We start from the raw sequence: 54,047 nt of genomic DNA on the forward strand, positions 1-54,047 counted from the left end.
CAAAGATGGAGGAGACAACATGAACCAGACTGAAAAGGCCAAGGCATTCGGCGCGCTGCACCGCAAGGGCAACCCGGTCATTCTTTACAACATCTGGGATGCCGGAACGGCCAAGGCGGTGACGGAAGCCGGCGCCAAGGCGCTGGCGACCGGAAGCTGGTCGGTCGCCGCCGCTCAAGGCTATGGCGACGGCCAGAAGCTGCCGATGGAAGTGCTGCTTGAGACGGCACGCTCGATCGCCGCCGTCAACGAACTGCCGCTCTCGGTCGATTTCGAAGGCGCCTATTCGACGGACCCTTCAGGTGCCGCGGCCAATGTGGCGAAAGTGATCGAGGCCGGCGCCGTCGGCATCAATTTCGAGGATCAAAAGATCGGCGCGAGCGGCCTTCATCCGGTGGAGGCGCAGGCGGCCCGCATCCGCGCCATCCGGGAAATGGCCGAGGCGAGGGATATCGATTTCTTCATCAACGCCCGCACCGACCTGTTCCTTCAGGAAGGCGACGGCTCCAGGCATGCCGGTCTGGTCGACGAGGCAGTCGAGCGTGGCAAGGCCTATGCAGCGGCAGGCGCCAGCGGCTTCTTCGTGCCCGGCCTCATCGAACCAGCGCTGATCGAGAAGATCTGCGCCGCCTCCAGCATGCCGGTCAATATCATGATGAAGCCGGGCGCGCCCGAACCGGCAGCGCTCGGAAAGCTCGGCGTCTCGCGCATCAGCTACGGCCCGGGGCCATACCGGGCCATGATGGAGAAGCTGAAGGAAGCCGCGGCGGCGATCTATAGCCCGCTCTGATTTCGGCTCCAGTCTTGGAAGATGCGTCCCTTCGCCGGTGAAGGGCGCAACCTCGATCAGGGGACGATCAGCGTTCCGACGCCGTGCTCGGTGAAGATCTCGAGCAGGACGGAATGGGCTGTCTTGCCGTTCAGGATGACGACGCCCTGGACGCCGGCCTTGATCGCATCGATGCAGGTCTCGACCTTCGGGATCATGCCGCCCGAGATCGTGCCGTCGGCGATCAGCGCATGCGCTTCGGCGACGGAAAGCTCCTTGATCAACTGGCCGTTCTTGTCGAGCACGCCGGGCACATCGGTCAGGAAGAGCAGGCGGGTGGCGTTCAGCGCGCCGGCAATGGCGCCGGCGAAAGTATCGGCATTGATGTTGTAGGTGGCGCCGTCGCGGCCGGGTGCGACCGGGGCGATCACCGGGATCATCTCGGAGCGGGCGAGCAGATCGAGCAGCGTGCGGTCGACCTCGACCACCTCGCCGACGAAGCCGAGATCGAGCACGCGCTCGATGTTGGAATCCGGATCCTTCACGGTCTTGCGCGCCTTTTCGGCGAAGACCATGTTGCCGTCCTTGCCGCAAAGGCCGATCGCCCATTCGCCGGTCTGGTTGATGAGCGCGACAATTTCCTTGTTGATCGAGCCGGCGAGCACCATCTCGACGATCTCGACCGTCTTCTGGTCGGTGACGCGAAGCCCGCCCTCGAATTTCGATTCGATGCCCATCTTGCTCAGCATGGCGCCGATCTGCGGGCCGCCGCCGTGAACGACGATCGGGTTGACGCCCGATTGCTTCAACAGCGCGATGTCGCTGGCAAAGGCCTTGCCGAGCTCGGGATTGCCCATGGCGTGGCCGCCATATTTGACGACAATCGTCTTGTTCTCGTAACGCTGCATGAAGGGCAGCGCCTTGGCCAGAAGCCGTGCCTGCAGTTCGCTTTCGGACTCGTTCATGGGGACCCCGCAGAATTGTTCTCGGCCTTTTATCGCAAGTTTCTGACAGAGGGAATAATCCAGAGGGCAATAGTTTTTCGTATCTGGCGCGGAGCCGGTGGTCTTTACCGTCCGGCGCACGCAAGTATGATATGAGGAACGGCATGCAAGGCGATGAGATTGCAGACCTGATCGGCCGCGTCGCGCTCAGCGACCGCAGGGCTTTTATTGCCCTTTACAATCAGACCGGGCCGAAACTTTTTGCCATCTGCCTGCGTATCTTGAAGGATCGCACGGAAGCCGAAGAAGCCCTGCAGGAAGTCTATATCAGCATCTGGCAAAGGGCCGGAAGTTTCCAGGCAGCCACAGGTTCGTCCTCGGCGTGGCTTTCGGCGATTGCCCGCAATCGGTCGATCGATACGTTGCGGTCGCGCAAGCCTATCGCCGACGAAATCGACAGTGCCTACGATCTTGCCGATGCCGCACCCGACCCGGAAATGCAGACGGTGACGAAGGATGAAGGAAGGCGGATTGACACCTGCATGGAAGAGTTGGAAGCTGATCGTGCGGTCGCGGTGAAACGGGCTTATGTCGAAGGGCTGAGCTATCAGGAACTGGCTGATCAGTTTGGTGTCCCGCTGAACACGATGCGGACCTGGCTCAGGCGCAGCCTGTTGAAACTGAGAGAGTGCATGGAACGATGACATCGCCCGACAAAAGCAAGGGAGACCGCTCCCGCGACGAGGTTCTCGCCGGCGAATATGTGCTTGGCGTCCTCTCGCTGCAGGACCGACGGGTGGTGGAAGAGCGCATTCGCCACGATCGGCCCTTTGCCGCGATCGTCAGCCGCTGGGAAACCAACCTTTCCGCCTTCAATGACGAGTATGAAACCGCCTCGCCAAACCGGGAAACCTTCAAGCAGATCGAGGCGCGGCTTTTCGGCGATGCTGCAAAACCCGCATCCTTTTCGCAAGGAATCTGGAATTCGGCGGTTTTCTGGCGCTCGCTGAGCTTTGCCTGTGTCGTCGTCGCCGTCAGCGCCGTTATCTTCGCCTCCGGCGTGGTGCCGCAGCCGCAGGGGCCGACACCGCTGGTGGCCTCGCTTTCCGGCCAGAACAGCGCCATCAATCTTCTCGCCTCCTACGAGCTGCAGAGCGGCCGGCTGAAGATCGTGCCGGTGGCCGCCGGCAAGCCGGAGGAGAAGTCACTGGAACTCTGGCTGGTGCTGGGCAGCGGCCTGCCGAAATCGCTCGGCGTCTTCCAGCCGGGCGAGAGCGGCGAACTCGTCATTCCCGCCGATCTGCGCAGCCATCTCGCCGATGGTGCAACGCTTGCCGTCAGCCTCGAACCCTTCGGCGGCTCGCCGACCGGCCAGGCGACCGGTCCGGTGATCGCAAGCGGCGCCTTGCGCCGGCCATGATTGGGCGCCGGTCGTAAATCGCGCGCCCATAAAATCATTTTCTCCCAACTGAAACTCTTTGGCGCAAGCCTCCGTAGTTCGAAATGTCCGGACGACGCTCAGGCATAAAGCCCGCGGATGGTGTCCGGTGAGGAGAAAATCATGATCAAGTCCGTATTGCGCGGTTTTGCACTCGCGACCGCCCTATCCGCTGTCGCCTTTGCCGCCGCCAAGAACCCGGAAGTCGGCGGTGCGGCGATGTTCGCCACCAAGAACATCATCGAAAACGCTGTCAATTCGAAGGATCACACGACGCTGGTCGCAGCCGTCAAGGCGGCGGGCCTGGTCAGCACCCTCGAGGGCAAAGGCCCCTTCACCGTCTTTGCGCCGACCAACGAAGCTTTCGCCGCCCTGCCGAAAGGCACGGTCGAGACGCTGCTGAAGCCGGAAAACAAGGCGACGCTCACCAAGGTTCTGACCTGCCATGTCGTTGCCGCCGATGCGATGGCCAAGACCGTTGCCAAGATGATCAAGGATGACGGCGGCGAGCACGACATCAAGACCGTCGGCGGCTGCGTGCTGAAAGCCAAGGAAAGCATGGGCAAGATCACGCTGACCGACGAAAACGGCGGCGTCTCGCATGTGACGATCGCCGATGTCAAACAGTCGAACGGCGTCATCCACGTCGTCGACAAGGTGCTGCTGCCGAAGATGTAAGTCTGCGTATGTCGGCAGAGGCGTGGGGCGCTCTCCGGGGCGCCCCAAACACAATGAGAGAGGCGCCAGCGTCACTGATGAGGTGGCTATCGGGCCGCTTCGGCTCTCCGGAAAACGAGTGTGACACTCATGCCGGTGCCGGGGGACGAGGTTACTTCGACGTTAGCGCGGGCGTTCTGTTTCAGGGACTGCACGATCATCGCGCTCAGCTTTCCCGGGTGCGGCCAATTCACATCTTGAGGAAGACCGACCCCATTATCGGCAACGGTGATCCTGCAGCCGGTATCGCTGACGACACAGCGGAGCGTGATCTCTCCGCCGTCACGCCCCACAAAGGCATGTTTCAGCGCATTGGTGAGGAGTTCGTTGATCACCAGCCCGGCGGGCATGGCCACATCGACCGAAACCGGCCAGGTATCGACCTTCATGTCCAGCCGTATGCCTTCCACGGCGTGGGCAGCCATCACCGAGGCGGCAATCTGGCTCACATAGGTGCCAAGATCGACTGTGGCGCCTTTCTCTTCGTCCGACAGCGAGCGGTACAACAGCGCCAAGGCTTCGATCCGCCCGGCAAGCCGTGCAAATCTCTCGCTTTCCTCGCTCTGTTGTGCATTGCGCGCCTCCATCCGGATCAGCGCCGTGATCATCTGAAGATTGTTCTTCACGCGATGCTGAAGTTCGCGCAGAAGCACATCCTTCTCGGTCAGCAGCTCGCCGAAGCTCTGATCCGCCGCCGCCTCATTGCGCGCCGCAAAGGCTACCAATCGGAACAGCGGGGTGTCGTCATCGTCGACGATGGTATTCGACCAGACATCGATAATGGTCGTGCTGTCAGGTTCGGCCACCAGGGAGAACGCGCCAATATACTCTTCCGCAGAAGTCACGGCGGCTGTCAGCGTCGCTCCTCCCGATATGGCGGTGGAATCCAATTCGATCTCGGTCCAGGCTTTTCCCTGGACCTGCGTTGCGCTGAGCGCCGTCAGCCGTTCGAACTCGAGATTGACGTAAATCAGCGCCTCACAGTTATCGAGTTCGGAGACGGCCACAGCAAAGGGGACGTGATCGAGAAAGTGTCGAAACCGATCGTCATCAAGGGCTTCGGCCAGATGGGGCAGGTTGCCGACGCCTTCCGGCGAAAGCGGCTGGTCTTTGCTATCAGTCATCTAACTACTCGCGCACGCGGCTGCTCTTGCACAGCATGGGATGGAGGGTTGCTTTAAAAACTTCGCGGACGCAAGTGCAAACACTGCCGGTCAGCCTATGCAAGCAGTTTCATACTGCGAGGATGATTGACGTGATCCGACCCTTGATTCAGGCCAAACCCGGAAATTGCGCCAGCAGCCACCAAGCATAATTTACGCTCGGTCATTTCAGGGGCTCGATGCACGAGCGAAAACAAAAAGGCCAGGCAAATCGCCTGGCCTTGAATGGATAACGTGCTTCCGGCAGTGCCAGTACATCCGTGGTCAAAGGAAAGCAGATATCGATTTAAGCGTTCTGGAGATTGCAAGCGGACATCTTGCCCGACTTGTTGTCACGCTCGAGATCGAAGCCGATCTTCTGGCCTTCGACGAGTTCGCGCATTCCGGCACGTTCGACGGCGGAGATGTGAACGAAGGCGTCAGCGCCGCCATTGTCAGGCTGAATGAAGCCGAAGCCCTTGGTGGAGTTGAACCATTTAACGGTGCCAGTGGTCATGATGAACCCTTTCATAGCAATATTGAAGAACCGCAGCGCCAGGGCGATGCGGATGATGATAGCGATTTTTGAAAGGAAGTTCGTTCAGGCCGCGGTGCTAATCGCGCGATAACCAAGCCAGCAAGCAAAATTCGATAGCCGCCATCTACCGCAACCAACCCGTATCGTCAACCGTTAGTTTTTCATCGATGAACAACTCAACCTGTAGATGCTCCTTCGGCCTTTGCACCAAATAGGACTCGGCCGCGTGAAAAGCCGAGAATCCGGATATGCCGGAAGCGAGCTTTGGAACGAGCCAGACTCACGCGTCGCCCCAAATACCGCAGCCGGGCGCCGTTCTATTTCCAGCGGGCGATGCCGACGGTATCGCCGATCGCCTGGCGCAGATCGTCCAGGCCGTCGCCCTTTTCCGATGAGGTGGACAGCACGCCGGGATAGGCGGCCGGGCGCTTGCGGATCTTTTCCGCGGTCTCGGCAAGCAGCTTCGGCACAGCGGGCGCCTTGATCTTGTCGGTCTTGGTCAGCACGATCTGATAGGAGACGGCCGCCTTGTCGAGCAGATCAAGCACGTCATCGTCGTTCTTCTTGATGCCGTGGCGGCTGTCGATCAGCACATAGACGCGCTTCAGCGTCGCGCGGCCGCGCAGATAGTCGAAAACCAGCTTGGTCCACTTGTCGACCATCTCCTTCGGTGCCTGCGCATACCCATAGCCCGGCATATCGACGATCGCCATTGGCGGCAGGTCGCCACCTTCGCCGGAAAAGCCGTCCGGAACGAAATAATTGAGCTCCTGCGTGCGCCCCGGCGTGTTCGACGTGCGCGCCAGACCTTTCTGGCCGACCAGCGCATTGATCAGCGACGACTTGCCGACATTGGAACGGCCGGCAAAGGCCACTTCCAGCGGCCCTTCCGGCGGCAGGAAGTTGAGCGACGGCACGCCGCGGATGAAGATCCATGGGTGGCCGAAGAGCGGCTTTTCGTTTTCGGGCATGCGGGCTCTGCAATCTCCGGCTTCTGTCTCTTACCGGGCTTCGTGGTTTTGAAGGAAGATGTCAAGCTTCGAGGCGGTTTGCAGACCATTGCTTCCTTCCCACGCACGGCCTTGCGGGTCACCGCGTACTCAGGCTCAGAAGATAGGCGCAAAGCATACCGGCCATCGCATCCGAATAGGCGTCGACCTCTTCGGTCTTCCGCGGTCTTTCAGAAAATTCCTTTCCGACGGTCGTCAGGGTCGTCATGATCAAGTCGCCGGCCAGCACGCGGGCAGCCTCGGGGAGGGCGGGAAGCATCTCCTTCAGGAAGTCCTCGATCACCGGGTCGCCCGCCTGTCGTGCCTCCTGGGCCTCCGGCGCATCCCTGTAAAGCGGGGCAGCGTCGCCGAGCGCCACCCGCACCGCGGCTTCTTCGCACTCCGACCGAATGAAGGCCCGAACCAATCTACGCACCCGCCGAAGCGGCGGCTCCGATCGGTCCTTCAGGATCTCATTCAGCAGATCGGTGGTTTCTCGCCACTCGTCGCTCTGCAGCCGGAACAGGATCGCGGCCTTGTTCGGAAAATATTGGTAAAGCGATCCAACGCTGACGCCGGCTTTTTGCGCCACGCGTGCAGTGGTGAAGCGGTGCGCGCCTTGCTGCGCCAAAACCTGAACAGCGGCCTGCAGAATTGCCGAAACGAGCTCGTTCGAGCGCGTCTGTTTAGGCTGTTTTCGTGAGGAAAGTCTGGAGCTTGGGCGGTCGGTCATCTCTAGGCTTCCGGATGCGATTAGCGAATGTGACGAATTAATCGTATTTTCCCGATCGGCACAACAACGCTCTCGATGAAGGATTTGATATGACCACTTTAACGACCGCTCCGCTTGCACCGCTGCTCGACCAGCTTTTCGATGAAGCCGACAAGGCGACCAGCCCCGGCCTGGCGGCACTGTCAGAGGCGGAGCGAGATCGCCTCTTCCACAGCAAGGCGGAATACCGCAATTTCTATGGCCTGGTAAAGGATCTCTGGCTTCCGGTGTCACGCCAGACCGGAGAGTTGCTCTACATGCTGACACGCAGCAGTGGAGCACGCGTGATCGTGGAGTTCGGCACGTCGTTCGGCATTTCGACGCTCTATCTCGCCGCCGCACTGCGCGATAACGGTGGCGGCCGGCTGATTACCACCGAGTTCGAACCTGAAAAGGTCGCCAAAGCACGGCAGCACCTCCAAGCCGCAGGGCTCGCCGATCTTGTCGAGTTTCGCCAAGGCGATGCGCTTGAAACCCTCGGCGACGATCTTCCGGGCAGCATCGATCTGGTCCTGATGGACGGCGCAAAGTCGCTGTATCTGGAGATTTTGCAGATCCTGGAAGGCCGCCTTCGCCAGGGCGCAATCATTATCGCCGACGATGCGGACGCCTGCCCGGAATACCTCGGTCACGTGCGCGCACTTGGCAGCGGTTACATGTCCACACCGTTTTCCGAAGACGTCGAACTTTCCCTGCGTGCCGCCTAGAACAGGATGATTTTAGGCCGGCTCAGCCTAAAATCTGAATCCTGTTCTAAATTAAATAGTAGAGCATGATGCCGTCCGAAAACCGCACACACTTTTCGGCATCATGCTCTGAAGCCAATGTCGGCATAGGATCATTTTTACAGATCCGAAAAGAAAAGCCCCGCCGAAGCGGGGCTTGTCTATCGCACTTTGAGCTGCTGCGATCTGCAGCGGCGTCATTTCGATGGCGCCGGTTTTCGTCGGAACAGACCCTTCAGATTGTCGAAGAGTTCGACCTTGACGCCGTGGCGCTTCATGATCACCGACTGCTGGGCGACCGAGAGCGTGTTGTTCCAGGCCCAGTAGATGACCAGGCCGGCCGGGAAGCTTGCCAGCATGAACATGAACACCAGCGGCATCCAGGTGAAGATCATCGCCTGCGTCGGATCGGGCGGTGTCGGGTTCATGCGCATCTGCAGGAACATGGTGACGCCCATGATCAGCGGCCAGACGCCGAGATGCAGAATGGTCGGCGCCTGGAAGGGCAGCAGGCCGAACAGATTGACGATCGTCGTGGGATCGGGGGCCGAAAGGTCCTTGATCCAGCCGAAGAACGGCGCGTGCCGCATCTCGATGGTGATGTAGATCACCTTGTAGAGCGAGAAGAAGATCGGGATCTGCAGCGCCACCGGCCAGCAGCCGGCGATCGGGTTGATCTTCTCTTCCTTGTAGAGCTGCATGGTCGCCTGCTGCAGCCCCATGCGGTCGTCGGCGAATTTCGCCTTCAGCTCCTCCATCTTCGGTTGCATGCGCTTCATGTTCGCCATCGAAGCATATTGCTTGCTGGCGAGCGGGAAGAACAGCGCCTTGACGACGATGGTGGTGCACAGGATCGCCACGCCGAAATTGCCGAAGAAGCGATAGAAGAAGTCCATCAGCTTGAACATCGGCTTGGTGATGAAATAAAACCAGCCCCAGTCGATCAGCCGGTCGAACTTCGGGATCGAATAGCTGGCCTCGTAGCCGTCGATGACAGGGACTTCCTTGGCGCCGGCGAAGACGAGGTTCTTGAGCTCGATCGATTGGCCCGGCGCAACGGTGAAGGCATCGTCCTTGTAGTCGGCCTGATAGCGTGGCTGGCCATCGGTAAAATGCGAGAAGCGCGCTTCATAGGCAGCACTCTGCGGCGGAATGATCGTCGCGGCCCAATATTTGTCGGTAATACCAAGCCAACCGCCGGTGGATTTCGCCGGCATGACAGCTTCCTTCTCGGCGGCGACATATTTGGTTTCAACGAGGCCGTCCTCGCCGATGACGCCGATGAAGCCTTCATGCAGGACGTAGACGGAGGGCGTCGTCGGCTTGTTGTAACGTGTGACGCGGCCGTAGGAGGAGAGCGAGGCGGGCGCCTGGCCGGCATTTGCGATCTTGTCGGCGACGGTGAACATATAGCGTTCGTCGACGGAAATCGTCCGCGTAAAGGTCAGGCCCTTGTCATTGGTATAGGAAAGCGTCACCGGCGTCTTCTCGGTGAGCTTGGCGCCCTCGGGCGCCGTCCAGAGCGTCGAGGCACCGGGAACGTCGCCGGTGGCGTCGCTGCCGATATAGCCGAGCTCGGTGAAGTAGCCGTCCTTGGTTTCGGCCGGGCTGAACAGGGTGATGGTCGGGCTCGAGTCGTCGACGGTCTCGTGATAGGCCTTGAGCTTCAGGTCGTCGAGCCGGGCGCCGGCAAGGTTGATCGAGCCGGAAAGCGCAGGAGTATCGATGACAACGCGCGGAGTCTTTGCGAGCGCCTGTTCGAGCGTCGCCGTGGCGACGGCCTGACCGGAAGGCGCTGTGCCATTCGTCGGGGCCGGCGTCGCACCGTCGGCTGCAGGCTGCTGCACCTGTTCGGTCTTCTGCTGCGCCTTCTGGGCTTCCTGCGCCTTGCGCTGGGCCTCGATGCGCGGGTTCATATAGAGAAACTGCCAGCCGAGGACGATCAGCACCGAGAGAGCGATCGCAATGAAGTAATTGCGGTTTTTTTCCATCATACGTTCCTGGGGCGTCCGTCTCCGGAGCGCCGGGGTTTCGGCCTGGTTTCCACGCGAAATTTCAGTTCCGCGGCCAATTCTTTGAAGGACGCTTTAAGCACGTCCCTGCGCGCGACAACCACATAGTCGTGTCCGGGCTGCATTGCAAACCCCGCATGAAGCCGCACCGCCTCTTTCAGGCGGCGGCGCATACGGTTCCGTTCGACCGCGTTGCCATGTTTTTTGGTGACTGTGAAACCGACACGGGCTTGGCTATCGGGTTCCTTCCGGTCGAGGACTTCGAGAAGGAAGAAGCCGCCACGGCGTTTCTCGCCCTCGCGCGCGGCAAGAAACTGCGGGCGGCTCTTCAGCCGCCCGACAGCGTGTTTTTCTTCTTTGGTCGTCAATTCGCCCGCCATCTTTTCTCGGGCAATCCGGCCTTAAGCCGAAAGACGCTTGCGGCCCTGCGCGCGGCGGGCAACGATGACCTTGCGGCCACCCTTGGTGGACATGCGCGCACGGAAGCCGTGGCGACGCTTGCGAACAAGCTTGGATGGTTGGTAGGTACGCTTCATTTATTTAAACACCGCGGAGTGCGGCCCTTCTTGAATTTGCATAGTGCAAGGAGCGTTGTTTTTCGAACGGGCGAGCCATGAAAGGCTGAGTGACCGGACGTGCGGCGGCTTATACGGATGAAGCCTATGAAAGTCAATTATACCGGATAATTTCACTTTGAGCCGCCGGCTTGACAAGTATTTTCGCACTCTGGTGTTAAGAAATCCGATCTGCCCCAACTGGTTGTGGTTTTGCCGCAGCCGGATATCATAGCCCCGGTTCTCAGGGGTTTCCGCGTCCCAACCAAGGTCAACATGGATAATTTTCCGTCGCCATAATCGTAAACATTGGAAATCTAACTTTAATAACTTTCGCCGATATTCGGATCATCGGCTGGAATTTGCTTTCCAGGCAGTGGCATAGCTAGGAGACAGTGCATGAAGATCCGCGGCAAAATTAATCTGCTGGTATGCGTGATGGGCGCGGTGGCGCTTTTGATCGGCGCAACGGCACTGTCGGCCATGCACGAATACAATCGCAACCTGACCGCTTATGAGGAGGCCGCCGCCCGCGCCTATGCCGGCGAACGGCTCAACCGTTTCGTAACCGCCGTGGTCATGGAAGCGCGCGGCATCTATGCCGCCAAGACGATCAAGGACACGCCGAACTTCGCCAAGGGCATCATGGCCGATCTCGAGGAGATCGATAAGGTCATCGCGGGCTGGGCGCCGCTCGTCACGGCGGCTGAGAAGGATGATTTCGCCAAGCTCGTCGCCCGTGCCGCGGAATTCCGCACCTTCCGCACCGAAACTGCCCGTCTCGGCACCGAAGTCGGCCCCGAGGCCGCCAGCGCCCAGGGCAATAATGACGCCAACCGCGCCAACCGCAAGGCGTTCCAGGCCGAAATCGACGCGGTGGTCGCCACCGACAAGGCAGCGCTCGAAACCGTCAACACCGAGATCGAAAGCTTCCGCACCTGGGTGCTGATGCTGGTCCTCAGCATCACCGGCATCGGCATCGCCGTCGGCATCGGCATGGGCTTCTATATCGGCACCAGCCATCTGAGCCGCCCGATCAAGCGCGTCACCCGGGCGATCAACGAGGTCGCCAGCGGCAATTTCGAGGCCGAGGTTCCCTTTGCCGGGCGCCAGGACGAAATCGGCGAGATGGCCGCAGCCGTCGCGGTGTTCAAGGCCAACGGCCTTGCGATCAAGCGCCTGAACGCCCAGGAGGCGGCGATGCGCGCCAAGAGCGACGACCTGCAGTCGAGCATGTCCGTCGTCGTGGCTGCGGCTGCAGCCGGCGACTTCGGCCACCGCATCAGCAAGGACTACGAGGACGAGAACCTCAACCGCTTCGCCGGCAACATCAACACGCTGCTGTCGAGCGTCGATGCCGGCATCGGCGAGACCCGCCGCGTCATTGCAAGCCTTGCCGATGGCGACCTCACCCAGACGATGAACGGCAACTTCCAGGGCGCCTTCGCCGAGCTGCAGCAGAACGTCAACAACACCTTCGTCACCCTGCAGGCGACGATGCGCGAAGTGCGCCAGACGACGGAAGCGATGAACGGCAACACCGCCGAACTGCGCAATGCCAGCGACGACTTGTCGAAGCGCACCGAGCAGCAGGCCGCCGCCCTCGAACAGACCTCGGCGGCACTCGATCAGATCACCGCCGTCGTTCAGAATTCCACCGAGCGGGCGCATGAAGCCACCATTATGGTGTCGGAAGCCAAGGACAAATCAGGCGCTTCCGGCGTCGTCGTCGGCAATGCCGTCGAGGCCATGGGCCGCATCGAGCAGGCATCGCGCGAAATCAGCCAGATCATCAACGTCATCGACGAGATCGCCTTCCAGACCAACCTGCTGGCGCTGAACGCCGGCGTCGAGGCGGCACGCGCCGGCGAGGCCGGCAAGGGCTTTGCGGTTGTGGCACAGGAAGTGCGCGAGCTCGCCCAGCGTTCGGCAAAGGCCGCCAAGGACATCAAGGCGCTGATCACCAAGTCGGGCAACGAGGTGCAGGTCGGCGTCAAGCTCGTCCAGGCGACCGGCGAGGCGCTGGCCGAAATCGGCACCCGCGTCATCGCCATCAACGATCATATCCATTCGATCGCCACGGCTGCGACCGAACAGTCGACCGGCCTCAAGGAAGTCAATACCGCCGTCAACCAGATGGACCAGGTCACCCAGCAGAATGCTGCGATGGTCGAAGAGACCTCCGCCGCCACGCACAGGCTTTCGGCCGAAGCCGGTGGGCTGGTGCGGCTGATTTCCCGCTTCAAGCTGTCGGATGATGCACCGGCGCCTGTGGCGCTTGTCCGCAACGAGCCGCAAAGGCCGGTCGCCTCGCCCGCCCGCCGGGCGATCGCCAAGGTCGCCCGCGCCTTCGGCGGCAATGCGGCCGCCGCAGAACAGAGCTGGGAAGAGTTCTGATCCTTATCGATTGTCAGCACCTTGAAACGCCGCCTCCCTCCGGGCGGCGTTTCTTTGTGACGACGTGACGCTGTTCGCAAAGATTTGAAAGCGGAGCCGTTTGGTCTAATATAGAGCGAGAGGGCGGCTGAAGTGCCGCCGTTCGTGCGAGACCAGAATGCCGGTACAAGATCAGGGCGACAATCCTTCAGCGGAAATCCCCGCGGCCGGCGAGGCCGCAAGGGCGCCGTGCCCGTCTGCCGGCATGTTCGGCGGCATGTTCGGCGGATTGTCGGGCAAGCTGCTCTGGCTCACCGTCTTCTTTATCATGCTCGCCGAAATCCTGATCTTCTTCCCCTCGGTCGCCAGCATGCGCATCCGCTGGCTGGAGGACAGGCTGAACACGGCCGCTGCCGCCGCCATCGTCATCGATGGGCTGCAGCCGGTCGAGCTGCCGCGCGCGTTGCAGAAGGAGACGCTGGAGGCGACCGGCACCAAGGCGATCGTGCTGCGCAAGGATGGCACCTCGCGGCTGCTGGCGACGACCGACATGCCGACCTCGGTCGACGAGGCCTATGATCTCACCGACGTGCCGCCGGCAACGGCAATCCGCGATGCGCTCGACACCTTGATCTTCGGCGGCGGCAGGATGATCCGCGTCTACGGCCCCGTCGGCGACACCAATACCGGCGTCGAGGTGGTGATGAAGGACAGGCAGCTGCGCACGGCAATGTTTGCCTATTCCCGCAACGTTCTCCTGCTGTCGGTGCTGATCGCGCTGTTCACCGCGACGCTGATCTTCTTTGCGATCAACCGCATCCTGATCGGCCCGATCCGCCGGCTGACCGGCAGCATGCAGCAATTCTCCTCCGATCCCGAGAACCCCGCCCATATCTATATCGGCGATGGCGGCCGCGACGAACTGGCGGTCGCCGGCCGCAACCTCACCTCGATGCAGATGGAGCTGCAGAAGACGCTGAAGCAGCAGAAGAACCTTGCCGCTCTCGGCCTCGCCGTCTCCAAGATCAATCACGACATGCGCAATATCCTGGCCTCGGCGCAGCTGATGTCGGATCGGCTGGTCGATGTCGATGATCCGATGGTCAAGAGCTTCGCCCCGAAGCTGCTGCGTACCATCGCCCGCGCAGTCGGCTATACCACCGAGGTGCTGTCTTACGGCAAGGCGAGCGAATCCGCCCCGCGCCGCCGCCATGTCCTGCTTTTGGAACTGACCCAGGACGTCAAGGACATGCTGGCGATCGATCCGCAAAGCGGCATCGAATTCACCGAGCAGATCGGCGCCGATCTTAAGGTCGATGCCGATGGCGAGCAGCTGTTCCGCGTCATCCACAATCTCTGCCGCAACGCGCTGCAGGCGCTGACCGCACCGGGCGAGGGTGCCCCGGGCGCGGTCAGGCGCATCACCGTCGCCGCCCAGCGGGTCGGCAGCGTCGTCAGCATCACGGTTGACGATACCGGCCCTGGCATGCCTCTGAAGGCGCGCCAGAACCTCTTTGCCGCCTTCCGCGGCTCCGCCCGCTCCGGCGGCACCGGCCTCGGCCTGACGATCGCCCGCGAGCTGGTGCTCGCCCATGGCGGCACGATCGCGCTTGTGGAAAAACCGACGGTCGGTACCCAGTTCCGCATCGAGATCCCCGATCGCCCGGTTTCGCTGGAGGATTACCGCAGCCGGACGCACATCGAAAAGTGACCGGATTTCGTAAGTCGTGGCCACAAACTGTTAAACGCGCGATTTTTTCCGAAATGCTCTTGCATTGTCCCGAAGGACGCTTTAGAGGATCGCCCACGCAAGCGGCACCGCCGCAATTGCACGCACCCGTAGCTCAGCTGGATAGAGCACCAGACTACGAATCTGGGGGTCGGGCGTTCGAATCGCTCCGGGTGCGCCATTTTCCTTTTTATCAGCTTTAATTCCGCTCGGCTCCGGAAGGGTAACGTCATCTGACGTGTTCCTCTGATACTGTGCGTAACCGACCAGCATTTTTCCCATAGTCCCAACGGAGGACGTGGGCCCGATGGCAGTTGTCTGCGGAGGAAGTTTACCGTGGCAATTTCAGAATTATTGACGGTCTCCAATCGACATCAATTCCCCTGCCGGACTTTCAGAACGGGGATGAAATCAGGTTTCCCGGCGCTTTGGTGTCGGCATTGCTTGATCGGTTTACAAAACCAGGAGACGCCGTTCTCGATCCTTTTGTGGGACTGGGAACGACTTTCTTTGCCTGCGAGGAGAGGGGCAGGATTCCTTATGGGATAGAAGCCGACCGGCAGAGATGTGAATGGGTCAAGGAACGCATCACGACAAAGCATCATCTGCTCTGCGGTGATAGCGCAGAGCTGGCAGCCTTCGATTTTCCCGAGATGGATTTTTGCATCACATCGCCGCCATACATGCCCCATTGGCATAAATGGAACCCGCTTTACAACGGCGATCCGGATTATGATGGCTATGACGTTTATCTGAAAAGAATGCAGGAAATATACGGCCGGATCTGCAAACGCATGAAGACAAACGCTTACCTCGTCGTTCAGGCCGACAATCTGACCAACGAACAATTCTCCCCCCTTGTCTGGGATCTAGGACGAGCTTTGTCGGAGGTTATGACGCTTGAAGGGGAAATTATGGTGAATTGGTCTGATACAGTGGAAAGCGGCAACCGGTTCACACAGTGCCTCGTGTTCAAGAATGCAAGCGGATGAAATCAAGTTTGCCGCGACGGCCGCTCCAGTCTGTGCCTCAAGGCAGCGAAGCGAAAAACTATTGCTCGTCCGGATGGTCTCTCAAATAGTCTTCCCTTTCTTTCTTCCCGAACAAGGATGAGTAATAGCCGCTGCAAACCAGATATGAGCACTCGTCCGGGTTGCCCGTTTGCCATCCCGGCTGGCAGAGGACGACGCGACGGAATTTGGCGTTGCAAAGTCCGTGGTTTGCCAAGAGCCGCGGGTCGTTTCCGAAATACGCGCTTATGGCGTCCTTGTGAGTCCATGCAGGAACGGCTTTCCAATCTGCGGCGCCGCCCTCATCGCTCACATTGGCGATCGCACAGAACGACCAATTCGAAATCACGACCGGCTGATCGCAGGGAAAGGCCTGGACGGCGCTTCCCAGCAGGATCGAAACCAATACCAACAGCCGCTGGCCATAGACCATCGCGCCCTTCTCCGTTATGCCGACCTTTCGCATCCTGGCCTCCACCGCGTGCAATTACCTGTCATCATCTGACGGGATCAGGCAATCTCAAAACCGCCCTAAGATTTTTTTCCTAGTTCACGAAATGTTCTTACGCTAGATTGCTCGCCGTTGCAACCATGGAATGTTGAAGAATCTTGTGGCGATTGGCGATGCGGGCGCTTGGGCCGGTCTTTTCCCTCCGCACGCGTGAAAAACCAGTTCTTCTGCCCTTTCCCGGAAGGACGTGCTGGCAGCCAAGGTGAGGGCTGATCAACCGGCGGGACAAGAGCCGTACCAGTTGCCGGAAACCGCCGGCGCGTGCCCCTTGGTGGAGGCATCAAGCCCAACAGAGGCCAAATGCCCTGGCCCTACTCCTTGATGGGGATTCCGGCTTCGATCGCAGCTTCGATAAAGGCCTGCCGCGCCTCTTCCCGGTTTCGTTTGCCCGACATGACATCAGCGCAAACCGCGCACGCCCGATCCAGGGCCGGCCCATCCTCGGTCGGCCAGTCTTCAACCAGCGCCCATGTAGCGGCCTGGGTCGTCTGGATGACCACCCACTGATCCGGGCCTTCAAGGGCGAGTGTCACCGGCTTCTTCCAAATGGTTTGCATTGTCTCAGGACCTCCGCTGCGTGCTCTCTGCCGCCTCCTCACATAAGGCGGTTTAACCCGCGTGGCGAGGCGAGGGTGTGAGCGAGATGTTTTTTTCAAGCGCAAGCAGCGAGTCTGAAAGATCGCGACGCCCTTTCGGTGGCGCTTCTCAAAATTCTTGGGCGAATTCACACGCCAGCAATGTTTTACCCGGCAAGGCCTCCCCCTGGCGGGCGACGATCGAGATCTTTCCAGGCCCGGCAAGTCCCGCTTCGGGCTGCTGATCGGCCGGAAGCTCGCGCGAATAGCCCTTGGTAGATGTTCCGAGCAGGTCCGAACTCTCCGGCTTCAACCCGTATTTTGCGGCCAGATCGTCAGCGCGTTCTCCCTCGACCAGAATCCCGACCGCGTTGCTGGAAAAGAAAACCTCGGTCGATTTGAAGCCGTCGCGGCCGATCTGGTTCGGAATCTTGTAGATCGCCGCACCGAGCGACGAGGTGTTTGGCTTGGCCAGAGCTTCCGCGGCGTCATAGATCTCCATGGTGGATGTCATCGAATAGGGTGGTTTGCACAGCGCCGCGTCAAAGAACTTGTTATTGGCCGGAGCGGCCATGACGCCTTCGGCTTGAAATGCCGCAATAGCGACGCCTAACGAGAAGGCGGCGTAGTGAATGAATTTGGCGTTGTGCATGTCATATTCCCGAAAGTAACTGCAGCTGGTCGCATTCGTGTGCGAATTTCCAGATGCTTAGGGGATTCGGAACGGTATTGCCACCTTGAGTTTAGTTTTCGGCCTTTTCGAAAGTGCCACCAGATGTTTAATTGCAGGTCGCTGTCCGGCTCGGATGGAGCGGCTTCGCCTGTCGAGAAGAGCATTACAGTCCTTTACGACGGCAGGAGAGCCATGATCGCAGCCTATATCGATGAAATCATCATGTTTTGCGCCGGCCTGTGGATGACCCTCGTGGGCCTTGGTTATCTGCCGTTGCCTGGCTACTCGGCGAAACCGCCTCTGGTTCATCACTTCAAGTGGATGGGTCCCCTGCTGCTCGTCATTGCCATCGTTCTGGCCGCTGCCTCGTAGGTTCGCCATTTTGGATATCGGAGAGGCTTGCAAGCTCAGGCTGGAGTGAACCAATGAACAATATGATGGCCTGCCCATCGTGCGGATTGGACAAAACAGAATCGATCGTGCACCTCGGTTCGTACATTCTTCGATGCGCCGCCTGCGGCGAAGCAATCGTCGCGACATCATCCATGGGCATATTCGAGTCGGATCACGCGTTTTCAGCCTTTGCCGATCCGGGTCCCGGAAAACACCCTGCTCCAGAGATGCTCATCGCTCGTGGACCGCTTCGGCAGATCTCAACGACAACCAGCGGCGCGGCGCGTAACGGAACGCTGATACGCCTGATCCCTGAACCCAAGGATTGAAATCCGACTTGGCGTCGGTTTACCGGTTTAACCGACCGACAGCCTCGCCGCGCACCAATGCCATACCGCATCGACCGCCTTTCGCGGTGATGACGAACGTTTGCGGATAAGAAAATAGTCGGGTTCGATGGTCGTCGTCGCATCCGTCACCTGCACCAGCCGCCCGGCCTCGAGATCCGCCGCCACGAACGCCCGGCACGCCAAGGCGACGCCCTGGCCGGCGAGCGCCGCATCGAGCGCCAGCGTCGTGTGGTTGAACACGGCACCCGGCAGTTTCTCGCGCGATCGCAGGACGAGCGGCCAGGGACTGACTGCGTCATGCAGAAGCGGCAGCTTGCGAAGCTCATCGGCCGTCAGCGGAAGGGGCAGGTCCTTGACCAGATGGGGGCTGGCGACGGCGACGAGGGTCTGACGAAACAGCAGCCTTGCTTCCAGCGAGGCCGGAAAAGGCGGGCGGGTCAGCCGCACCGCAATGTCCACCTGATCGCGGTCGAAATCCGACAGCGCCTCGGTGGCGACCGTTCGCAGTTCCACGTCGGGAAGGGCCGCCTTGAACTCGGCGAGGCGCGGGATCAGCAGCTTGGCGGCGACAGTTGGGGTTACGCTGATCGTCACCGCGTCCGGCCGAGCGAGAAGACGCCCGGTCGCCTCACTGAGCGTATCGAAAGCGCGGGTCACATCCGCAAGATAGGCCGCGCCCTGCGGGGTCACAGCCAGGCCGCGCGGCAGGCGCTGAAACAACATCAGGCCGAGTTGATCTTCCAGCGCGCGCACCTGCTGCGCGACCGCACCCTGCGACACTCCCAGTTCTTCGGCGGCGGCGCGAAAATTCAACCTGCGGCCCGAGACTTCGAAGGCGCGCAGGGCGTTCAGCGGCGGCAGCTTGCGGCGGGGTTGCATCATTGATTTTTCCGGGGGCTTTCCAGTAGATTTTCTACAGTCTGACACGTTTCTTTCTGAGGCGAAAGTCTGCGCTGTCTCTGGCATACTGCTTGGCAATTCAACGATTGGAGGCTCCGATGTCTAAAGAAAAAGTCGCTCTCATTACCGCAGGCGGTTCCGGCATGGGTGCCGCCGCTGCAAGGAAGCTGGCCGCGGATGGCTATCGCATTGCGGTGCTCTCCTCGTCGGGCAAGGGCGAAGCGCTTGCCCGGGAATTGGGCGGCGTCGGCGTCACCGGCTCGAACCTGGTGAACGACGATGTCAAGCGGCTCGTCGATCTGGCGATGGAGAAATGGGGGCGGATCGACGCGCTGGTCAATTCCGCCGGCCATGGGCCGCGCGCGCCGATCCTCGAAATTACCGATGAGGACTGGCACAAGGGCATGGAGGTCTATTTCCTCAGCGCCGTGCGGCCGATCCGGCTGGTCACGCCGATCATGGAGGCCCAGGGCGGCGGCGCCATCGTCAACATCTCGACGGCATGGGCTTTCGAGCCGTCGCCGATGTTCCCCACCTCGGCGTTCGCCAGGGCTGGGCTGGCGAGCTTCACCAAAATCTTTGCCGATACCTATGCGTCGAAGACCATCCGCATGAACAATGTCCTGCCCGGCTGGATCGACAGCCTGCCCGCCACCGACGAGCGGCGCGACAGCGTGCCGATGGGTCGCTATGGCACGGCCGAGGAAATCGCCGCGACGGTTGCCTTCCTGCTGTCTGAGGGCGCCGGCTACATCACCGGCCAGAACATCCGCGTCGATGGCGGCATTACCCGTTCCGTCTGAGCCGGCCATGCAGACAGATCATGAAGCCGTGCCACTGAACCTCGCCGATATAGATGCTTCGGCATGGCGAGAGCTGGAAACGGCGGCAGCAAGCCCGCAGTCGGGTTTCCGGTTCTTGAGCCTCTGCTCCGTCGATGCGGGGCAGAGGCCACAGGCGCGCATGGTGGTCTTGCGGCGCGCCGACGGATCATTGCGGGTTCTGGAATTTCACACCGATACGCGCAGCCCCAAATGGCGGGAGCTTTCGGCAAATCCTCATGCCACGGTCCTCGGCTTCTGCGCGCAGACGCGGCTGCAGTTTCGGCTTCAGGGGATAGTCGAACTGCACGCCTCCGGCAGCGACCGGGCCAAAGCAGCCTGGGACAAGCTCTCCACCTGGACGCGGACGACCTATGCCGGCGGTCCGCCCGGGGACGAGCGTGCCTTTGACGCCATCGACGCGGCAGCTCCATCCAAGCTTGCGGATGAGGCGGAGGGAAAGCCGCATTTCGGCCTGTTGATCTTTCGCGCCCGGACGCTGGACTGGTTCCAGTTGCGCCAGCAGGACAATCGAAGGGCGATGTTGACCTATGACGAGACGAGCGCTCTTGCGGCCTGTCGATGGGTCAATCCATGACAGGCGCCGGTGGCGCCCTCACGGGCGCAATCGGACGATAATCGAAGCCCCTGGAATCCTCAACTGCTCTGCCATCGCCTCTAAATCTTTCCCATCGGTTCCCGCCAGCACAATGCGGCCATCCATGATCGGCTCCCTCATCCACGGTTCCATGACGATCTTGTCATTGATCAGCAACTGCGTTTGCCGTCCCAATGCCGCCTGCGTGAAATCGCGGAATTTGGCGGCGCTTTCCGGGGTGAGCAGGATATTCAGACCCTGATCGTAGGATACTGGGGACCGGGCGAGCTCCGCGCTCTTCACCCTGACTGGCCTCTGACATTGAAGGGTAGGCGGTGGCCTTCCGGCTGAGATCAGCCCCCATCCGGTACTCTTTTCCATGAGGCGCCATCGCAAATGCGATAAGAGCATTTGTCCTTGTCGCCCTCATCCCATCCCGGCCAGCAGATAACGACGCGGTGGAACTTGGCGTTACAAAGCCCGTGATTGGCCAGTGCACGCGGATCATTTAAGAAATACGGGCTTATGGCTTTGCTACGAGTCCATTCAGGCACGGCCTTCCAATCTGCGTCGCCACCCTCTTCGCTCAATGAAGCGATCTGACAGGACTTCCAGTTGGACAGCACGATGCGTTGATCACAAGGAAAGGCATGGATGGCGCTGACAAGAAATATCGAAAGCGATGCCAGCAACCGCTTCCCGTAAATGCCGATCATTCGCCTCGTCTCCTGTCGCCTGTGATGCATCACTGTCAACATTCTAGCAGGAAGACCTCGGTTATATAAGATCAAAACTAAGAATATTTTCCTAGTTCATGGATCGTTCTTGCGCTAGGTTGCCCGCAATTGCAACCATGGAATGCCGGATGTTGAGCAAATTTTTCCCTATCGGCGAAGTGATCGCCTGGACGAGCCGCGGCCGTCGCCCCCTTTATGAACAGAGTTCCCGGCCTCGCAGAACATACGTCTTGCCAAAGGATAGGCCGGCAATGAGGGCAAGGGGCTGATGGTGGAATTCAACCCGCGCGACAAGAGCCGAACCAGCGCCGGAAAGACGCGGGCGATGGTGCGCAAGCATACCGCTCCGCCCGGCAGGTGTGATGACGGCAGCCTTCGCTGGCATTGGCTGACGATCCAGTTGCTGGAATCGCCGGCTTTCACGACATTGAGCGCCAATGCCTGCCGAGCCTTCTTCCGCATCGTCATCGAGCACACCTCGCACGCCGCCTTGGAAAACGGCAAGCTTGTCGTGACCCATCCCCAATTCGTGTCCTACGGCGTCACCGGCGAATACGTTGCCGATGCGCTCGATGAGCTGGAATATAAGGGGCTGATCAAAGTTCGCCGCGGCCGGGCAGGCAGCGGGGTCGCGCATCCCAACCGGTTCACGCTGACATTTGTCGGCGACCATGAAGGTGCGCCACCCACCGATGAGTGGAAGCGGTGCACGGCTGAAAACTGCCGGAAATGGTCCGAGATCGACCGCAAGCTTGCCGCCGACAAACGCGGGCATGTCGGCAGGAAGAAAAAAATCCCACTTCGGGATCCCGAAATACTGCCGCTTCGGAATCCCGAAATCCGCCGCGCTTCGTGAACTGTGACCCTCAGGAAACATTGAATGGTTTCAATGCCGCAGCCAATTTCGGGATTCCGAAGTGCTATATAGAGTTTGGTGGGAGTTGCCCTTGTTTTGATGCACGTCGTTATCCCGAAGGCACTTTGCCACGATCAGAAACTCCGTCTCCCGCCCGCCGATCCTTCCGGCAGAAACTGTGCGAAGCAGCAGGCCGAAGGCTTCGTAGAGCCAATAAAGCGGGGGAATCCGGTCCTTGAGCGCATGCACCTGCGTCGACACATACTCGCCGACGAAGACGATATCCATGCCGAGTTCCTTCAGTGTCCCGGCAATCTCCGAATGCGATGCTTCTGCGGCGTGCTCGACGCGAAAGGGGGCATAGCCGGGCTCGCCGGCGTTTTTCTGCCGCAGGACGTAGCGATAGAACAAGACGTGGCTCCACCAGGGCGTCAGGTCGGTGAAGATCCCTTTGGCTGAACTCAGGATCGGACCTTTCACGAACACCAGGCCACCGGGAGACAGGGTATCATGGGCTCTCAATAAGGCAGAGCGCGGGCTTTCCAGATGCTCGAGAACATCCCAGAAGACACAGGCGTCGAAGTGACGATCTCCGTAGTCGATGGTTTGCGCATCGCCGAGGATCCGTTCAGAAGCGTCCCGGTTCTTCTCGAGCTGCTCCTTCGAGATGTCCAGGACCGTATATCGGGCCCCCTCCAAGCGGATATGGGTTCGAGAGCCGCCCCCAACCTCAAGGATATCTGCGTTGATCTTGCTGGAAAATGCTGATCGCGCGTGCGACAGCGCGTCGTTCACCCACGGCGAAGCCATAATCTTTCTCCCCCGGAGAGATTAGTGTCTACACCCATAAGTAAGCATTAATATAATATTTAAGCAATATTTAAACTTCTGCGCCGCTGCACACTTCTGGCCGACATGCTCTAGTTTCGCGCAACCTTGCTGACGTAAGCGCAGATCTGATGATCTCAGAGGCGGTTCGGCCGGAGGAATGCATGACGATGGGAATTTTTCGGGCTCTGGCTGCCCTGGGGATGATGACGGCGCTTGCCGGCTGCATCGACCATGCCAATGATCCGGTCCTCCTGGCGGTCGGCGTGCCGGTCAATCCGTCTGCTGTTGCGCACGGCATTTGCATGACCGATGGCAACGCCATGTATGACGAGGCGAGGCGACAATATCAGCTGCGCGCCCAGCTGACCGGCTATGCCCAAGCCGATGATCTGGAGGCGGAAACGATTGCCCGTGCCGCGGCCCACCGGCAATATGTCGCCTGCCTCTCTGGCCAGGGCTATCGGACATTATACGCGAATTGAGAATAGAGAATTCACCTTTCCGCCCCAGCGCCGTTTGAGCCCTTCCGCCGATCGCGACTTTTCACGTTTTTTGGCGTTTCAGTCACGCCGGATCGCCTGCAATCACGAGTTTAGGAAGTTGCATGCGAGCCCGGAACTCCGCGGGTGGGCAAGGCATTGTCATCAGGTAAATCCACTAAGGAGGGTTTATCATGAAGATGCTCAGACTTGCCCCTTCCACCGTCGCGCTCGGCGCCCTTCTCGCCCTCGCGTCGATTGCCCCAGCGCAGGCAGCCCCCGTCCAGGCGGTTCGGCCGCCCGATGTCCAAGCCGTAAAAATGGTGCAATATAAACCAGATGCCGGGTCCTGGCATGGCTATCAAGGCTCTCGCAGCGAGCGGCCCGGCACCCGCCGCCATTCCGACGGCTACTGGTATCCGCTTGCCGCCTTCGGCGTAGAGGCCGGTACCACGGGCTCGATCGTCCGCCAGCCGGCGAACCGACCTGCAGCCCCGGAAATATGCAACCCTACGTTCTCAGGATCGATCGGTCCCGGCAGTATGCCCTGCGACAACGGCTATTGAGCCGGCAAATGAAAGAGGCGGCGATGAGCCGCCTTTTTCTCGATCATGGGGCCGCTCACATATCCGTGACCTCGGCTCTGGCGCCGTAGATTGTGACAGATCGCCTTCCTAACTCCGGGGCGTAAATTCGCTGAATCCTCCCAAGGAGACGACTATGACAACGACTTTCAAGACCGGCCTGATGGCCGCTGCCCTCGGTGCGATCCTCGGCCTCTCGGCCTTTTCAGCCGCGGCAGTTCCCCTCCAGTCGAGCGCGACAGAACAGGGTGCAACCCGACGTCCGGTTGCCCAGCAGGAAACCAAGGTTGAACATGACAGGCGCACGACCGGTTCGATCGGCGAGCGCGCGGAAAGCATGGGCTCGACACATTATATGATGAGCCCGAAAAAGCCCCTCAACATGGATTGTAAGCTCGGCTTCAACCCGACGAGCAGCTCTGGCTGCAACTATTGACGAAGCGCTCGGCCCTTCGCCAACGCGATGTGGGCCGATTTTGTTGACCAGCCTGGAGGCGGCCTTGGGCCGCCTTTTGCATTGAGGATAGCGGTCTGCCGGATTCGGCCCGTCGTTGCTCGGGTCCCCTATTAAATCTTGCGTTAACTGCAAAAATGCAATAAATACAAAATTACGCCTGCTCCCGACCGAAAATTCGCTGGGATCGCCTGTTCAGGCGGGTGATTGATGCCTTTGCCTTGGAATTGCCATGCTCGCCGCGATGGTCGTTTTTCATAATCAATCGAATTTCAAACAGGTGGGATAATCATGACCGCAAAGGCTGCATGCTCCGATTTCCTGCATTTTTTCCGCTCATGGATCAGCAACCCGCTTCGGGTCGCAGCCATCGCGCCGTCGGGCGATTCGCTTGCCAGGATCATGACCAGTGAAATTGCCGCACTCGACGGGCCGATCATCGAGCTCGGCCCCGGCACCGGCGTTTTCACCCGGGCGCTGCTGGCGCGCGGCGTCAGCGAGGCGGACCTGACCCTGATAGAATACGGTCCGGAGTTCATCACTTCGCTGCAGGCGCGGTTCCCGACGGCGCGCGTGCTGCAAATGGATGCGGCCCATCTCGCCCATGCCGATATTTTCGAAGGCGAACCGGTTGGCGCCGTTATCAGTGGCCTGCCGCTTCTGTCCATGTCGCCGCGCAAGATCACCTCGATCCTGGCCGGCGCTTTTGCCTATATGCGGCCGGGCGGAGCGGTCTATCAATTTACCTATGGCCCGCGCTGCCCGGTGCCGCGGCCGATCCTCGACCGTCTCGGCTTGAAGGCGGTGCGCATCGGCGGCACGGTGCGCAACCTGCCGCCGGCCTCCGTCTACCGGATCTCCCGCCGCAAGCCGCTGGAGCTGTCGCGCGAGCGCTTCAGCTATCGTGAGAGCGAGACTGAACTCGACGATGTCGCCGCCTTTTCCAACGAAACCGGCGGCTGAACGATGATGCCGGGCAGGAATGGCTGACAGCAAGCGGACGGCAGCGACGGAAGGCAGGCGGCAACGCAAGCGGCGGCAGACCCGCGAGCGCATCGAGCAAGCGGCGATGAGTCTCTTTCTCCAGCGCGGCTTCGAGGCCACGACCATCGAGGACATCACCGAGGCGGCCGATGTCTCCAAGCGCAGTTTCTTCGACTATTTCCCCTCCAAGGAAGAGGTGGTTTTCGCCTGGCAGGATGGTTTCGCCGATCGGCTGATGGCCGAGATCGCCGCAAGGCCGGCAGAAGAACCCTCGGTGGCTGTGGTCGAGGCGGCAATCACCGCCACCGTCATCGCCTCTGTCGACGAGCGCGGCCTGGCGCTCAGTGAACTCATCCGTCGCACGCCGGCGCTGAAGGCCCGCGACCAGGTGAAATATGCCAGGCTCGAACAGAAGCTCGCCGAGGCGTTGCTTCTGCGCAGGGGAAACGATCCGGGCGAGCGGTCGCGCATGCGCGTGCTTGCCGCGGTCGTCATCGGCGCGCTGCGCGTCGGTGGCGAACTCTGGCAGCAACGCGAGCCTGGCGCCTCGCTGCACGATTTCGCCCATGAAATCTTCGCCGAACTCTGGAAGATCCTGGCGGAATTCGGCGACGAGGCAAAGAACGGGTTTTGAAAGCGGGCTTCGCCGGCGGCAAATTGCCTGGCGCCGCGATATGGCCGCCGGCATACGGCATGCCGCGCATCTTTTTTATCACGGCAGCAAGCGCCCGCTCATTGCATCTGGCAACCCTCCGGCCCATCTCCTGTCAGGGCGCGCGGCAATGCTCCCGCCCACGAACAGCTTTTTTGAGTCTCCCGCACCGAATTTAGCGCCTGCAAACGGCGATCCAGTTTCACCGGCTTTGAACGTCCGGCTTCGAACGTATCGACCAAGAGAGGAAAGACCATGTCCAGTCATAACGCAGCCAAGTCAGGCACCTTCAAGATCGGCGGCGATATCGAGATCAACCGTCTCGGTTTCGGCGCCATGCGTGTTACCGGTGACGGCATCTGGGGCGAGCCCGCCGATCATGCCGAATCCATCCGCACGCTGAAGCGCTTGCCCGAACTCGGTGTCAACTTCATCGATACCGCCGATTCCTACGGTCCCGATATTTCCGAATGGCTGATCAAGGAGGCGCTGCATCCCTATGGCGCCAAGTCCGTCGTCGCCACCAAGGGCGGCCTGACCCGCCACGGCCCCAATCTCTGGCTGCCGGTCGGCCGCCCGGAATATCTGATCCAGCAGGCGCATAAGAGCCTGCGCAACCTGGGGCTCGAGCAGATCGATCTCTGGCAGCTTCACCGCATCGATCCGAAGGTGCCGGCCAAGGAACAGTTCGATGCGATCAAATCGCTGCTTGATGCCGGCCTCATCCGCCATGCGGGGCTGAGCGAAGTGTCCGTCGCCGACATCGAGGCGGCCTCGAAACACTTCAAGGTCGCGACCGTGCAGAACCGCTACAATCTCGTCGATCGCACCAGCGAGGACGTGCTCGATTATTGCGCCAAGCACAATATCGGCTTCATCCCCTGGTACCCGCTCGCCGCCGGCGATCTGGCCAAGCCCGGCTCGCTGCTCGATACGATTGCCAAAAAGCACAATGCCGCGCCGAGCCAGATCGCGCTCGCCTGGGTGCTGAAGCGCAGCCCTGTGATGCTGCCGATCCCCGGCACTTCGAAGGTCAAGCATCTCGAGGAAAACGTCGCGGCCGTCGACATCGCGCTGTCGGACGAGGAGTTCTCGGCGCTCGACGCTGAAGGCCGGAAGGTCTTCAAGGCCGCCTGAGGGGTGAAGCAGCCGACGGCAGTGCCCATGGCTGCCTCGCACACCAACCCGACCTGGGTCGAGCCACTGGTCTCGACCCAGGTCGGTAGCGACAGCCGGATGAGCGGCGCGCAACCTCCTGGTCGGGCGCAAATTTTCAGCACAATTTTGACCATTCGGTCAAACGTGCTGCAAAATTAGGCGTTGGTGTGCTGTTTATAAGGCAAGCAATGCATCAAGCGCATTGCTGCATTGCAATATTTTCGCTGTTCCCGATCGAGTGAACGCGGTACATATATCTCCGTAAGCAGCGCACTCCTCCTCCCAGCGCTCTTACATCGGACTGACAACACTCCTCCTCCCAGTTGTCAGTCAGGATCAAGAGCCCGGCGCACCTCCTCCCGCGTCGGGCTTTTTTCTTTTTCCACCCCAGCTCTTCACCGCACGCAATTTGACTCGGCAAGCACCGTCGGCCTATTTGAACGGGCGCCGCCTGCCGGTGCGTGCACCGGTTGGAGTTAAGTCATGATCGGCAAATGGCGCGGCCCGCGGGCGGCTATGACAGGTCTTTTGTTTGCGGCGTTTGCGCTTGCCGGCTGCGGCGGCAGGCCGGTCGGCGTCATGCAGGCGGCCGGCAGCGTTCCCCCTGGCACGTCGAAAGTCGATCTTCTCGTCGCGACGACCCGCGCTGCCGACGACAATCCCGCCGTGCTTTTTTCAGGTGAACGCGGCACCGGGCTCACCGTCAATGCCGTCGATGTCTCGATCCCGCCGGAAGCCAATCGCAAGGTCGGCCAGGTGCAATGGCCAAGGCGGCTGCCGGCCGATCCGCTGCGCGATTTCGTCACCGTGTCCGTCGATCCCCTGCAAGGCGAGCGGGCCGGCGAGACCTGGCTGAAGGGCCATATGCCTAGGAGCCGCCGGGTGCTGGTCTTCGTGCACGGCTTCAACAATCGCTATGAGGATGCCGTCTACCGCTTCGCGCAGATCGTCCATGATTCGCATGCCGACGTCGCCCCCGTCGTCTTCACCTGGCCTTCGCGCGCCAGCATCTTCGATTACAATTACGACAAGGAAAGCACCAACTATTCCCGCGATGCGCTGGAGGAACTGCTCACCCGCACCGCCGCCAATCCGGCCGTCAGCGACATCACCATCATGGCCCATTCGATGGGCACCTGGCTGACCGTCGAAGCGCTGCGGCAGATGGCGATCCGCAATGGCCATGTCGCCCCGAAGATCAACAATGTCATCCTCGCCTCGCCCGATCTCGATGTCGACGTCTTCGGCCGCCAGTTCGTCAGCCTCGGCAAGGACCGGCCGCATTTCACCATCTTCGTCTCTAGGGATGACCGGGCGCTCGCTCTGTCGCGGCGCATCTCCGGCAATGTCGATCGGCTCGGCCAGATCGATCCCTCCGTCGAACCCTACCGCAGCAAGCTTGAGGCGGCCGGCATCACCGTGCTCGACCTGACCAAGCTCAAGGGTGGCGACCGGCTAAACCACGGCAAATTCGCCGAAAGCCCGGAAGTGGTGAAGCTGATCGGCGACCGGCTGATTGCCGGCCAGACCATCACCGATTCCAATGTCGGCCTCGGCGAAGCCGTCGGCGCGGTGGCGATGGGCGCTGCGCAGACAGCGGGAAGTGCCGTCAGCGTTGCCGTCAGCACGCCGATCGCAATTTTCGATCCGCGCACCCGCCGCAATTACGATGCCCAGTTGAAGCGTCTCGGCCAGTCGATGAACAATACCGTCGGTTCGGTCGGCGACAGCGTCGGCGCCGGCCTGTCGGAAAGCCAGTAAAAATTCCATAGAGTAATTCCAGCAAAAGTGCATGGCGGTTTTGCGTTTCGGAATTGCGAGAAAACAAAGAGATAGAGATTTTCCGTGATTCGGAGAAAACGGAAATTCTCTAGGCATGACCACCGATCTGATATATCAGACTGACGAACGGCAATCCTGTCTGCCGTGTGGGTGGGTTGATCGCATGGCGGATGAGACGAAGAAGACGGTTGTTGTCGTCGGCGCAGGCGTGATCGGCGCCTCGATCGCCTTCGAGCTGCAGCGGCGCGGCTTTGTGGTGACGCTGATCGACAAGGCTGAGCCGGGACGCGGCACGTCTTTCGGCAATATGGCGAGCATCGCGCTCGATTTTGCCGCCGGTTCCGGCCCCTCGACCTGGAAAAAAATGCCCGGCTGGCTGCTCGATCCGGAAGGCCCGGTCTGGCTGAGGCCCTCCTATGCGGCAAAGATGCTGCCTTGGTTCCTGCGTTTCCTCGCCGCCGGCCGGCCGTCGCGTCTGCGACAGATCGAGGATGCCGGTATGAGCCTGTCGCAGCGGGCGCTCGCCGATTTCAGGCAGATGCTCGAGGCGATCAATGCGGCTGAGATGATGACCGAGGAGGGCTGCCTGGCGATCTACGAGACCGAGGCGGAATTTGCCGCCGATCGCGGCCATCTCGCCATGATGCAGCGCTACGGCCTCGAATTCGAGGTGTTGAGCAACGGCGCCATCCAATATTACGAGCCGGCGCTTTCGCCTTCGATCGCCAAAGCCGTGCTGCTGCCCGACAACAAGTCGATCCGCGATCCCTACAAGCTGGTGGTGAAACTCTTCGACGCGGCAAGAGCTGCCGGCGCGAATTTCGTCTCCGGCGCGGTCAGGAATATCGAGCGCAGGGGCGATGGCACCGCCGTCGTTCTCCTCGACGATGACAGCCGCATCGAGGCTGGTTCGGTAGTGCTAGCCGCCGGCGTCCACACCCGCTTCCTCGCCGAAAAGCTCGGCGAGCCGATCCCGCTCGAAACCGAGCGCGGTTATCACACCCAGATCATGAAGCCCGGCATCGCCATGCGCTATTCGGTGATCTGGCCGCATCGCGCCTTCATGGTGACGCCGACGGCCGGCGGCATCCGTGTCGGCGGCAATGTCGAGCTCGCCGGTCTCGACGCCGCCCCCGATTTCCGCCGTCCGCGGGTGCTGGTGCGCCATGCCCAACGGGCGCTGCCCGGTTTGAAACTCGAGGAGGCGACGGAGTGGATGGGTCATCGCCCGGCACTGCCCGATACGATCCCGATCATTTCGCCGTCGTCGAAGATACCGGGGGTTTTCTATGCGACCGGCCACGGCCATCTCGGCCTGACCTATGCGGCAACGACAGCCCGGCTGATCGGCGATATGATGACCGGCACCGAACCGCCGGTCGACATGAGCCCGTTCCGCATAGACCGATATTAGAACCGGATTTAATGTCGACGGCGGCGTCGCCCGTCGCGTCCGAAGTGGAGTTTTCTGAGATGAGATGGAAGCGCACGATCCAGCTGCTGGACGTTCATGCCGAAGGCGAGATCGGCCGCGTCGCAATCGGCGGCGTGCCGAAGATCCCGGGCGAGACCATCGCCGCCCAGCTGCAGTGGCTGAACACCGATCCGAAGGGCGACGAGCTCCGTCGCTTCCTCTGCCTGGAGCCGCGCGGCGCCCCGATCGGCTCGGTCAACCTGCTGCTACCGGCACGCCACCCTGAGGCGGATGCCGCCTTCATCATCCTGCAGCCCGACCAGGCGCATGCGAGCTCGGGCTCGAACTCGATCTGCGTGACGACGGCCCTGCTCGAATCCGGCATCGTCGAGATGCAGGAGCCCGAGACGACGGTCACGCTGGAAACCGCCGCCGGCCTGGTCAAGGCGACGGCAACCTGCCGCGACGGGCGCTGCGAAAAGGTCCGGCTGACCATGGTGCCCTCCTTCGTGCATGAGCTCGATGTCGCAATCGACACGCCGCATTGGGGAAGGATCAAGGCCGACCTCTGCTATGGCGGCATCTTCTATGCCCTCGTCGATGTCGACCAGATCGGTCTGAAGATCGAGAAAGCCAATGCCGCCGGGCTCGTCCAGGCCGGCATGATCCTGAAAGAATTGATCAACCGCGACATCAAGGTCGTCCATCCCGAGATCCCGGCGATCTCGGGCGTCGCCTATGTGATGTTCCGCGATACCGAGGCCGACGGCACGGTGCGCACCTGCACGACCATGTGGCCGGGCCGGGCCGACCGCTCGCCCTGCGGCACCGGAAATTCCGCCAATCTCGCCACCCTGTATGCCCGCGGCAAGGCCAAGATCGGCGACGTCTTCACCTCGAAATCGATCATCGGCTCGGAATTCGAGGTCGGGCTGCAGGCGGTAACCGAGGTGGCCGGCCGCCCGGCGGTGATCCCGACCATTACCGGCCGCGGCTTCACCTTCGGCCTGACGCAGGTGGCGCTCGACCCCTTCGACCCGCATCCCGCAGGCTTCGCGCTCACGGACGTCTGGGGGCCGTCGGCCGGGGAGATTTGACGCTCGGGCAGGGTGCCGATCGTGTGAAGCGGTTTTCGAGTGGCATCCTGTTCTAATGCGCTCTACCAGAGTCCGCCGCCGGCCGGGCGGGTGCGTCGTTTCACAAACTGCGCACAGAATTGCGCTCCACCAGCTTGCAGGAGACGACACGACTGCTGGCGCGCACATTGTCGCCTGCCACCACTGTGTTCAGCCACTCCGCCCCCTGAAAACCGAGATCGTAATATGGCAACGCCGCGGTGGTCAGTTCCGGCTTCAAGGCCAAAGATACGGTCCTGAAATCGTCAAAGCCGACAATACTGACGTCCTGCGGGATTCTGAGTCCAAGCGCCATGGCCGCGATGTAGATTTGGATCGCCATTTCATCGTTGCCACTCATGATCGCGGTTGGCCGGTCCTTTTGCTGCAGCATTTCGGTCGCCGCTGCGAAGACATAGTTCTCCTCGGCCCCGACCGGTCCCTCCATTCCAAGACGAATGGTGAGGTCACCGTCTGCCACTTCAAACTCTTTGGTGGCCTGACGAAAGGCGTCCAAGCGCAGCTCTGCTCCCAGAAGAACTGGGTTAAGTCTGATATAGCCGATCCTGCGATGGCCCCGTTCAAGCAGATAGCGGGTGAGGTCTCGGGCGCCCTGGAAGTCGTCAGGCTCAATGGACGGAAAAAGTTCACTGGTTTGCGGTCGGCAGTTGATCATCACCGTCGGGACGCTGACATCGCCGGCCACGGGATCCACGATTCGATGGTACATCGTCACATAGAGGACCCCATCGATGCGATGGGACTGGAACATTTTCCAGATTTCCGCCTCGCGTTCGGACGAGCCGCCGGTGTTCGCCATCAGGATGGTTTTGCCGTGCGTGTTGGCCCAGTCCTGGATCCCGCGTACGATGTCGACCGAATAGGGCGTGGTCGAGACATAGTCCGTGATGATCCCGAACGTGTTGGACCGGCTGGAGCGTATCTGGCGCGCGGCCATGTTGGGGACGTATCCCAAGTCTCGAATGGCTTTTTCCACTCTTTCTCGGGTGTCCTCCGTCACGTGCGGTTCGCCGTTGATGACCCGGGACACGGTCTTGTTCGATACCCCGGCCGCTTTGGCGACGCTGACGATACTGACCATGTCCAATCCTTTTCCTGCTTAATTACCTTGTACACGAACGGAATGACAACGTCGACAATTTTATGACAACGTCGTCAATTTGAATTGACAACGTTGTCATTGGAAGATTATGTTGCCTGTCATCGGAGGTTGGAGCGAGAGCCTCGGATCAAAGACAGGAGGATCTGATGAAGTATTTGCTTTCTGCCAGCGCGCTTGCGCTCATCTTCATGGCGGCCCCAATGCAGGCCGAAACGATCAATGTCCTGGTCGAAGGCGGCGGGGAGATGCTGCAAAAGGCCGTGGCCGAGAAGTTCACTGCCGAGACCGGCATTGAGGTGAAGTTCTCCGTCGTCCCCTATCAGGGTGTGTTCGACAAGTTTTCGGCCGAGATTGCTTCCGGTTCGTCGGCCTTCGATGTCGTTGCGATAGACGTCGTATGGAATGCGAAATTCGCTGGTCATGTCGAGGATCTCTCGCCTCTCTTTACCGAGGCAGTGCGCAAAGACCTGCCTCCCGCTTTGCTTGCGGACGCCAAAGTTGGCGGCAAGATGATCGGAATGCCGGCCTGGGCGAATGCCGAGATCGTTTTCTATCGCAAAGATCTCTTCGACAAGCCGGAGGAACAGAAGGCGTTTCAGGCAAAATACGGTTATCCCCTGGCGCCGCCGAAGAGCTGGCAGCAATGGCGCGACATCGCAAAATTCTTCACCCGGGACACGGATGGCGACGGCAAGACCGATTTCTGGGGCACCGATACCATCGGCACCTTTTCTGAGGAGTGGATGGCGCATGTGCTTCAGGCGGGCTCGCCCGGGGTGATCCTCGACAAGGATGGCAAGGTCATCATTGACAATGAAGCGCACAAGAAGGCGCTCGAATTCTACATCGCGCCGCACTGCACCGATCATTCCGTTCCTGAAAACGTCAACGAAATCGGTTGGGGCGAAGCTCAAAACCTGTTCTATCAAGGCAAGACGGCGATGATGAAATTCTGGGCGCACGCCTACAAGATGACACCTGAGGATTCCAAGGTCAGCGGAAAGGTCGGCGTGGCGCCGATGCTTGCAGGTGAGGCCGGAATCGCGGCCATTCCCGGTCCCTGGTACAATGTCGTTCCGTCGACCTCCCAGCACAAGGATGCAGCCAAGAAGTTCATAGCCTTCGCGATCGCCAACAATGCCCTCGGCATCGAGGCTCCGCTTGGCCTCGCCGCGACGAACTCCGCCTACCGAAGCTATGTCGACAAGCCCGGCTATGAGCATTTCACACCGCTCCTCGAAACGCTTGGGGCTCCTGCGACGCAAGGCCGGCCGATGAACGAAAAATATCAGGAAATCGTCGACGAAGCGGTGCTTCCCGCGGTGCAGCAGGCCCTGACCTGCAAAGCGGATGTCGGCAAGGTCCTGACGGACGCCAAGGAAACGATCGAGGATATCCTCCACTAACCCGTATCCTTAACCTCAGCGGGGGACCGAAGGTCCTGCGCCTATCATCAGCTTTCGGAGACGGCCATGTCGGGTGAAGACCGATTTGTGCTCTACATGCTTGCGCCGGCGCTGGCCATCCTCGGCTTGCTGGTCGCATACCCGGTAGGGCTCCTGGTGTTCGATTCCTTTTTCAAGGTCGATACCATCGCACCCCACATACGAGAGTGGGTGGGTCTCAAGAATTATGTCGATGCGCTAACCTCGAAGCGCGTCGCCGAAAGCGCCTTTAGAACCGTCCAATATTCAATCTTCGCACTGTTCTTCGAGTTTACCTTCGGCTTCTGCGCCGCTCTGCTGTTCTCGGCTCTGCCCGGCCAGTCACGTTGGCACCGCACGATCTTTACTCTGCCGCTGATGGTGCCTCCGATCGTCGCCGGCCTGCTGTGGCGCTTTCTGCTGGTCGGGAACATCGGCATTCTGAACTACGGACTCGTCCATCTGGGCATCATCAGCGATCCCGATGCGATCGCGTGGCTTTCCGACGAAGATATCGTCATCTATTCCGTTTCCTTCGCCGATATCTGGTTGACGACCTCCTTTGTCGCGCTCGTATCCTACGCCGGATTGACGAACATTCCCAAAGACCTGCTCGAGGCCGCGCGGATCGACGGTGCCAATGCGTTCAAACGGTTCTGGCATGTCACGCTGCCGCTGATGCGCCCGGTGATTGCCGTCGTCGTCATCGTGCGCGGGGTGGATGCAGCCAAGACCTTCGACCTCATCTGGATACAAACGCAGGGCGGTCCCAACCATGCCTCGGAGGTGTTTTCGATGAACATCTACCAGCGCATGGTTCGGTTCGGTGACCTCGGCGAAGCGTCGGCGTCGGGCGCTCTTTTCCTGATGGTCATGATGCTTCTGGCCGCCGCAGCCTATTGGAAGATATGGAGGCCGGCCCATGCATAGAGCGCCTCGCCTCAATGCCAGCGGAGTCCTGATTAACGCCGCAGCTCTCGTGCTCGTGCTGTCCTACGCTCTGCCCTACATCTATCTGTTGATGACCTCCATCAAACCGGCGGCCGATGTTCAGCAGATCCCGCCGAGCTTCTTTCCTGCGGTCATGTCGTTCGAGAACTTTCGGGCGGTGCTGCAGTCGTCGACCCTGCCGAGAGCTTTCGTCAATTCCCTTTCGGTTGCGGTGCTCACCACCGCGCTCTCCCTTTTGGTTGCCGTGCCTGCCGCTTACGTTGCCACGCAGTACCGACGCCGGATCACCACGCTTTTTCTGCTTTTTGCCCTGATCACGCGCATGGTGCCGTCGGTGTCGCTGGGTGTGCCGCTGTTCCAGCTTTTGAAGTCCATGGGTCTGCTTGACACTATTCCAGGGCTTGTTCTCGCCCACACTTCGGCCGCTGTGCCGCTGGCGCTGCTGCTCATGGCCGCTTTCTTCGAAGGTGTGCCTAAGGAACTCGAAGAGGCTGCCCGCATGGATGGCTGCACGCGATTTCAAGCCTTTCGGAAAATCATCCTTCCCGTCATGACGGGCGGCATCGCAGTCACCGCACTCTTCACGTTCATCACCAGTTGGAACGAGTTCCTCTACGCACTGCTGCTGACGTCGGAGACGAGCAAGACGGCGCCGATCGTCATTGCCGAATACAATTCCGTCTACGGGCTTGCCTGGGGCGCGATGACCGCGGCGGCGGTGCTCTATTCGCTTCCCGTCATCATCGTGACGCTCGCACTTCAAAAACAGATCGTCGGCGGCCTGACATTCGGCGCTGTAAAGGGATGAGGAGGCAGGTATGGCCGGTATCGAACTGCGCAACATCAACAAGATCTACGCAAACAGTTTTCACGCCCTTCACGATCTGAACTTCGACGTCAGGGATGGCGAGTTCATGGTGTTCGTCGGTCCCTCGGGTTGCGGGAAGTCGACAGCGCTGAGGATGATCGCCGGCCTGGAGAGCATCTCCAGCGGCGAACTCAGGATCGATGACCGGGTCGTCAATGATGTCGATCCCAAGGACCGCGACATTGCCATGGTCTTTCAGTCCTACGCGCTCTACCCCCATAAGACGGTGCGCGAGAACATCGCCTTTCCCTTGCTGATGGCTGGCCTGCCGAGGGCCGAGATCGATAGTCGCGTGACCGAAGCGGCGCGCATTCTCGAATTGACGGCATTGCTCGACCGCAAACCGGGGCTGCTCTCCGGAGGTCAGCGCCAGCGCGTCGCCATGGGACGGGCGATCGTTCGCAAACCGGCGGCCTTCCTGCTGGATGAACCGCTCTCCAACCTTGATGCCAAACTGCGTGTGCAGATGCGGGCCGAGATCGCCAGCCTGCAAAGAAAACTGAATGTCACCACGGTCTATGTGACCCATGACCAGGTCGAGGCAATGACGATGGGTGACCGGGTGGCGGTGATGAAAGGCGGCGTGCTGCAGCAAGTCGACACACCGCAAAACCTGTACAATCGCCCTGCAAACGTCTTTGTCGCCGCCTTTATCGGGTCGCCGTCAATGAACTTGTACGAGGCCGTTCTGAATGGAAGGACGCTGACCCTGGGCAACAACAGTTTCGAGATCCCTGACCGGGTTTTCGAATGCCGCCCCTCTCTCGACGGTGCGTCCAACCGTCAGGTCATTGTCGGTATCCGGCCCGAGCACATGAACGACGCCGCGATCCGGCCTTCTTCGGCCGAGATCTCGGCCCCGGTCACTTTAGTCGAGGCGCTGGGTTCTGAATCCATGGTGCATCTGCATATCGACGCACCTTGGGTGGATGCCGGCGACCCGGACGCCGTCGCCGACATCGGCAACGAAAAAGCTGCTGTAGCCCGTTTTTCTCCGAAGAGCACAGTACGCGCAGGTAACATCGCGCGCATCGCTGTCGATGCCGAAGAACTTCACTTCTTTAAACCGGATACCCGCACCAGCATCTGGTGATGATATTGCCTGGAGAAACACAAGAGTGACTAGTCCATCTATCGGCACCGATTGTCTGCAACTCTTTCGGATCTCCAGCCAGGATCTTACTGCAAACGCAAAACGAGAACTGGTTGGACGCGTTTGCCCAGACGCCTGGCGAGCAACAAGCCAATCAAGAGCATCAGTCTACTCTCGCTGTGGAGCAAGAAATGTCCGAGAAGACGTTAACAATGGTTAGCGAAAACTGCTTCGATGTAACGAAGCATCCCGCAGGCAATCCCTATGAGGATATTGGGGCGGTCATCAATGGCATCATTGCGGATATCAAGAGCAGGCAACCGGTTTCCGATCTCAATGATGGCGGAAAACCTGGAGCAGTTATCTATATACCACCAGGCGATTATCGTCTTGTTACGCAAGTCGTTATCGACCTGAGCTATCTGAAGATTGTGGGCTCTGGACATGGTTTCACGTCGTCGAGCATCCGTTTCAATGTACCCGCAAACGAGCTGACGCACTGGCATGAAGTGTGGCCAGGCGGAAGTCGCATACTCGTGGACACATCTCCGGATGCCGCCCACGGTGAGGCTGCCGGAGCCGCGTTTTATGTTAAGCGCATCGGAAATCCGCGCATAAGCTCTGTGGAGTTTGCCGACTTCTGCATCGATGGCCTGCACTTCATTGACGATGGTTCGGGGCAAAATGATTCAGAAAATACATACAGGAATGGCAAAACAGGAATTTATGTCGGCAGCGCCAATGACTCAATCCGAATAACGGGGATGGGTCTTATCTATCTGGAGCATGGAGTGACTGTTCATGATGCAGATGCGCTCGCGGTAGATAACAATTTCATTGCAGAGTGCGGCAACTGTATCGAATTGAAAGGCATGGGTCAGGCCACAAGAATAGCAAATAATTTTGTAGGAGCCGGCTACAGGGGACATTCCATTTACGCTGAAAATTATGGTGGCATTCTAGTATCATCAAACAATGTATTCCCTCGAGGAGCGAGCAGTGTCTATTTTTCCGGCGTCGTCCGTTCCTCGGTCACAGGAAACAGATTCCATTCCTTCTATCCCGGAATGTTGGTTTTTGCTCATAACTGTTGCGAGAATTTGGTTTCCTCAAATCACTTTTTGCGAGATCGCGAGCCATGGGCGCCCATGCAGAAGTACGACAACGGTTTGGATGATCTGTTTGGACTTTTGCATATTGACGGCAGCAACAACTCGGTAATCGCGAACCACATCTCGGAAACAATAGATATTCAATATATCAAGCCTGTCGCCGTAAAGCCTGTGATTATCAAGCTGGTTTCCGGTAGTGGCAATTACATAGCCAATAATCACATTGTGGCCACCACCGAAATATCGCAAATCACTGACGCACCAGACAGTGCCTGCTTTTCAACACAAGTGGGCGCATTGCTGTCGACTGACAATCTAAAGGCGCTCGAAGTAACGGCAATACTGGTGCAAGAGGGGTCGGTACGCAATACAGTCCTGGATTCAGGCCGTGACGAACAGGTTGAGATGGACAGAACAATGAACGCATTCAGGGCCACTCCAGCTCCTGGGAATAGTCTGCGATAAAACCCGCCGCCAAGACTCGGCCACCGGTTCAAGATCGGCTTGTGCGGCGCTGGCCGGAACATGGGCTGTCGGACCAATAGGAGTTCGCGCCGGCTTTTTTCAAGTGGATCAATGTCGGGATCGGGTATGACCAGCCGTAGCGACGTCATTCAATTCGAAGGCGTCACAACCTGCTCTACGTAAGCCGCGAGTGTGGGTGCAACATGCTTCCCCGAAACGCTCGCATCAGGACCGCAGCCCCCATCAACCGCGTTGCAAAATCCTGGTGTTGACGTGACCTGCGGTGATCTCCTCGATCGGCACTGGTCGACCAAGCAGATATCCCTGGCCGATGTCGCAACCCAGTTCCTGAAGCCGTCGACGCTGGCTCTCCTCTTCGATGCCTTCGGCCGTGATCGTCACGCCAAGTCCGGCACCGAGAGCGATAATGGCCTTGATCACCTTGTCCTGCTTGTCATTGGTCTCGAACGAGGCGACGAAACTCCTGTCGATCTTGATCTTGTCGAACCGGTAGTTCGACAGTTGGGAGAGGCTGGAATAGCCTGTTCCAAAGTCGTCGAGAGCAATCCTGACCCCCGCATTCACCAGATCGTCGAGGACGATCCGTGCCGTGACGGCGTCCTGGATGATGGCGCTCTCCGTTACCTCAAGCTCGACCCTGTGCGGGGGAAGACCGACATCGCCCAATATCTTGAGAATTCGCAGGCCCAGCAACCTGTCGCTCAGTTGGATCGGTGAAAGGTTGAACGACAGGACGAGTTCGCTTGGCCAGGAAAGCGCATCGGTGCAGGCGCGCCGAAGCAGCTGATCCGTCAATTCGACGATCAGGCCGGCTTGCTCTGCCACTGGAATGAATACGCTGGGGGGGATGAATTCGCCGGAAGCCGTTTTCCAGCGGGCCAGCGCCTCGAAGCCGATAATCTTGTTCGCCTTCAGGTCCACGAGCGGTTGATAATAGGGAACGATCTCAGCCTTCCGGATCGCCGCTCGCAGATCCCCTTCCATTCGAATCCGTTTCGCCAACTCGTCCTGCATCGAAGGCACGAAGGGCTTCACCAGATCGCGGCCCTGCTTTTTCGCCACAGACATCGCACAGTCGGAATGTCGAATGACTTGACCGAGGTCATCGCCGTTCTCCGGATAAAGTGCGAAGCCGACGCTGGCGCCGAGATCGACGGCGACACCATTGAATGTGAAAGGCTTGCCGATCACGCGGACGATGCGGCTGCCCAAAGCGGCAAGATCGGGATTTCCCATGCGCCGCGCCAGAACGACGAACTCGTCTGCACCAATGCGGAAAACGCGCTCACGGGGAAAGAGGGCGGAGAGCCGCTGAGCAACAATTTTCAGCACCGCATCACCGTGATCGTGCCCCAGCAGGTCATTGACCTTCTTGAAGCCGTCGAGATCGATGCTGAACACGGCATAGGTTTCCTGTGCCCTTTGATCGATCATCGCCCGCGCGCACAAGGAATCCAGAAATCTGCGGTTGGGCAGCTCGGTCAGCGTGTCGTGACAGGCAATCCAGTCCACGTTCTTTTCGGCCTGCAGCCTGCGATTAACCTCTCGCGAAAGATCCCGGATCCGCAGCGCGGAATAGATTAGCCCCAGAAACCCGGAGATGTTGAGGGCGAGGAGCGCGTGGTCGAGCGGGTAGCCGTGATGCTGCTCGATGAACCCATCCAGCCCCTCATGCCAATGGAACTGCCAGGATAGGCAGAAAAGCAGCAGGAAGATCGAGATCCAGACCAATATCTCCATCTGGGGTCTGGTTGGCTGGATGCGAGGCATGGGAACGGGCTCCTGTTGGGTGAAGAACCATCATGGCCAGTTCGCAGGACCGCATCGTCCCCTAGATATTTCCAACACCGCCACAATTCATTCGGGCGGAATTAAGCGGGCCGGCTTTTGCCGTCGTTGATCAAGCGCACAGCACCGACCAGCCCGAAAGACTATCTGAACTTCGAACGTTAATGGTGGGTTGCCTGGACGGCGGCGCTGGCATTTCGCTGCGCAGAACGGACAGCTTTCCCGCAAACTGGATGGGGTGGCACCGATCTATAGCGTGGCGCAGGCTACTGAAGGGTGGGGGTAACACCCCACGTGTCCGAGACCATGTAGCCGTTCTGCCACGGATCCTCCGCGTCGACGGAGTATGTATCTCCCAGCGACGAAATGTTTCCTGCCGAGTGAAGCTCAGTGCTTTCGACCGTCACAAACTGAACTTGCTGATGGATTGGATACAATATGTATGCAACATGGCGATGCCTGCCTGCCTGTTTGGCCAGGCTAGATGGAGGAAAAATGACTGAGACAGCCACCATGTCGATCAGCCAGCTGCACGAGTTGGTTGAAGCAATCTTTCGGCGGGCCGGGTTGAATGCGGTGCAGGCAGTTGCATTGACGAATGTCATTGTGGCTGGCGAGCGCGACGGCTGCAAATCTCACGGCATCTACCGCATCGAGGGCGCCTTGCGCACGGTGAAGGCGGGAAAAGCCAAGCCCGATGCCATCCCCACGATCGCCCCGCAGGCAAGTTCCGGTATCGTGACGGTTCAGGGGAATGGCGGGTTTGCTAATCCCGCGTTCGAGCTTGGCTTGCCGCTGGTTGCTCAGGCGGCGCACGCGTCGGGAATTGCGGCGTTGGTTGTCAACGATGTCGTCCACTTTTCTGCGCTCTGGTCGGAAGTGGAAGCCCTGACCGGACAAGGCCTCGCGGCGATCGTCATGTGCCCCAGCTATGCCGCGGTTGCTCCGGCGGGCGGCAGCAAGCCACTGCTGGGGACCAACCCATTCGCCTTCGGCTGGCCGCGAGTGGACAAGCCGCCCTACGTTTTCGACTTCGCGACATCCTTGGTGGCTCGAGGTGAAATTGAACTTCATCGCCGCGCCGGCAAGCAGCTTCCCGAAGGCTGGGCAATCGATGCGCACGGCGCCCCGACCACCGATCCCGATGAAGCTCTCGTCGGCGCGATGTTGCCTTTTGGCGGCCATAAGGGCTCGGCTATAGGAACGATGATCGAACTGCTTGCCGGGGTCATGATCGGTGATCTGACAAGTCCGGAAGTGCTCGATTATCTCGGGACGACGACACTGTCACCAATGCATGGCGAGCTGATCATCGCCATGTCGCCGAAAGCGTTTTCGGCGGGTCGTCCGGGTGACCCGTTTGCGCGAGCAGAAGCGCTGTTCGAGGCAATAATCGGGGGTGGTGCACGGCTTCCCTCCGAACGCCGTTTCGTTGCGCGCGCAAAGTCTGAAAGGGAAGGGATCACCCTGACCTCGGCTGAGTTGGAACAACTCAGCCGCCTTCATGACAAGGGCCTGGATGCCGTTTCCTGACGAGGTTTCAACGTGGCATGGGACGAGCAGGTCTCCCGGAAGGAGGACCTGTTCGTTGAAGGGCTAAGGGATCAGGGCTTGTATTTTTCGACCGCGCCCGGCAGTTTGCTCCATCCGGCATACCAGGTATCGAACAGCTTCAGCTGCTGCTCGACATAGCCGCGCTGGCTTTCGGAAAGTTCGTCGGTTTCGTTGAAATGCAAGGCATATTCCGCGTCACCCTTCAGCACCATCATATGCTTGAAATAAAGCACAAGGTCCGGACCTTCATCGAAGGACGAAAGCACGCCGAGCGCCGATTCCAGCTCGAGCGCACGCTGACGGGCATCCGGGTCGCCCTTGGCGGCAGCCTGCGAAAGATTGCACATATGGATGACTTCCTTGGGCAGGACGCAACCAATGCCGGTGATCGCGCCGACAGCACCGCAGTTCACAAACCCGTGGAAGACACAGGTATCGACGCCGATCATCAGCGACACGTCATCGTCGCGGCTGGTGATGTTTTCCGCAGCATAGCGCATGTCGGCTGCACCGCCGAATTCCTTGAAGCCGACGAGGTTCGCATGGTCTGCACGCAGGGCAAAAAACAGGTCGGCGCGGGTCGCGAAGCCATAGTAAGGGCTGTTGTAGATGACGGCAGGAAGATCCGGCGCAGCCGCAAGGATGGACTTGAAATGGTTTTTCTGGGCCGTGACGACGGTGCCGCGGGAGAGCACGCGGGGGATAACCATCAGTCCCTGTGCGCCTACCTTCTGAGCGTGCGCCGCATGGGCAACGGCTGAAGCGGTATTGACCGCTCCTGTGCCGACGATAACCGGAATACCGGCATTGACCAGGCGCTCGACGCCTTCCATGCGCTGCTGATCGGTCAGGAGGGGCCAATCGCCCATCGAGCCGCAATAGACGACCGCCGACATTCCTTCTGCGATGAGTTCTTTGCCCTTGCGGACCAGCCCATCATAGTCAGGGCTGCGGTCATCCTTGCAGGGTGTCATGAGAGCGGGAACGACGCCCGAAAAAATCTTAGCTTTCATCGTGAAAACTCCTCGGTGAGACGAAACGGAGACTGGTGGCGGATGCAGAGCGTCGCGCCTCGATGCAGATGAATATACATCTTTGTATTTTTTTTGTCGACAAGAAATTGCGAGCGTCGATGTTTTTTAAAGACTGATGTCGAACCGGTCTTTCCTGGCAAACAGCTTCTGAATCTGTTCAACAATTTGTTCCGCGTGCATGCGCGCCAGCCGGTCGGCGAGGTCCGCGTCCCGCGCTGCGATTGCAGCAATGATCTCTTCGTGTTCGTCGACGAATTGCTGCGGCAGCCGATCGCCATAGGACTGGTAGTACAGCCGGAGAATGCGTCGTCCATCATCGAGGATACGATTGAATACGGCGACGAAGTATGGATTGCGCCCGGCTTCTGCAATCGAAGAATGAAGGGCGGCGTTGCTCGCAATCATCGCCAGGGCGTCTTGGTTCGCGACGGCGGTTGCGAATTCTAATTGACGAGCCTTGATCTCCAGCAAATCTGCAGGACGATGATATTGCGCCGCGAGCTTCGTGGTGACGCGGTACATCAGCACCAAAGCGTCGAAGAAAGTATGCAGGTTGAGAAAGTCGATGTTGGATACCATCGTCGACCGATTGGGCAGCGTATCGATCAGACCTTCACCCGCAAGGCGGACCAGCGCCTCGCGGATTGGCGTGCGCGACATTTTGAAATGTTCGGCGAGCTGCACCTCGTCGATCGGGCTGCCGGGTGGCAAGACCAGGTCCAGAATGTCATTGCGCAGAAGTTCGTATACGGTTTTCGCACCGGAACCACGCTTGCGTTCGGAGGGAGCTTGCGTCTGCATGGCCATTTCAAAATCCTTGTTGTCGACAACGGGTACTTTGAAACATTCACGCGGGCAACTGTTCGTGTTCTGCTCCCGACCTTTGCAACAACCGCAAAACAACTCTCGCTGCGGACGCCGGCCCGCACTCGATCCCCTTTTTAGATTGGTCGATCATGCCGGCAGCGAGGCTTCGGCTGTCCATCCGGCTGCTCGGGGTGTCACGCGTCCTGAAATCGCGGCTTCCACGCAGTCGCTCAGACTGGCGAGCCGTACGAAGCGACCCGAGAGGCCGGGGCCGTAATGCGCATATTTTCCGGAGTTCGTGATCACGGCTTTGGTCTTGGTGGGAAACACTGGTTCGGAGATCGAGCACCAGCAAAGGTCCGGGAAAACCTGAACCCCCGCCTGACGCAACTCGGCAAGGGTGCCGTCGCCTTGAGCCTGGTCGATCACCTGCTGGCCGGCTGTCACAATCACGGCGACGCCCGGATGGCGGCGCCTTCCCATCAACGCAGTCGTCAGTGCGGCGGCCAACGCGCGGCATTCTTCGATGGATGCATGCGGGCTCCCGATCGCGACGAGTTCGACATCTGCCGGGCCGTCATTCAGCAAGCGCCACGCATCGTGCATGTCCTCGACCGTGATGCTGACTTGACCGGCGTCCGGATGGACTGGCCCGGCTGCCTCGGGCGTTATCCCTGCGATGTGCAGCATTGGCGATGCGGATGTTGTTCCGAATGCAGCGCAGAGAGCTTTCAAATCGTCTCGAGACGGACGGGCCTGGCCAAGCCCTTTGACAAGCGGAATGCAATCGGGCGCCTTCTTCCCGATCAGATATCCGATGAGTGGCCAAAACGCGTCGTTCACGGATGCCGGGGTTTCAACGTCGATAACCAGCCGAGCGTGCCGATTGATGTCGAGATAAACCCCGGATTCCGGGGCTCGCCCGGTCAATGCAATACAGAGATCCAGGAAGTCAGGGTGTTTGGCCGTGCGCGCACCGAGCACGGTGTTTGCGAAGATGACGGCATTGGACTCCGACCAGGCAATCGTTTCACCGGTTTGCGGAGCGCTGTCCAGAAGATAGGGAGAACAGGTGAAGGTTGGCCGACAGCCCATTCGCACGTAAGCGTCCGCAAGGCGTGCGGCCGGTGCGCCGAAGGACGGCGGTATCCCTTGCATTTCCCAGTTCGCCCGATCGACCGAGATCGCGTTCATCGTGGTCGGAATACGCACCCTCGCACCGAGATCGGCGATCGTCTCGGCAAAAGTAAGGTTTGCCGGACTTGCGTAGATGCATCCGTCGATATGGCCCTGGCTCACATCGATGAGCCGCGTGGCGCCCTGCTGGGCGGCCATCGCACAAATGATCCGCATGGCCTGCATCGCGCCCGGACCATCGCCGCCATTGAGCATCTTGCAGTCTTCCTCGGTCAGTTCGAGGTCGGCGAGGGCAGGAGCAGGCAGTTCCGTGTTGAGGCTCTGAGAGGTGATGACACCACGCTCTATCGACGCCGACTGAGCCTGGGAAAGAAGTCGGAAATTCTCCGGGCTGAGCCTGATGACCGGCATCGGCCTATCGAACATCTCGGCTGCTATCAGTGCACCGAGCGTCAAGACGTCCTCTGCTTCGCTGAAGACCAGAGCGGCGGGACCGCGGCCGGTCAGAATGAGGTCGAGCAATACGCCGGATCCCGTGCAGGAGCCACGGCTCGTCGGCATCATCAAAATGGCGCCGGTCAGGGAAACGCCATGCAGCGGGTGGTGCACGTCGATGACATTTCCGGTTGCCGGGTCTACGCCGCCCCAGAAGCTCAATGCCTCCTCCGTTGCGACAACGCGGCCTGTTGCGGAGCCCTTCAAAACGGTCCGCGGTGCTGATGCGATGGTCATTTGACTGTCTCGTCTGCTCTTTTGGTCGACTGCCGTCGTGTTGCCGTTGCCAGTGGATCGCTCCGCCGACGCCAAGGCTTCAGCTGGAGAATTGTATAAAATATGCAAAAAATGCAGACCTCCCAAGGACCTCCAGGCGCAAATTTGCCGATTTATCGCAATCCAATTTCGCTGAGTTAGGATCAGGCAGTCAGGTCAAGCGCTCAAGAGCACGGATCGTGAAGAGGTACGCGTGACCAGTCGCGCGGCGCAAGCCGCTTGGCTTCGGCGTGGCACATCTGCCGGGGAGGTTTGAACCTCCGAAGCACGATGCCGCGGGCATCGACATCAGCCAAACGGGCTAACGGCCAGGATCGTGTCGGAACGTCTGCGGCCGGGCGTCGGGGTCGCGTGCAATGCTCGCTCCGAGCACGTGCGCAGCAGCGCCGGATCGTCGATCACATGTGCCGGGACTGCGTAGTAGCGGCGAACCGTCACCTCCCTGCCAGCAGCGCTGTAGCGGAACGGTTCTGAGCCATCTGCCTCGAACTCCGCGCGCATCGCGGCGTCGACGCGGAGATACAACGTGCCCTTCATGACGAATCCGAACTGCGCGCCGTTTCGGACGAGGGCGGATCCGCCGAAGAACCGCCGGACATCGATGGAGCCGGCTGGACCGATCTGGCTCGCAAAATCCAGCGCCAGCCTGCGTGTCGCCTCGCTACCCATGGTGCTGTCCTGCGAGAGGATCGAAGAAGCCGGTGATCGCGCCGAGCCGGCCATCAGAAATCACCCCGAAGCTCGTGCCCGTCTGCAGAACACGCTCGTCTTCGTGGCTCAGTGCCCAGCGTGCCAGCGAACGTTCATTGTGATGGAGGACGCTCAATATTTTGAACCGGCCACCCGGTACGCTCTCCTGAAAGCCGGCCATGTAAGCCGTGAGACCGGCTCGCCCGGCGATCTCTCCATTGGGGTCGCAATAGGTCACATCGTCAGCGAGGCAAGCCAGCATTTCCGGCTCGCGAGCGTCAGCATCCAGCGACCAGATGGCCGCATATCGGTTCCATAGTGCCTCAGGTGTCATAACAGTGTCTCCAGTTGATTGAATTCGTCTTCTATCGCCTGCCGCAGGCCGGCCTTGTCTTCGCCGCCGCGAATGAGCACGAGCAGACCTTGATAGAAGGCAAGAAGACGGATGGCCGTCGTGGCTGCCCTGGCTCCGTCCGCGTCTCGAGCCAAGGTCGACTGCTCGGTCAGCCTCGAGCGGAATGTGGTTCGAAGGAGACCGAGCGCTGTCTCGACACGCGGATGCGATTTGACGCCGCCTCCGAATTCCACCGCCATGTTCGTGATCAGGCAGCCAAGGGAGCCGCCGTCGGGCTCATGCAGGAGCGAGAGGAACAGTTCACGCAAGCCTTTAACCCCGCTCCCCGGCGGCGCAAACCGCGCGATCCGTCCCTCCAGGACCGTGCGGTTGTAATGGCCGAAGGCCGCGTCGAAGAGGCCGGCCTTGTCGCCGAAGGCGTGATAGATGCTTCCGCCTTTGAGGCCCGTCGCCTCCTCGAGGTCGCGGATCGACGCACCTTGATAGCCGTGCTTGCGAAAGATTTGCATCGCCCCCTTCAGCACTGCCTCCTCGTCGAATTCCCGTGCTCTGCCCACAATCACCTCGATTCTTTATCAACCGTTCTAGAATGACTGATCAAGAATGAAGGCGCAAGAGCCTCCCGTGACAATCCGCGAGAAAATTCCGCTTGACAACTTTGATGATGAATATCATTGATGATCTATGATGACGATTGTCATTAAAAATTTGAGTGACTGCAGCTGGCTGCCTTCTGCGCGAAAGTTGGTGGTCGATACGGAAGGGCAAGGACAATGGCGATGATGGCGGCGAAAGCGAGCGATGCGGCGCAAGGCCCCGCACCTGGGCTGACCCGCTGCCGCATCCAACCACGCCGATTTCGTGCCGAAGGCTTTGTCCTTCCTTGGCGCCTGACGCCTCAACAGACTTCGAATTGGAGAAAGCCTCATGAAGGCATTCGTCGTTGATAAGTACAAAAAGAAGGGCGCTTTGCGCCTGGCCAACCTGCCGGAACCTGAATTGCAGGACAATGATGTCCTTGTCCGGATTCAGGCCACGGCCGTGAACCTGCTGGACTCCAAGCTGCGGGACGGAGAGTTCAAGCCTATTCTTCCCTATCGTCCGCCATTCGTCCTGGGGCACGACGTTGCCGGCACGGTTGTCAGGACGGGACCGAGGGTCAGGCGGTTCAAGGTCGGTGACGAGGTCTATGCACGGCCGCGCGATCATCGGGTCGGTACATTCGCCGAATTCATTGCCATCGATGAAGCCGATGTGGCGCTGAAACCAAACAATCTCAGCATGACCGAAGCAGCGTCCATTCCCCTGGTGGGGCTGACCGCGTGGCAGGCGCTGGTCGAGGTTGGCAAGGTGAAGCCCGGCCAGAAAGTCTTCATTCAGGCCGGTTCCGGCGGTGTCGGGACTTTCGCCATCCAACTCGCCAAGCATCTTGGCGCGACGGTGGCGACGACGACCAGCGCTGGGAATGCCGAGCTCGCCAAAAGTCTCGGGGCGGATGTGGTCATCGACTACAAGACGCAGGATTTCGAGAAGGTCTTGTCGGGCTACGATCTCGTGCTGAACAGTCAGGATCCGAAGACGCTCGAAAAATCTCTGGCTGTACTGAAGCCGGGTGGCCGGCTCATCTCCATTTCCGGCCCGCCCGATCCCGCATTCGCCAGGGAACTCGGCCTGAACCTGTTCCTGAAACTGGTGCTGCGCCTGCTGAGCCGAGGCGTTCGGAAAAAGGCCAAGCGCCTCGGCATAGGGTATTCATTCCTGTTCATGCGCGCTGAGGGGCAGCAGTTGGGTGAGATTGCGCGCCTGATCGAACAAGGCGTGATCCGACCGGTCGTTGACAAGGTGTTCCCGTTTGAAAAGACCGGCGATGCACTGGCCTATGTCGAGACCGGGCGCGCAAAGGGCAAGGTGGTCATCACGGTCGCAGACTGAGGTCGACCTGACGGCGTGGCGTGCGTTGCGAGACGAACGCCAGAAATAGTTTCCAACTCTGAAAGTGACAAATGACCAGCAGCGCACTCTTTGAGCCCGCCGTACTCGGCTCTCTCACACTATCCAACCGCATCGTCATGGCGCCATTGACGCGCAACAGAGCGGGCGCCGGGTTTGTGCCGGGCGATCTTATTGCTGAGTATTATGCGCAACGGGCCTCGGCAGGCCTGATCATCTCGGAGGCGACCCAGATTTCGCAACAAGGGCAGGGCTATCAGGACACGCCCGGCATCTACACGCAGGCGCAGGTCGACGGCTGGCGCAAGGTGACCGACGCGGTGCATGCCAGGGGCGGCCACATCGTTCTGCAGCTCTGGCATGTCGGTCGGGTATCGCATGTCGACCTGCAGCCGGATGGGCAGCCCCCAGTGGCGCCTTCCGCCATCAGGGCCGAAACTAAGACGTTTGTGAACAACACCTTCGTCGACGTGTCGGCACCTCGGGCGCTCGAATTGCATGAGATCTCCGGCATTATCGAGGATTTCCGTCGCGCCGCCGCCAATGCCATTGCCGCCGGCTTCGATGGCGTCGAAGTTCACAGCGCCAACGGCTACCTGCTCGACCAGTTCGCCAGGGACGGCGCCAACACCCGCACCGACGCCTATGGCGGGTCGATCGAAAACCGGGCCCGGCTGACGCTCGAGGTGACGGCCGCGGTCATCGAGGAAGTTGGAGCGGCGCGAACCGGAGTTCGGATTTCACCGGTGTCGCCGGCCAATGGATTATCCGCAACCGATCCGCAGGCGCAGTTCGGTTACATCGTCGAGAAGCTCGACGAGATGGGCATCGCCTACCTCCATGTCGTCGAAGGCGCGACGGGCGGGCCGCGCGATGTTGCACCCTTCGATTACGAGGCGCTTCGCCGCAAGTTCAGGAATACCTACATCGCCAATAACGGCTACGATCTGAACCTCGCGACGGCCAGGCTGGAGCAAGGGCTGGCGGACCTGTTTGCCTTCGGCAGGCCGTTCATCGCCAATCCGGATTTTGTCGAACGCCTGAAGGTTGGTGCATCGCTGGCCAATCTCGATATGGCGACGCTCTACGGCGGAGGCGCGGCGGGCTATACCGACTATCCTGAAATGGCCGCACCGGTCGGCGCCTGACGGCATGGGGCCGCTTGTATGCGGCCCTACAGCATGATGCCGAAAAGTGTGAGCGGTTTTAGAACAGGATTCAGATTTTAGGCCGATCCGGCCTAAAATCATCCTGTTCTAACGTTCCCGCATCCGATTTTCGATGGCGTCGCGGCAATCCGCTCGGCAGGCGTCGAGTAGTTCGTCCGCCAGCGGGGAATCGTCCGGGCAGGCCCTCGACAGCACGATTGCTCCGACGGCCTGAGCGAGGATGGTGATGGCTTGCGCCCGGTCCCCGGCGCCGGAAGCGTGATGTCGTGCAATGCCGTCCTCGATCGCGCGCACGAGGTTATCTATTCCTGCAGCAAAGACGGCCTTCGTTTCTTCAGGTTGCCGAGCCGCATCGCAGCTCAGCGCCGCGGCCGTGCACCCCTGGCCGCGCCCATCCCGGTGTTCACGCGCGAGATAAAGTTCCATGACGGCGAGCACGTCATGACCGGCATAGCGCTTCAAGGTCTCGCTCAAACCATTCTCGGTCGACTCCGCGATCAAGTCCTCCTTGGAGCGGAAGTGATTGTAGAAGCCGCCATGGGTGAGCCCCGCACGCTCCATCAACTCCGCCACCCCCACGCCATCGAACCCGCGCTCGCGAAACAGCTCCGACGCGGTGGCGATAATCCGTTCGTAATTTTGCTGCTTCTTTTCCTTGGTGATCCGCACTTTACAGTCCTTTCGACCGCCATGCCCGAATTATGATGTCATATATCATTATAACTTGACTTATTGATGATGTATATCATTGATAATTGCGGCCGGCACAGGCTCGTACCTCATGGCAGACACGCATCTCATCGCACCGGCCCGTTTCGCCGCCGCCAGAAGACGTGCCGATCACGCTCTACGATCTGACCCCGACCGAGACGCGCGTCGTCCTCAATTGCCGCGGCGACTGGTTGAATTTCTGGCGGAAAGCGGTTGCGAAATGTGCCGCATCGGAAAAGCCGGTCTCGAAGGCGATCTGCGTCATCGAGAGCGTGCTGTTTTCCACCAGAAAGCGGGCGTAACGCAGGCGGGTCTCGATGATGAACCGCTTCGGCGTCATGCCGATGCCTTGCTGGAACAGGCGCCCGAACTGACGCGGCGACAGGCCGATCATGCTGGCTGCCTGCTCGGGTGATACGTCACGGCCCTTGCGACTCTCGATCAAAACGACCGCGCGCTGAATTCGGGAATCCTCGACATGACGAAAGCTGGAAACCCGACCGTGGTCGAAAGCGCTCAAGCCCTTGTGCTCGGTCAGCGACAGCTGGTGAACTGCCTTGGCCGCCCGGTCAGGCCCGCAATGGGTGCCAATGAGTTCTGTCATCAGTGACAGGATCGAGACGCCGCCGGGAACGGTGATGCGGCCGTTCTCGATCAGGAAGTCGTCGCGCGTCGAGAATGCCTGGCGCGGAAATGCGATCTTGAAATCCTCGGCATGGAAGGGATGAACGGAGGCTTTACGCCCGGTCAGCAGACCTTCTTGGGCGAGTACGAAGACGCCGGTGCAGACGCCGATCACCGGGACGCCGGCGGATGCGGCGACCCGCAGGTAGTCGCGGTGCTTGCTGGGTGCTGCGCGTAGATGCGGCAGGAGTCCGCCGATGACGGCGATATAGTCGAAGTCCGTCGGGTTGATATAGGGCGCATCGGGCTGCACGCGGATGCCGCAACTCGCCACCGCGGCGTGGCCCGGCGCTCCCATGATCGACCAGCGGCAATGCAGGGGCCGGGAGTTGTCGGCGAAATCGGCGGCATGCCGCAAGGGCTCGACGATCCCGGTCAGCGACATCATCGGGAAGCTCGGCCAGAGCAGAATGCCGATGGAGAGATCGGCCTTGCGGTCTCGGGCGGCCAAAAGCCGTTCGGCCCACAAACCATCGAGCCAGCGGACATAGTCCGGCTCGCTGGCACGTGCATCTGAAAGGGTGGCGTCTGCGTCCATGCCCGGCCGACCTTAGATCAGCCGTGTCGCTATTTCAAAGAAAATGTCCGATTTCTAAAATTCAACGCCGCCTTTCGGTGGCAAGCTCTCTCTCGTCGAACTCGACATCCGGGGACAAGACCCACGGACCGGGGAACTAAAAACAAATCAAGGATCAGAACAATGGCACTTTCTCTTTCGAGAAGGGTGGTGATGTGCGCGCTGCTGGCAGGCAGCTTCATGGCATCGGCACCGCTCGCAAACGCATTCGAACTTGCCGAGCAGGGCAAGCTGACGGTCGCATTTACCGGCGACATGCCGGGCTCCGGCTGGCAGGACGGCAAGCTGATCGGTTATGACGGCGAGATTATGCAGCGCATCGCCGACAAGCTCGGCCTCAAGATACAACCGGCCCTCATGGAATGGTCGGGTACGATCGCCTCCGTTCAGTCCGGTCGCGTCGACGTGATGCTCGGCACGATGGGCTGGACCGAGAAGCGTACGAAGATCATGACGTTGTCTGAGCCGATCCATTATTTCAAGAACGGCATCATGCAATCGAACAAGACGAACTGGGACAAGCTTTCCGACCTGGAAGGCAAGAAGGTCGGCACGATCACCGGCTTCTCCTTTGTCCCGGAACTGAAGACGATCAAGGGCCTTGAGCTCTCACTCTACGACACCTCCGACGCCGCCGTGCGCGATCTTATTGCCGGGCGTATCGATGCCGTCATCGGCGACCCGCCGGTGGTTTCCTACGCCATCAAGCAGAACCCGGATTGGAACATGCACTTCCTCGCCTTCACAGACAACAGCGCGGATTTCCCGCTGCTTACCGGGCTCGGTCAGGTCGTCTACGGTCTCAACCAGAAGAACGACGATCTGCGCCAGAAGATGGACGCGATCATCGCCGATATGTGGAAGAGCTGTGAGATGAAGGACATCGGCGCACGCTACGGATTGTCCGCCGATGTCTGGTTTAAGCCGGTGGGTGCAAACTTCCGTGCCGGCGTCGACCGCCCCGGCGATTACAAGCTTCCGTCCTGCGCAGCCGGCGGCTGACCGGGCTGACGGATGAAGGCTGCGGCAAGCGGCTTTCATCCGTCCTCTTCGCCAAGACACAACAGCATAAGGAAACGGCGATGAATGCGCTTTTGAGCGTTGCGGGCCTGCGCAAGAGTTATGGCCCTGTCGAAGTCCTGAGGGGAATCGATTTTACCGTCGCAGCCGGTGAGAAGATTGCCCTGATCGGCCCCTCGGGCTCCGGGAAATCTACCTGTCTGCGCTGCGTGAATTTTCTGGAGAAACCGAGTGCTGGTGAGATCAGCCTCGATGGCGAGCGGATCGGCGTTCGCAACGGCCAGGTGATGAGAGACCGGCAGCTTGCGCCACAGCGCGCCGAGATGGGCATGGTCTTCCAGCTCTTCAATCTCTGGCCGCATCTCTCGGTGACGGAAAACGTTGCGATCGCGGCGCGCAAGGTCCGCGGTCTGACTGCCGTCGAGGCGCGCGAATTGGCCTTGGAGATGTTGGCGAAAGTGCACATGACGCACCGCGCCGATGCTTCACCGCTGGAGCTGTCCGGCGGGCAGCAGCAGCGTGTGGCCATCGCGCGGGCGCTCGCCCAGAAGCCGAAGCTCATGCTTTTCGACGAACCGACCTCAGCCCTTGATCCCGAACTGGTCCATGAAGTTCTGAAAGTGATGGAAGAGCTCGCGGCCGAAGGACGCACGATGCTGATCGTCACGCACGAGATTGCCTTTGCCCGCGACATCGCCGACCGGGTGCTGTTCCTCGACGGCGGAAAGATCGTCGAAGCCGGACCGGCGCGCCAGGTCATTACCGCTCCGCGCGAGGCACGCACGCAAGCGTTTCTCAACAAGATCCGGCACTAGGCGCCATGAGCGGATTCTCGCTATTCTTCTCCGTCGTCCAGGGGCTCGCCGCCGGGCTTGAGGTAACGGTCTTGGTTACGGTGGCCTCGCTGGCTTTTGCAACCGGCATCGGCTTCCTTCTCGCCCTCGTCAGGCAATTCACAGCGATCAGGTTCGTCAATATGGCGATCGACGCCTATTGCGAAATCCTCTGCAACGTACCGGCCCTGACGCATCTGTTCATCCTCTACTTCGGGCTTGCCAGCATTGGCGTGAGGCTGACGTCGATTGCCGCCGCCATTCTGGGCCTCGGGCTTATCGGCGCAGCCACTACCTCAGCGATCTTCCGCGCCGGTTTCGCCGCTTT

General features: G+C 60.0%; 57 protein-coding genes, 1 tRNA gene and 2 pseudogenes (2 of these 60 cut by a window edge). 35 read left to right on the top strand and 25 right to left on the bottom strand.

Annotated elements, in window-relative coordinates:
* Nucleotides 1-23: the end of a bifunctional transcriptional activator/DNA repair enzyme AdaA gene (locus HJB83_RS16540; RefSeq protein WP_221117801.1), read on the top strand. 1,051 nt of this gene lie to the left of the window's left edge; 23 of the gene's 1,074 nt are visible here — the last part of the coding sequence; its start codon lies off the left edge, out of view; the stop codon is at nucleotides 21-23.
* Complete coding sequence (locus HJB83_RS16545; protein WP_207582681.1) at nucleotides 20-790, top strand: isocitrate lyase/phosphoenolpyruvate mutase family protein; 771 nt, start codon at nucleotides 20-22, stop codon at nucleotides 788-790. The genes HJB83_RS16540 and HJB83_RS16545 overlap by 4 nt, the downstream gene beginning before the upstream one ends.
* A 56-nt stretch (nucleotides 791-846) precedes the next feature.
* Here HJB83_RS16545 and argB read toward each other — a convergent pair whose 3' ends face one another.
* Complete coding sequence (argB, locus tag HJB83_RS16550; RefSeq protein WP_207582682.1) at nucleotides 847-1,734, bottom strand: acetylglutamate kinase; 888 nt, start codon at nucleotides 1,732-1,734, stop codon at nucleotides 847-849.
* Between the two features lie 143 nt (nucleotides 1,735-1,877).
* Here argB and HJB83_RS16555 point away from each other — a divergent pair, with 143 nt between their 5' ends.
* The 3 genes from HJB83_RS16555 (at nucleotide 1,878) to HJB83_RS16565 (ending at nucleotide 3,829) form a co-directional block, all read left to right on the top strand.
* Nucleotides 1,878-2,417 carry a sigma-70 family RNA polymerase sigma factor gene (locus HJB83_RS16555; protein WP_207584242.1) on the top strand — a complete coding sequence of 180 codons (540 nt, stop codon included), beginning with the start codon at nucleotides 1,878-1,880 and terminating at the stop codon, nucleotides 2,415-2,417.
* Nucleotides 2,414-3,133: an anti-sigma factor domain-containing protein gene (locus tag HJB83_RS16560; RefSeq protein WP_207582683.1), complete on the top strand. Its 720-nt coding sequence runs from the start codon at nucleotides 2,414-2,416 to the stop codon at nucleotides 3,131-3,133. Before HJB83_RS16555 ends, HJB83_RS16560 begins: the two co-directional genes overlap by 4 nt.
* A gap of 141 nt (nucleotides 3,134-3,274) precedes the next feature.
* Nucleotides 3,275-3,829, top strand: coding sequence for a fasciclin domain-containing protein (locus HJB83_RS16565; RefSeq protein WP_207582684.1), 555 nt, complete (start codon nucleotides 3,275-3,277; stop codon nucleotides 3,827-3,829).
* Between the two features lie 86 nt (nucleotides 3,830-3,915).
* On the opposite strand, the gene HJB83_RS16570 is transcribed toward HJB83_RS16565, so the two are convergent.
* The 4 genes from HJB83_RS16570 to HJB83_RS16585 form a co-directional block, all read right to left on the bottom strand.
* Nucleotides 3,916-4,992 carry a sensor histidine kinase gene (locus HJB83_RS16570; protein ID WP_207582685.1) on the bottom strand — a complete coding sequence of 359 codons (1,077 nt, stop codon included), beginning with the start codon at nucleotides 4,990-4,992 and terminating at the stop codon, nucleotides 3,916-3,918.
* Nucleotides 4,993-5,317: 325 nt separating this feature from the next.
* Nucleotides 5,318-5,527, bottom strand: coding sequence for a cold-shock protein (locus HJB83_RS16575; RefSeq protein WP_003588915.1), 210 nt, complete (start codon nucleotides 5,525-5,527; stop codon nucleotides 5,318-5,320).
* A gap of 338 nt (nucleotides 5,528-5,865) precedes the next feature.
* Complete coding sequence (gene yihA / locus HJB83_RS16580; RefSeq protein ID WP_207582686.1) at nucleotides 5,866-6,519, bottom strand: ribosome biogenesis GTP-binding protein YihA/YsxC; 654 nt, start codon at nucleotides 6,517-6,519, stop codon at nucleotides 5,866-5,868.
* Between the two features lie 118 nt (nucleotides 6,520-6,637).
* Nucleotides 6,638-7,270, bottom strand: a complete 633-nt coding sequence (locus HJB83_RS16585) for a TetR family transcriptional regulator (protein WP_221132427.1) — start codon at nucleotides 7,268-7,270, stop codon at nucleotides 6,638-6,640.
* Nucleotides 7,271-7,359: 89 nt separating this feature from the next.
* On the opposite strand from HJB83_RS16585, the gene HJB83_RS16590 reads away from it, so the two are divergent.
* Nucleotides 7,360-8,016, top strand: coding sequence for an O-methyltransferase (locus HJB83_RS16590; RefSeq protein ID WP_207582688.1), 657 nt, complete (start codon nucleotides 7,360-7,362; stop codon nucleotides 8,014-8,016).
* 215 nt (nucleotides 8,017-8,231) lie between these two features.
* Here the strand turns inward: HJB83_RS16590 and yidC are convergent, their stop codons facing one another.
* From yidC to rpmH, 3 genes are read right to left on the bottom strand one after another with little or no spacing between them, the layout of a single operon-like run.
* Nucleotides 8,232-10,025 carry a membrane protein insertase YidC gene (gene yidC / locus HJB83_RS16595; protein ID WP_221132428.1) on the bottom strand — a complete coding sequence of 598 codons (1,794 nt, stop codon included), beginning with the start codon at nucleotides 10,023-10,025 and terminating at the stop codon, nucleotides 8,232-8,234.
* The gene (gene rnpA, locus HJB83_RS16600; protein ID WP_207582690.1) at nucleotides 10,025-10,426 is read right to left on the bottom strand and encodes a ribonuclease P protein component; all 402 of its coding nucleotides are present in this window, start codon (nucleotides 10,424-10,426) and stop codon (nucleotides 10,025-10,027) included. The genes yidC and rnpA overlap by 1 nt, the downstream gene beginning before the upstream one ends.
* Before the next feature lie 21 nt (nucleotides 10,427-10,447).
* Nucleotides 10,448-10,582: a 50S ribosomal protein L34 gene (rpmH, locus tag HJB83_RS16605; protein WP_207582691.1), complete on the bottom strand. Its 135-nt coding sequence runs from the start codon at nucleotides 10,580-10,582 to the stop codon at nucleotides 10,448-10,450.
* A gap of 417 nt (nucleotides 10,583-10,999) precedes the next feature.
* Between rpmH and HJB83_RS16610 the strand changes: the two genes are divergently transcribed.
* The 4 genes from HJB83_RS16610 to HJB83_RS16625 all read left to right on the top strand — a co-directional run bounded on the left by HJB83_RS16610 (nucleotide 11,000) and on the right by HJB83_RS16625 (nucleotide 15,697).
* Complete coding sequence (locus HJB83_RS16610) at nucleotides 11,000-12,997, top strand: methyl-accepting chemotaxis protein (RefSeq protein ID WP_221117795.1); 1,998 nt, start codon at nucleotides 11,000-11,002, stop codon at nucleotides 12,995-12,997.
* A gap of 157 nt (nucleotides 12,998-13,154) precedes the next feature.
* Entirely contained in the window at nucleotides 13,155-14,687 is a 1,533-nt protein-coding gene (locus tag HJB83_RS16615; RefSeq protein ID WP_207582693.1) for a HAMP domain-containing sensor histidine kinase, read from the top strand.
* A gap of 122 nt (nucleotides 14,688-14,809) precedes the next feature.
* Nucleotides 14,810-14,886, top strand: a tRNA-Arg gene (locus HJB83_RS16620).
* Between the two features lie 133 nt (nucleotides 14,887-15,019).
* On the top strand, nucleotides 15,020-15,697 hold the full coding sequence (locus tag HJB83_RS16625) for a site-specific DNA-methyltransferase (RefSeq protein WP_259671344.1): 678 nt from the start codon (nucleotides 15,020-15,022) through the stop codon (nucleotides 15,695-15,697).
* A 58-nt stretch (nucleotides 15,698-15,755) separates the two neighbouring features.
* On the opposite strand, the gene HJB83_RS16630 is transcribed toward HJB83_RS16625, so the two are convergent.
* From HJB83_RS16630 to HJB83_RS16640, 3 genes are all read right to left on the bottom strand, one after another.
* The gene (locus HJB83_RS16630) at nucleotides 15,756-16,181 is read right to left on the bottom strand and encodes a hypothetical protein (protein WP_207582695.1); all 426 of its coding nucleotides are present in this window, start codon (nucleotides 16,179-16,181) and stop codon (nucleotides 15,756-15,758) included.
* Between the two features lie 356 nt (nucleotides 16,182-16,537).
* Complete coding sequence (locus HJB83_RS16635) at nucleotides 16,538-16,783, bottom strand: DUF982 domain-containing protein (protein WP_207582696.1); 246 nt, start codon at nucleotides 16,781-16,783, stop codon at nucleotides 16,538-16,540.
* Nucleotides 16,784-16,931: 148 nt separating this feature from the next.
* Entirely contained in the window at nucleotides 16,932-17,453 is a 522-nt protein-coding gene (locus HJB83_RS16640) for a hypothetical protein (protein ID WP_207582697.1), read from the bottom strand.
* A gap of 213 nt (nucleotides 17,454-17,666) precedes the next feature.
* Between HJB83_RS16640 and HJB83_RS16645 the strand changes: the two genes are divergently transcribed.
* Nucleotides 17,667-17,846 carry a hypothetical protein gene (locus tag HJB83_RS16645; protein WP_221132429.1) on the top strand — a complete coding sequence of 60 codons (180 nt, stop codon included), beginning with the start codon at nucleotides 17,667-17,669 and terminating at the stop codon, nucleotides 17,844-17,846.
* Between the two features lie 53 nt (nucleotides 17,847-17,899).
* The gene (locus tag HJB83_RS16650; protein ID WP_207582699.1) at nucleotides 17,900-18,196 is read left to right on the top strand and encodes a hypothetical protein; all 297 of its coding nucleotides are present in this window, start codon (nucleotides 17,900-17,902) and stop codon (nucleotides 18,194-18,196) included.
* A gap of 27 nt (nucleotides 18,197-18,223) precedes the next feature.
* Here the strand turns inward: HJB83_RS16650 and HJB83_RS16655 are convergent, their stop codons facing one another.
* Nucleotides 18,224-19,099, bottom strand: coding sequence for a LysR substrate-binding domain-containing protein (locus HJB83_RS16655; protein WP_221132430.1), 876 nt, complete (start codon nucleotides 19,097-19,099; stop codon nucleotides 18,224-18,226).
* Between the two features lie 116 nt (nucleotides 19,100-19,215).
* Here HJB83_RS16655 and HJB83_RS16660 point away from each other — a divergent pair, with 116 nt between their 5' ends.
* Together HJB83_RS16660 and HJB83_RS16665 are read left to right on the top strand one after the other, a co-directional pair.
* Nucleotides 19,216-19,920: an SDR family oxidoreductase gene (locus HJB83_RS16660; RefSeq protein ID WP_221132431.1), complete on the top strand. Its 705-nt coding sequence runs from the start codon at nucleotides 19,216-19,218 to the stop codon at nucleotides 19,918-19,920.
* 7 nt (nucleotides 19,921-19,927) lie between these two features.
* Nucleotides 19,928-20,536, top strand: coding sequence for a pyridoxamine 5'-phosphate oxidase family protein (locus tag HJB83_RS16665; protein ID WP_246762708.1), 609 nt, complete (start codon nucleotides 19,928-19,930; stop codon nucleotides 20,534-20,536).
* A gap of 18 nt (nucleotides 20,537-20,554) precedes the next feature.
* On the opposite strand, the pseudogene HJB83_RS16670 reads toward HJB83_RS16665, so the two are convergent.
* Together HJB83_RS16670 and HJB83_RS16675 are read right to left on the bottom strand one after the other, a co-directional pair.
* A pseudogene (locus HJB83_RS16670) lies at nucleotides 20,555-20,842 on the bottom strand (hypothetical protein); the annotation flags it as partial.
* Nucleotides 20,843-20,889: 47 nt separating this feature from the next.
* Complete coding sequence (locus HJB83_RS16675; protein ID WP_246762752.1) at nucleotides 20,890-21,282, bottom strand: hypothetical protein; 393 nt, start codon at nucleotides 21,280-21,282, stop codon at nucleotides 20,890-20,892.
* A gap of 259 nt (nucleotides 21,283-21,541) precedes the next feature.
* Here HJB83_RS16675 and HJB83_RS16680 point away from each other — a divergent pair, with 259 nt between their 5' ends.
* Nucleotides 21,542-22,129, top strand: a complete 588-nt coding sequence (locus tag HJB83_RS16680; RefSeq protein WP_221132432.1) for a hypothetical protein — start codon at nucleotides 21,542-21,544, stop codon at nucleotides 22,127-22,129.
* A gap of 114 nt (nucleotides 22,130-22,243) precedes the next feature.
* Here the strand turns inward: HJB83_RS16680 and HJB83_RS16685 are convergent.
* Nucleotides 22,244-22,939 (bottom strand): annotated as a pseudogene (locus HJB83_RS16685) (class I SAM-dependent methyltransferase); the annotation flags it as partial.
* Between the two features lie 182 nt (nucleotides 22,940-23,121).
* Between HJB83_RS16685 and HJB83_RS16690 the strand changes: the two are divergent.
* The 9 genes from HJB83_RS16690 to HJB83_RS16730 all read left to right on the top strand — a co-directional run bounded on the left by HJB83_RS16690 (nucleotide 23,122) and on the right by HJB83_RS16730 (nucleotide 31,564).
* The gene (locus tag HJB83_RS16690) at nucleotides 23,122-23,442 is read left to right on the top strand and encodes a hypothetical protein (RefSeq protein ID WP_207582704.1); all 321 of its coding nucleotides are present in this window, start codon (nucleotides 23,122-23,124) and stop codon (nucleotides 23,440-23,442) included.
* Between the two features lie 191 nt (nucleotides 23,443-23,633).
* Nucleotides 23,634-24,005: a cell surface protein gene (locus tag HJB83_RS16695; protein ID WP_221132433.1), complete on the top strand. Its 372-nt coding sequence runs from the start codon at nucleotides 23,634-23,636 to the stop codon at nucleotides 24,003-24,005.
* A gap of 154 nt (nucleotides 24,006-24,159) precedes the next feature.
* Nucleotides 24,160-24,459, top strand: coding sequence for a hypothetical protein (locus HJB83_RS16700; RefSeq protein ID WP_221132434.1), 300 nt, complete (start codon nucleotides 24,160-24,162; stop codon nucleotides 24,457-24,459).
* Between the two features lie 309 nt (nucleotides 24,460-24,768).
* On the top strand, nucleotides 24,769-25,440 hold the full coding sequence (locus HJB83_RS16705; RefSeq protein ID WP_207582707.1) for a class I SAM-dependent methyltransferase: 672 nt from the start codon (nucleotides 24,769-24,771) through the stop codon (nucleotides 25,438-25,440).
* Nucleotides 25,441-25,459: 19 nt separating this feature from the next.
* Entirely contained in the window at nucleotides 25,460-26,095 is a 636-nt protein-coding gene (locus HJB83_RS16710) for a TetR family transcriptional regulator (RefSeq protein ID WP_221132435.1), read from the top strand.
* Nucleotides 26,096-26,368: 273 nt separating this feature from the next.
* Complete coding sequence (locus HJB83_RS16715; RefSeq protein ID WP_221132436.1) at nucleotides 26,369-27,250, top strand: aldo/keto reductase; 882 nt, start codon at nucleotides 26,369-26,371, stop codon at nucleotides 27,248-27,250.
* A 504-nt stretch (nucleotides 27,251-27,754) separates the two neighbouring features.
* Entirely contained in the window at nucleotides 27,755-29,032 is a 1,278-nt protein-coding gene (locus HJB83_RS16720; protein ID WP_221132437.1) for an alpha/beta hydrolase, read from the top strand.
* 184 nt (nucleotides 29,033-29,216) lie between these two features.
* A complete protein-coding gene (locus tag HJB83_RS16725) occupies nucleotides 29,217-30,467 on the top strand; it encodes an FAD-binding oxidoreductase (protein WP_221132438.1) in 1,251 nt (416 codons plus the stop codon).
* A gap of 59 nt (nucleotides 30,468-30,526) precedes the next feature.
* Nucleotides 30,527-31,564, top strand: coding sequence for a proline racemase family protein (locus HJB83_RS16730; protein ID WP_207582712.1), 1,038 nt, complete (start codon nucleotides 30,527-30,529; stop codon nucleotides 31,562-31,564).
* Between the two features lie 100 nt (nucleotides 31,565-31,664).
* Here the strand turns inward: HJB83_RS16730 and HJB83_RS16735 are convergent, their stop codons facing one another.
* Nucleotides 31,665-32,684, bottom strand: coding sequence for a LacI family DNA-binding transcriptional regulator (locus HJB83_RS16735; RefSeq protein ID WP_207582713.1), 1,020 nt, complete (start codon nucleotides 32,682-32,684; stop codon nucleotides 31,665-31,667).
* A gap of 167 nt (nucleotides 32,685-32,851) precedes the next feature.
* Here HJB83_RS16735 and HJB83_RS16740 point away from each other — a divergent pair, with 167 nt between their 5' ends.
* From HJB83_RS16740 to HJB83_RS16760, 5 genes are all read left to right on the top strand, one after another.
* Entirely contained in the window at nucleotides 32,852-34,111 is a 1,260-nt protein-coding gene (locus HJB83_RS16740) for a sugar ABC transporter substrate-binding protein (protein ID WP_221132439.1), read from the top strand.
* A gap of 66 nt (nucleotides 34,112-34,177) precedes the next feature.
* Complete coding sequence (locus HJB83_RS16745) at nucleotides 34,178-35,059, top strand: carbohydrate ABC transporter permease (RefSeq protein ID WP_207582715.1); 882 nt, start codon at nucleotides 34,178-34,180, stop codon at nucleotides 35,057-35,059.
* Nucleotides 35,052-35,888, top strand: coding sequence for a carbohydrate ABC transporter permease (locus tag HJB83_RS16750; RefSeq protein WP_207582716.1), 837 nt, complete (start codon nucleotides 35,052-35,054; stop codon nucleotides 35,886-35,888). Before HJB83_RS16745 ends, HJB83_RS16750 begins: the two co-directional genes overlap by 8 nt.
* A gap of 10 nt (nucleotides 35,889-35,898) precedes the next feature.
* A complete protein-coding gene (locus tag HJB83_RS16755; RefSeq protein ID WP_207582717.1) occupies nucleotides 35,899-37,041 on the top strand; it encodes an ABC transporter ATP-binding protein in 1,143 nt (380 codons plus the stop codon).
* A gap of 212 nt (nucleotides 37,042-37,253) precedes the next feature.
* Nucleotides 37,254-38,618, top strand: a complete 1,365-nt coding sequence (locus HJB83_RS16760; RefSeq protein WP_221132448.1) for a NosD domain-containing protein — start codon at nucleotides 37,254-37,256, stop codon at nucleotides 38,616-38,618.
* A 243-nt stretch (nucleotides 38,619-38,861) separates the two neighbouring features.
* Here HJB83_RS16760 and HJB83_RS16765 read toward each other — a convergent pair whose 3' ends face one another.
* A complete protein-coding gene (locus HJB83_RS16765) occupies nucleotides 38,862-40,409 on the bottom strand; it encodes a bifunctional diguanylate cyclase/phosphodiesterase (RefSeq protein WP_221117784.1) in 1,548 nt (515 codons plus the stop codon).
* A 513-nt stretch (nucleotides 40,410-40,922) separates the two neighbouring features.
* Here HJB83_RS16765 and HJB83_RS16770 point away from each other — a divergent pair.
* A complete protein-coding gene (locus HJB83_RS16770; RefSeq protein WP_221132440.1) occupies nucleotides 40,923-41,960 on the top strand; it encodes an Ldh family oxidoreductase in 1,038 nt (345 codons plus the stop codon).
* A 71-nt stretch (nucleotides 41,961-42,031) separates the two neighbouring features.
* Here the strand turns inward: HJB83_RS16770 and HJB83_RS16775 are convergent, their stop codons facing one another.
* From HJB83_RS16775 to HJB83_RS16800, 6 genes are all read right to left on the bottom strand, one after another.
* The gene (locus HJB83_RS16775; RefSeq protein WP_221132441.1) at nucleotides 42,032-42,994 is read right to left on the bottom strand and encodes a dihydrodipicolinate synthase family protein; all 963 of its coding nucleotides are present in this window, start codon (nucleotides 42,992-42,994) and stop codon (nucleotides 42,032-42,034) included.
* A gap of 126 nt (nucleotides 42,995-43,120) precedes the next feature.
* Complete coding sequence (locus HJB83_RS16780) at nucleotides 43,121-43,822, bottom strand: GntR family transcriptional regulator (protein ID WP_207582720.1); 702 nt, start codon at nucleotides 43,820-43,822, stop codon at nucleotides 43,121-43,123.
* A gap of 147 nt (nucleotides 43,823-43,969) precedes the next feature.
* Nucleotides 43,970-45,691, bottom strand: coding sequence for an aconitase X (locus HJB83_RS16785; protein ID WP_221117782.1), 1,722 nt, complete (start codon nucleotides 45,689-45,691; stop codon nucleotides 43,970-43,972).
* A gap of 327 nt (nucleotides 45,692-46,018) precedes the next feature.
* Complete coding sequence (locus HJB83_RS16790) at nucleotides 46,019-46,399, bottom strand: TfoX/Sxy family protein (protein WP_207582721.1); 381 nt, start codon at nucleotides 46,397-46,399, stop codon at nucleotides 46,019-46,021.
* A complete protein-coding gene (locus HJB83_RS16795) occupies nucleotides 46,392-46,754 on the bottom strand; it encodes a nuclear transport factor 2 family protein (RefSeq protein WP_221117781.1) in 363 nt (120 codons plus the stop codon). The genes HJB83_RS16790 and HJB83_RS16795 overlap by 8 nt, the downstream gene beginning before the upstream one ends.
* Nucleotides 46,751-47,332, bottom strand: coding sequence for a TetR/AcrR family transcriptional regulator (locus tag HJB83_RS16800; protein WP_207582723.1), 582 nt, complete (start codon nucleotides 47,330-47,332; stop codon nucleotides 46,751-46,753). Before HJB83_RS16800 ends, HJB83_RS16795 begins: the two co-directional genes overlap by 4 nt.
* 370 nt (nucleotides 47,333-47,702) lie before the next feature.
* On the opposite strand from HJB83_RS16800, the gene HJB83_RS16805 reads away from it, so the two are divergent.
* Together HJB83_RS16805 and HJB83_RS16810 are read left to right on the top strand one after the other, a co-directional pair.
* On the top strand, nucleotides 47,703-48,707 hold the full coding sequence (locus HJB83_RS16805; protein WP_207582724.1) for an NADP-dependent oxidoreductase: 1,005 nt from the start codon (nucleotides 47,703-47,705) through the stop codon (nucleotides 48,705-48,707).
* 71 nt (nucleotides 48,708-48,778) lie between these two features.
* Nucleotides 48,779-49,873, top strand: a complete 1,095-nt coding sequence (locus tag HJB83_RS16810; protein ID WP_221117780.1) for an alkene reductase — start codon at nucleotides 48,779-48,781, stop codon at nucleotides 49,871-49,873.
* Between the two features lie 108 nt (nucleotides 49,874-49,981).
* On the opposite strand, the gene HJB83_RS16815 is transcribed toward HJB83_RS16810, so the two are convergent.
* The gene (locus tag HJB83_RS16815; protein ID WP_207582726.1) at nucleotides 49,982-50,563 is read right to left on the bottom strand and encodes a TetR/AcrR family transcriptional regulator; all 582 of its coding nucleotides are present in this window, start codon (nucleotides 50,561-50,563) and stop codon (nucleotides 49,982-49,984) included.
* 178 nt (nucleotides 50,564-50,741) lie between these two features.
* Nucleotides 50,742-51,827 carry a GlxA family transcriptional regulator gene (locus tag HJB83_RS16820; protein WP_207582727.1) on the bottom strand — a complete coding sequence of 362 codons (1,086 nt, stop codon included), beginning with the start codon at nucleotides 51,825-51,827 and terminating at the stop codon, nucleotides 50,742-50,744.
* 162 nt (nucleotides 51,828-51,989) lie between these two features.
* On the opposite strand from HJB83_RS16820, the gene HJB83_RS16825 reads away from it, so the two are divergent.
* The 3 genes from HJB83_RS16825 to HJB83_RS16835 all read left to right on the top strand — a co-directional run.
* Nucleotides 51,990-52,868: an ABC transporter substrate-binding protein gene (locus HJB83_RS16825; RefSeq protein ID WP_221142295.1), complete on the top strand. Its 879-nt coding sequence runs from the start codon at nucleotides 51,990-51,992 to the stop codon at nucleotides 52,866-52,868.
* Between the two features lie 80 nt (nucleotides 52,869-52,948).
* Complete coding sequence (locus HJB83_RS16830) at nucleotides 52,949-53,701, top strand: amino acid ABC transporter ATP-binding protein (RefSeq protein WP_207582729.1); 753 nt, start codon at nucleotides 52,949-52,951, stop codon at nucleotides 53,699-53,701.
* 5 nt (nucleotides 53,702-53,706) lie between these two features.
* Nucleotides 53,707-54,047: the 5' portion of an amino acid ABC transporter permease gene (locus HJB83_RS16835; RefSeq protein ID WP_207582730.1), read on the top strand. The gene runs 319 nt beyond the window's last position; 341 of the gene's 660 nt are visible here — the first part of the coding sequence; the start codon lies at nucleotides 53,707-53,709; its stop codon lies off the right edge, out of view.

The sequence above is a fragment of the Rhizobium sp. NZLR11 genome, from assembly GCF_019685115.1.
Lineage (GTDB): Bacteria > Pseudomonadota > Alphaproteobacteria > Rhizobiales > Rhizobiaceae > Rhizobium.

What these genes read in the sequence shown, in the direction of transcription:
- HJB83_RS16545 (WP_207582681.1), top strand. Translation starts at nt 20, where the DNA reads ATGAACCAGACTGAAAAGGCCAAGGCATTCGGCGCGCTGCACCGCAAG.
- argB (WP_207582682.1), bottom strand. Translation starts at nt 1,734, where the DNA reads ATGAACGAGTCCGAAAGCGAACTGCAGGCACGGCTTCTGGCCAAGGCG.
- HJB83_RS16555 (WP_207584242.1), top strand. Translation starts at nt 1,878, where the DNA reads ATGCAAGGCGATGAGATTGCAGACCTGATCGGCCGCGTCGCGCTCAGC.
- HJB83_RS16560 (WP_207582683.1), top strand. Translation starts at nt 2,414, where the DNA reads ATGACATCGCCCGACAAAAGCAAGGGAGACCGCTCCCGCGACGAGGTT.
- HJB83_RS16565 (WP_207582684.1), top strand. Translation starts at nt 3,275, where the DNA reads ATGATCAAGTCCGTATTGCGCGGTTTTGCACTCGCGACCGCCCTATCC.
- HJB83_RS16570 (WP_207582685.1), bottom strand. Translation starts at nt 4,992, where the DNA reads ATGACTGATAGCAAAGACCAGCCGCTTTCGCCGGAAGGCGTCGGCAAC.
- HJB83_RS16575 (WP_003588915.1), bottom strand. Translation starts at nt 5,527, where the DNA reads ATGACCACTGGCACCGTTAAATGGTTCAACTCCACCAAGGGCTTCGGC.
- yihA (WP_207582686.1), bottom strand. Translation starts at nt 6,519, where the DNA reads ATGCCCGAAAACGAAAAGCCGCTCTTCGGCCACCCATGGATCTTCATC.
- HJB83_RS16585 (WP_221132427.1), bottom strand. Translation starts at nt 7,270, where the DNA reads ATGACCGACCGCCCAAGCTCCAGACTTTCCTCACGAAAACAGCCTAAA.
- HJB83_RS16590 (WP_207582688.1), top strand. Translation starts at nt 7,360, where the DNA reads ATGACCACTTTAACGACCGCTCCGCTTGCACCGCTGCTCGACCAGCTT.
- yidC (WP_221132428.1), bottom strand. Translation starts at nt 10,025, where the DNA reads ATGGAAAAAAACCGCAATTACTTCATTGCGATCGCTCTCTCGGTGCTG.
- rnpA (WP_207582690.1), bottom strand. Translation starts at nt 10,426, where the DNA reads ATGGCGGGCGAATTGACGACCAAAGAAGAAAAACACGCTGTCGGGCGG.
- rpmH (WP_207582691.1), bottom strand. Translation starts at nt 10,582, where the DNA reads ATGAAGCGTACCTACCAACCATCCAAGCTTGTTCGCAAGCGTCGCCAC.
- HJB83_RS16610 (WP_221117795.1), top strand. Translation starts at nt 11,000, where the DNA reads ATGAAGATCCGCGGCAAAATTAATCTGCTGGTATGCGTGATGGGCGCG.
- HJB83_RS16615 (WP_207582693.1), top strand. Translation starts at nt 13,155, where the DNA reads ATGCCGGTACAAGATCAGGGCGACAATCCTTCAGCGGAAATCCCCGCG.
- HJB83_RS16630 (WP_207582695.1), bottom strand. Translation starts at nt 16,181, where the DNA reads ATGCGAAAGGTCGGCATAACGGAGAAGGGCGCGATGGTCTATGGCCAG.
- HJB83_RS16635 (WP_207582696.1), bottom strand. Translation starts at nt 16,783, where the DNA reads ATGCAAACCATTTGGAAGAAGCCGGTGACACTCGCCCTTGAAGGCCCG.
- HJB83_RS16640 (WP_207582697.1), bottom strand. Translation starts at nt 17,453, where the DNA reads ATGCACAACGCCAAATTCATTCACTACGCCGCCTTCTCGTTAGGCGTC.
- HJB83_RS16645 (WP_221132429.1), top strand. Translation starts at nt 17,667, where the DNA reads ATGATCGCAGCCTATATCGATGAAATCATCATGTTTTGCGCCGGCCTG.
- HJB83_RS16650 (WP_207582699.1), top strand. Translation starts at nt 17,900, where the DNA reads ATGAACAATATGATGGCCTGCCCATCGTGCGGATTGGACAAAACAGAA.
- HJB83_RS16655 (WP_221132430.1), bottom strand. Translation starts at nt 19,099, where the DNA reads ATGATGCAACCCCGCCGCAAGCTGCCGCCGCTGAACGCCCTGCGCGCC.
- HJB83_RS16660 (WP_221132431.1), top strand. Translation starts at nt 19,216, where the DNA reads ATGTCTAAAGAAAAAGTCGCTCTCATTACCGCAGGCGGTTCCGGCATG.
- HJB83_RS16665 (WP_246762708.1), top strand. Translation starts at nt 19,928, where the DNA reads ATGCAGACAGATCATGAAGCCGTGCCACTGAACCTCGCCGATATAGAT.
- HJB83_RS16675 (WP_246762752.1), bottom strand. Translation starts at nt 21,282, where the DNA reads ATGCATCACAGGCGACAGGAGACGAGGCGAATGATCGGCATTTACGGG.
- HJB83_RS16680 (WP_221132432.1), top strand. Translation starts at nt 21,542, where the DNA reads ATGGTGGAATTCAACCCGCGCGACAAGAGCCGAACCAGCGCCGGAAAG.
- HJB83_RS16690 (WP_207582704.1), top strand. Translation starts at nt 23,122, where the DNA reads ATGACGATGGGAATTTTTCGGGCTCTGGCTGCCCTGGGGATGATGACG.
- HJB83_RS16695 (WP_221132433.1), top strand. Translation starts at nt 23,634, where the DNA reads ATGAAGATGCTCAGACTTGCCCCTTCCACCGTCGCGCTCGGCGCCCTT.
- HJB83_RS16700 (WP_221132434.1), top strand. Translation starts at nt 24,160, where the DNA reads ATGACAACGACTTTCAAGACCGGCCTGATGGCCGCTGCCCTCGGTGCG.
- HJB83_RS16705 (WP_207582707.1), top strand. Translation starts at nt 24,769, where the DNA reads ATGACCGCAAAGGCTGCATGCTCCGATTTCCTGCATTTTTTCCGCTCA.
- HJB83_RS16710 (WP_221132435.1), top strand. Translation starts at nt 25,460, where the DNA reads ATGGCTGACAGCAAGCGGACGGCAGCGACGGAAGGCAGGCGGCAACGC.
- HJB83_RS16715 (WP_221132436.1), top strand. Translation starts at nt 26,369, where the DNA reads ATGTCCAGTCATAACGCAGCCAAGTCAGGCACCTTCAAGATCGGCGGC.
- HJB83_RS16720 (WP_221132437.1), top strand. Translation starts at nt 27,755, where the DNA reads ATGATCGGCAAATGGCGCGGCCCGCGGGCGGCTATGACAGGTCTTTTG.
- HJB83_RS16725 (WP_221132438.1), top strand. Translation starts at nt 29,217, where the DNA reads ATGGCGGATGAGACGAAGAAGACGGTTGTTGTCGTCGGCGCAGGCGTG.
- HJB83_RS16730 (WP_207582712.1), top strand. Translation starts at nt 30,527, where the DNA reads ATGAGATGGAAGCGCACGATCCAGCTGCTGGACGTTCATGCCGAAGGC.
- HJB83_RS16735 (WP_207582713.1), bottom strand. Translation starts at nt 32,684, where the DNA reads ATGGTCAGTATCGTCAGCGTCGCCAAAGCGGCCGGGGTATCGAACAAG.
- HJB83_RS16740 (WP_221132439.1), top strand. Translation starts at nt 32,852, where the DNA reads ATGAAGTATTTGCTTTCTGCCAGCGCGCTTGCGCTCATCTTCATGGCG.
- HJB83_RS16745 (WP_207582715.1), top strand. Translation starts at nt 34,178, where the DNA reads ATGTCGGGTGAAGACCGATTTGTGCTCTACATGCTTGCGCCGGCGCTG.
- HJB83_RS16750 (WP_207582716.1), top strand. Translation starts at nt 35,052, where the DNA reads ATGCATAGAGCGCCTCGCCTCAATGCCAGCGGAGTCCTGATTAACGCC.
- HJB83_RS16755 (WP_207582717.1), top strand. Translation starts at nt 35,899, where the DNA reads ATGGCCGGTATCGAACTGCGCAACATCAACAAGATCTACGCAAACAGT.
- HJB83_RS16760 (WP_221132448.1), top strand. Translation starts at nt 37,254, where the DNA reads ATGGTTAGCGAAAACTGCTTCGATGTAACGAAGCATCCCGCAGGCAAT.
- HJB83_RS16765 (WP_221117784.1), bottom strand. Translation starts at nt 40,409, where the DNA reads ATGCCTCGCATCCAGCCAACCAGACCCCAGATGGAGATATTGGTCTGG.
- HJB83_RS16770 (WP_221132440.1), top strand. Translation starts at nt 40,923, where the DNA reads ATGACTGAGACAGCCACCATGTCGATCAGCCAGCTGCACGAGTTGGTT.
- HJB83_RS16775 (WP_221132441.1), bottom strand. Translation starts at nt 42,994, where the DNA reads ATGAAAGCTAAGATTTTTTCGGGCGTCGTTCCCGCTCTCATGACACCC.
- HJB83_RS16780 (WP_207582720.1), bottom strand. Translation starts at nt 43,822, where the DNA reads ATGGCCATGCAGACGCAAGCTCCCTCCGAACGCAAGCGTGGTTCCGGT.
- HJB83_RS16785 (WP_221117782.1), bottom strand. Translation starts at nt 45,691, where the DNA reads ATGACCATCGCATCAGCACCGCGGACCGTTTTGAAGGGCTCCGCAACA.
- HJB83_RS16790 (WP_207582721.1), bottom strand. Translation starts at nt 46,399, where the DNA reads ATGGGTAGCGAGGCGACACGCAGGCTGGCGCTGGATTTTGCGAGCCAG.
- HJB83_RS16795 (WP_221117781.1), bottom strand. Translation starts at nt 46,754, where the DNA reads ATGACACCTGAGGCACTATGGAACCGATATGCGGCCATCTGGTCGCTG.
- HJB83_RS16805 (WP_207582724.1), top strand. Translation starts at nt 47,703, where the DNA reads ATGAAGGCATTCGTCGTTGATAAGTACAAAAAGAAGGGCGCTTTGCGC.
- HJB83_RS16810 (WP_221117780.1), top strand. Translation starts at nt 48,779, where the DNA reads ATGACCAGCAGCGCACTCTTTGAGCCCGCCGTACTCGGCTCTCTCACA.
- HJB83_RS16820 (WP_207582727.1), bottom strand. Translation starts at nt 51,827, where the DNA reads ATGGACGCAGACGCCACCCTTTCAGATGCACGTGCCAGCGAGCCGGAC.
- HJB83_RS16825 (WP_221142295.1), top strand. Translation starts at nt 51,990, where the DNA reads ATGGCACTTTCTCTTTCGAGAAGGGTGGTGATGTGCGCGCTGCTGGCA.
- HJB83_RS16830 (WP_207582729.1), top strand. Translation starts at nt 52,949, where the DNA reads ATGAATGCGCTTTTGAGCGTTGCGGGCCTGCGCAAGAGTTATGGCCCT.